38 protein-coding genes and 1 pseudogene (2 of these 39 only partly in view) are annotated in these 57,671 nt (G+C 60.9%); 22 read left to right on the top strand and 17 right to left on the bottom strand.

The window, feature by feature from the left end; genetic code table 11:
- The 3 genes from J3P95_RS06215 to J3P95_RS06205 form a co-directional block, all read right to left on the bottom strand.
- Positions 1 to 823: the 5' end (the start) of a neuraminidase-like domain-containing protein gene (locus J3P95_RS06215; RefSeq protein WP_434578259.1), read on the bottom strand. Its footprint begins 3,230 nt before the window's first position; 823 of the gene's 4,053 nt are visible here — the first part of the coding sequence; it begins with the start codon at positions 821 to 823; its stop codon lies beyond the left edge, outside the window.
- A 5-nt stretch (positions 824 to 828) separates the two neighbouring features.
- A complete protein-coding gene (locus J3P95_RS06210; protein WP_434578261.1) occupies positions 829 to 4,440 on the bottom strand; it encodes a Tc toxin subunit A in 3,612 nt (1,203 codons plus the stop codon).
- Positions 4,441 to 4,588: 148 nt separating this feature from the next.
- Positions 4,589 to 7,792 carry a hypothetical protein gene (locus J3P95_RS06205; RefSeq protein WP_434626396.1) on the bottom strand — a complete coding sequence of 1,068 codons (3,204 nt, stop codon included), beginning with the start codon at positions 7,790 to 7,792 and terminating at the stop codon, positions 4,589 to 4,591.
- 447 nt (positions 7,793 to 8,239) lie between these two features.
- On the opposite strand from J3P95_RS06205, the gene J3P95_RS06200 reads away from it, so the two are divergent.
- The gene (locus J3P95_RS06200; protein WP_434561545.1) at positions 8,240 to 8,599 is read left to right on the top strand and encodes a DUF6124 family protein; all 360 of its coding nucleotides are present in this window, start codon (positions 8,240 to 8,242) and stop codon (positions 8,597 to 8,599) included.
- Positions 8,600 to 8,688: 89 nt separating this feature from the next.
- On the opposite strand, the gene J3P95_RS06195 is transcribed toward J3P95_RS06200, so the two are convergent.
- Complete coding sequence (locus J3P95_RS06195) at positions 8,689 to 9,048, bottom strand: PilZ domain-containing protein (protein ID WP_434578265.1); 360 nt, start codon at positions 9,046 to 9,048, stop codon at positions 8,689 to 8,691.
- A gap of 275 nt (positions 9,049 to 9,323) precedes the next feature.
- Positions 9,324 to 9,698, bottom strand: coding sequence for a tetratricopeptide repeat protein (locus tag J3P95_RS06190; protein WP_434578266.1), 375 nt, complete (start codon positions 9,696 to 9,698; stop codon positions 9,324 to 9,326).
- A 323-nt stretch (positions 9,699 to 10,021) separates the two neighbouring features.
- On the opposite strand from J3P95_RS06190, the gene pyk reads away from it, so the two are divergent.
- Positions 10,022 to 11,473, top strand: coding sequence for a pyruvate kinase (gene pyk / locus J3P95_RS06185; protein WP_434561539.1), 1,452 nt, complete (start codon positions 10,022 to 10,024; stop codon positions 11,471 to 11,473).
- A gap of 79 nt (positions 11,474 to 11,552) precedes the next feature.
- Here the strand turns inward: pyk and J3P95_RS06180 are convergent, their stop codons facing one another.
- Together J3P95_RS06180 and J3P95_RS06175 are read right to left on the bottom strand one after the other, a co-directional pair.
- Positions 11,553 to 12,500, bottom strand: coding sequence for an iron-sulfur-binding ferredoxin reductase (locus J3P95_RS06180; RefSeq protein WP_434578268.1), 948 nt, complete (start codon positions 12,498 to 12,500; stop codon positions 11,553 to 11,555).
- Entirely contained in the window at positions 12,493 to 13,599 is a 1,107-nt protein-coding gene (locus tag J3P95_RS06175; protein ID WP_434578270.1) for a diguanylate cyclase domain-containing protein, read from the bottom strand. The genes J3P95_RS06180 and J3P95_RS06175 overlap by 8 nt, the downstream gene beginning before the upstream one ends.
- A gap of 543 nt (positions 13,600 to 14,142) precedes the next feature.
- On the opposite strand from J3P95_RS06175, the gene J3P95_RS06170 reads away from it, so the two are divergent.
- The 9 genes from J3P95_RS06170 to J3P95_RS06130 all read left to right on the top strand — a co-directional run bounded on the left by J3P95_RS06170 (position 14,143) and on the right by J3P95_RS06130 (position 31,858).
- Positions 14,143 to 15,666, top strand: a complete 1,524-nt coding sequence (locus J3P95_RS06170; RefSeq protein ID WP_122589657.1) for a fumarate hydratase — start codon at positions 14,143 to 14,145, stop codon at positions 15,664 to 15,666.
- Positions 15,667 to 15,906: 240 nt separating this feature from the next.
- Positions 15,907 to 20,361, top strand: coding sequence for a SpvB/TcaC N-terminal domain-containing protein (locus J3P95_RS06165; RefSeq protein WP_434578272.1), 4,455 nt, complete (start codon positions 15,907 to 15,909; stop codon positions 20,359 to 20,361).
- Complete coding sequence (locus J3P95_RS06160; RefSeq protein ID WP_434578274.1) at positions 20,291 to 23,197, top strand: RHS repeat-associated core domain-containing protein; 2,907 nt, start codon at positions 20,291 to 20,293, stop codon at positions 23,195 to 23,197. Before J3P95_RS06165 ends, J3P95_RS06160 begins: the two co-directional genes overlap by 71 nt.
- A gap of 178 nt (positions 23,198 to 23,375) precedes the next feature.
- A complete protein-coding gene (locus tag J3P95_RS06155; protein ID WP_434578276.1) occupies positions 23,376 to 26,099 on the top strand; it encodes an RHS repeat-associated core domain-containing protein in 2,724 nt (907 codons plus the stop codon).
- Positions 26,100 to 26,184: 85 nt separating this feature from the next.
- Positions 26,185 to 27,951 (top strand): sensor histidine kinase, encoded by a 1,767-nt coding sequence (locus J3P95_RS06150; RefSeq protein ID WP_434561527.1) that lies wholly within the window; start codon positions 26,185 to 26,187, stop codon positions 27,949 to 27,951.
- Positions 27,944 to 29,269, top strand: a complete 1,326-nt coding sequence (locus tag J3P95_RS06145) for a sigma-54-dependent transcriptional regulator (protein ID WP_434561525.1) — start codon at positions 27,944 to 27,946, stop codon at positions 29,267 to 29,269. The genes J3P95_RS06150 and J3P95_RS06145 overlap by 8 nt, the downstream gene beginning before the upstream one ends.
- Before the next feature lie 195 nt (positions 29,270 to 29,464).
- A complete protein-coding gene (locus J3P95_RS06140) occupies positions 29,465 to 30,784 on the top strand; it encodes an MFS transporter (RefSeq protein ID WP_434561523.1) in 1,320 nt (439 codons plus the stop codon).
- A 149-nt stretch (positions 30,785 to 30,933) separates the two neighbouring features.
- Complete coding sequence (locus J3P95_RS06135; protein ID WP_434578279.1) at positions 30,934 to 31,152, top strand: hypothetical protein; 219 nt, start codon at positions 30,934 to 30,936, stop codon at positions 31,150 to 31,152.
- Positions 31,153 to 31,237: 85 nt separating this feature from the next.
- Entirely contained in the window at positions 31,238 to 31,858 is a 621-nt protein-coding gene (locus J3P95_RS06130) for a flavin reductase family protein (RefSeq protein ID WP_434578280.1), read from the top strand.
- A 131-nt stretch (positions 31,859 to 31,989) separates the two neighbouring features.
- On the opposite strand, the gene J3P95_RS06125 is transcribed toward J3P95_RS06130, so the two are convergent.
- Both J3P95_RS06125 and J3P95_RS06120 read right to left on the bottom strand, forming a co-directional pair.
- Complete coding sequence (locus tag J3P95_RS06125; protein WP_434561517.1) at positions 31,990 to 32,223, bottom strand: hypothetical protein; 234 nt, start codon at positions 32,221 to 32,223, stop codon at positions 31,990 to 31,992.
- Between the two features lie 41 nt (positions 32,224 to 32,264).
- The gene (locus J3P95_RS06120; RefSeq protein WP_186611717.1) at positions 32,265 to 32,618 is read right to left on the bottom strand and encodes a putative quinol monooxygenase; all 354 of its coding nucleotides are present in this window, start codon (positions 32,616 to 32,618) and stop codon (positions 32,265 to 32,267) included.
- Between the two features lie 331 nt (positions 32,619 to 32,949).
- On the opposite strand from J3P95_RS06120, the gene J3P95_RS06115 reads away from it, so the two are divergent.
- A complete protein-coding gene (locus tag J3P95_RS06115; protein WP_434561515.1) occupies positions 32,950 to 33,879 on the top strand; it encodes an AraC family transcriptional regulator in 930 nt (309 codons plus the stop codon).
- A 21-nt stretch (positions 33,880 to 33,900) separates the two neighbouring features.
- Here J3P95_RS06115 and J3P95_RS06110 read toward each other — a convergent pair whose 3' ends face one another.
- Entirely contained in the window at positions 33,901 to 35,541 is a 1,641-nt protein-coding gene (locus J3P95_RS06110) for a 5-guanidino-2-oxopentanoate decarboxylase (protein WP_434578283.1), read from the bottom strand.
- A gap of 110 nt (positions 35,542 to 35,651) precedes the next feature.
- Between J3P95_RS06110 and J3P95_RS06105 the strand changes: the two genes are divergently transcribed.
- A complete protein-coding gene (locus tag J3P95_RS06105; RefSeq protein WP_434578284.1) occupies positions 35,652 to 36,533 on the top strand; it encodes a LysR substrate-binding domain-containing protein in 882 nt (293 codons plus the stop codon).
- A gap of 169 nt (positions 36,534 to 36,702) precedes the next feature.
- On the opposite strand, the gene J3P95_RS06100 is transcribed toward J3P95_RS06105, so the two are convergent.
- Both J3P95_RS06100 and metE read right to left on the bottom strand, forming a co-directional pair.
- Positions 36,703 to 37,722 carry an alpha/beta fold hydrolase gene (locus J3P95_RS06100; RefSeq protein WP_434578286.1) on the bottom strand — a complete coding sequence of 340 codons (1,020 nt, stop codon included), beginning with the start codon at positions 37,720 to 37,722 and terminating at the stop codon, positions 36,703 to 36,705.
- A gap of 160 nt (positions 37,723 to 37,882) precedes the next feature.
- Positions 37,883 to 40,195, bottom strand: coding sequence for a 5-methyltetrahydropteroyltriglutamate--homocysteine S-methyltransferase (gene metE / locus J3P95_RS06095; RefSeq protein WP_434578288.1), 2,313 nt, complete (start codon positions 40,193 to 40,195; stop codon positions 37,883 to 37,885).
- A gap of 109 nt (positions 40,196 to 40,304) precedes the next feature.
- Between metE and metR the strand changes: the two genes are divergently transcribed.
- Complete coding sequence (gene metR / locus J3P95_RS06090; RefSeq protein WP_434578290.1) at positions 40,305 to 41,222, top strand: transcriptional regulator MetR; 918 nt, start codon at positions 40,305 to 40,307, stop codon at positions 41,220 to 41,222.
- Between the two features lie 166 nt (positions 41,223 to 41,388).
- Here the strand turns inward: metR and J3P95_RS06085 are convergent, their stop codons facing one another.
- The 4 genes from J3P95_RS06085 to J3P95_RS06070 all read right to left on the bottom strand — a co-directional run bounded on the left by J3P95_RS06085 (position 41,389) and on the right by J3P95_RS06070 (position 44,427).
- Positions 41,389 to 41,886 carry a GNAT family N-acetyltransferase gene (locus J3P95_RS06085; RefSeq protein ID WP_434561503.1) on the bottom strand — a complete coding sequence of 166 codons (498 nt, stop codon included), beginning with the start codon at positions 41,884 to 41,886 and terminating at the stop codon, positions 41,389 to 41,391.
- On the bottom strand, positions 41,883 to 42,521 hold the full coding sequence (locus tag J3P95_RS06080; protein ID WP_434578292.1) for a LysE family translocator: 639 nt from the start codon (positions 42,519 to 42,521) through the stop codon (positions 41,883 to 41,885). The genes J3P95_RS06085 and J3P95_RS06080 overlap by 4 nt, the downstream gene beginning before the upstream one ends.
- 17 nt (positions 42,522 to 42,538) lie before the next feature.
- Positions 42,539 to 42,955 (bottom strand): NUDIX hydrolase, encoded by a 417-nt coding sequence (locus J3P95_RS06075; protein WP_434578293.1) that lies wholly within the window; start codon positions 42,953 to 42,955, stop codon positions 42,539 to 42,541.
- Between the two features lie 104 nt (positions 42,956 to 43,059).
- Positions 43,060 to 44,427, bottom strand: a complete 1,368-nt coding sequence (locus J3P95_RS06070; protein WP_434561497.1) for an HD domain-containing phosphohydrolase — start codon at positions 44,425 to 44,427, stop codon at positions 43,060 to 43,062.
- 227 nt (positions 44,428 to 44,654) lie between these two features.
- Here J3P95_RS06070 and J3P95_RS06065 point away from each other — a divergent pair, with 227 nt between their 5' ends.
- The 6 genes and pseudogenes from J3P95_RS06065 (at position 44,655) to J3P95_RS06040 (ending at position 53,036) form a co-directional block, all read left to right on the top strand.
- On the top strand, positions 44,655 to 46,946 hold the full coding sequence (locus J3P95_RS06065) for a GGDEF/EAL domain-containing response regulator (protein WP_434578295.1): 2,292 nt from the start codon (positions 44,655 to 44,657) through the stop codon (positions 46,944 to 46,946).
- A complete protein-coding gene (locus tag J3P95_RS06060; protein ID WP_434578296.1) occupies positions 46,943 to 48,817 on the top strand; it encodes an EAL domain-containing protein in 1,875 nt (624 codons plus the stop codon). The genes J3P95_RS06065 and J3P95_RS06060 overlap by 4 nt, the downstream gene beginning before the upstream one ends.
- 42 nt (positions 48,818 to 48,859) lie before the next feature.
- Positions 48,860 to 49,834, top strand: a complete 975-nt coding sequence (locus tag J3P95_RS06055; protein ID WP_434561491.1) for a cytochrome-c peroxidase — start codon at positions 48,860 to 48,862, stop codon at positions 49,832 to 49,834.
- A complete protein-coding gene (locus J3P95_RS06050; protein ID WP_434561489.1) occupies positions 49,831 to 51,633 on the top strand; it encodes a DAHL domain-containing protein in 1,803 nt (600 codons plus the stop codon). The genes J3P95_RS06055 and J3P95_RS06050 overlap by 4 nt, the downstream gene beginning before the upstream one ends.
- 590 nt (positions 51,634 to 52,223) lie before the next feature.
- Positions 52,224 to 52,310 (top strand): annotated as a pseudogene (locus tag J3P95_RS06045) (hypothetical protein); the annotation flags it as partial.
- A 57-nt stretch (positions 52,311 to 52,367) separates the two neighbouring features.
- Complete coding sequence (locus J3P95_RS06040; RefSeq protein WP_434626645.1) at positions 52,368 to 53,036, top strand: ATP-binding protein; 669 nt, start codon at positions 52,368 to 52,370, stop codon at positions 53,034 to 53,036.
- A 162-nt stretch (positions 53,037 to 53,198) separates the two neighbouring features.
- Here the strand turns inward: J3P95_RS06040 and J3P95_RS06035 are convergent, their stop codons facing one another.
- The gene (locus J3P95_RS06035; protein ID WP_434578297.1) at positions 53,199 to 54,620 is read right to left on the bottom strand and encodes an amino acid permease; all 1,422 of its coding nucleotides are present in this window, start codon (positions 54,618 to 54,620) and stop codon (positions 53,199 to 53,201) included.
- A 565-nt stretch (positions 54,621 to 55,185) separates the two neighbouring features.
- Here J3P95_RS06035 and J3P95_RS06030 point away from each other — a divergent pair.
- On the top strand, positions 55,186 to 55,647 hold the full coding sequence (locus tag J3P95_RS06030) for an REP-associated tyrosine transposase (RefSeq protein ID WP_434578299.1): 462 nt from the start codon (positions 55,186 to 55,188) through the stop codon (positions 55,645 to 55,647).
- A 230-nt stretch (positions 55,648 to 55,877) separates the two neighbouring features.
- A protein-coding gene (locus J3P95_RS06025; protein ID WP_434578301.1) for a transglycosylase domain-containing protein crosses the window boundary here: on the top strand, positions 55,878 to 57,671 show its 5' portion. 1,314 nt of this gene lie beyond the right edge of the window; 1,794 of the gene's 3,108 nt are visible here — the first part of the coding sequence; its start codon is at positions 55,878 to 55,880; the stop codon falls past the right edge of the window.

The raw sequence follows: 57,671 nt of genomic DNA, 5'->3' as shown, positions 1-57,671 counted from the left end.
TCTGCGCCATGAAAGAAACATTGATATCCAACCTGGCTGGCAAGCCTTCACTGCCTTCCTGCCCCTCCACCTTCGCTTGCCACTGCGCCCATACCAGGCAAAGTCGACCGCTCCAGAACACCGGACGCATGTCCAGCACCATTGCGCCGGCCGGAATATCCGCGGGTTGCCATTCGCTCCATGCCGCCGGATTGATCGCGGCACAAGTAGCAGAGAGTTCAACTTCTGCCTTGCGCCAGAAGTATTGGAAAGGCGGCACCCGCTGCCGACCGACAAAATAATAATCGGCACGGTCGGGCGTGGCGCCGTCCATATAGCCGCTGATCACGTCCAGGTTGCAGATTTGCTCGAAGGATTGCAGGTAATCTTGCAGCGCCGCCTGAACGGAATCAGCGTTCAAGCGTGTCTGGTTGAGGTTGTTTTCCAGGGCCTTGAACAGGCTGGTCTTGCGCCGCCGCACAAAGGGGTTGATGAAATTCTCCGGATAAATCGCAATCAGCTGCAGCGCGGCCCAATCCGGATAATTATTATAAAGTTCCCACGTGGCCAGATCGCGCTTGTCGAATTCGATTTTTTCGTAGCCGGGCTCCAGCTTACGGAAAGCGGCGTGAATGAACTGCTGAGCGCAGCTGGTCGCTTCGGCGACCCAAGAGCTTTGTACCGGGTAGCTGTCCAGCGGATCCATGCGCAGCAGTTCGAACAGGTCTGCCGGGGTTCGCAAAAAGTTGTATTTTCCGCCAGATTCCTTGACTTGACCCAAGCAGTACTCCACCAGGGCAGTACGACGCTTTTCGAGAAGTTCAGCGAGATTATTCAGCGCCATGGTCGTTACTCCTGGCTAGCAAACTTAATGGGGTCGAAGTGGGCTTTGCGCTCACTGCCCTCGGCCAAAATGCTGATTTCGAATGTTCCACCCGTCGGGCTGGAAACGAACACCCGTGCCTGCCCCTCCTGGTTGGTGAATGCCTGCCTGGACCGAAAAACCAGTTGTCCATCTGCGGGTTCTGACGATTCGATGAACCATTGCACAAGGCTGGTTTTTCCGAGGTTTCCATACCCGTCCATCAACGTGCCGTAGAGTTCGATTTCCTGGCCGTACGCCACCTCACCCAACGGCACCGGTGACCGAAGCGGTGGCGGAACTTGCAGGGATGAATCGTCGGCGATGACATGGATGGTGGGCGCGTACTGCGGCTCGAACAGGTCCAGCCAAAACTGCGGGGTTTCCGTGCCCATCACCTTGCCAGGTTTGAACTCCACCTCAACGTTCCCGTCGACACCAGTCGCCTTCTCTTCGATGGTCCCCAGTGTGGCGCTCCACCGAACGAAAACACCGCTCAACGGTGCCCCGGCGCGGTCGCGAAGCGTGACGGTGAAGGTGATTTTCTCGTTGGGTTTATTAGCCACGACGTGAGTGTTATCCACGTCAACGGCAATGTTGACCAATTGCTTCAGATCCTCGGTGGAGGAGGTCAACGCAGACGCACCGGATTCGGTCACGCTCAGCAAGGCGTACTCAGCGGCTTCCTTGTAGGCCGGTTTGTTTATTTCTTCCGGTAAGATCCCGATCAGGAAAATCGTCAAGGCATCCATACCGGTATGCGCAGCCAGTTCCCGAACGCGCATCATCAAATCCAACTGGGTCAGATTTTTCAGGACCTCACATTCCGGATCGATGTGCCTGAGGCATTCGCGCACCTCTTGGACGCTCCAGTTAAAAAACTCGGCGAGCCTGATCCACGATGCTTGCTGGGCCAACCCCAGCGCGTCTTCCCCCAACCCGGAATCCAACGCGTCGACCTCACGCAGGTAATCGAGCAGTTTCTGCGCGGGCTGTTCACTGAGCTCAAAGGCATGGGTGAGCGACGTCAGATAATAAAGCGTGCGCATCGTGAACGCGTGCTTGTTGCTCTCTTCCAGCCCCAGCCAGGCCCGATAGCCATAATCCAGGAAGTCCTGCAACAACCCGGCGCCAAGCGCCAGCTTCGCCACCACGGCACCACGACGGCGCACATCCGCCAGCAGCGCAAGGAGTGGATCAGGCTCCTCGTTACGCCCCCTGGCAGGCGCCTGGCTATCGGAGGGTAGCGGTGCCCGTTCCAGCACTTGACGCAACAACCGATGCACCGTTGCATTGGCCCAGGTCAAGACAGGTAACGCCTGTTCCGAATCGACACCGGCGTAGACCGCAAGGCATTCCTTGGCCACTGATGCTTGGGCCGCCCGGACCTGTAACAACACGCTGAGCATTCTTTCGACAATGGCTGGACGCTCGGGCTCGAACGCTTCGCCCAGGCCATCCCTCACCGCGTCGTCGAGTCTTGGCCGCGCGAAGCCCAGGTATTCGAGTTCAGTGCCCGAATAGGCAATGACCAGCCCATCGGAATCGATCAGCGCCGTCAGCAAATCCAGCCAGTTGCCCCCCGCCAACGGAGGCACGCCGGCCACCAGCAATGCCATATTAGTGAATAGCGCGCCAGGAAGTAGATTGAGCACCTGCTCAAAAAACTGGCGCTCAGCATCGGTGGTGGCCTGGGCTTGAGGGGGCGAGACCTGTTGCAACATCCAAAGCACCGGAAGGTTGCGATCGGCGCACCACTGCGTACAGGCTTGCATGGCATATAGCAGGTTGAGCACATCGGGTGACTCGCCCCGGGCTGGATTGATTTGAGGCTCCCCCGCCACGCCGTCGAGCCAAGGCTTCCCGCCCAGCAATGTCAGCATCAGGACGCCTTCGACCGGTGTGATCCCCAGCAACCTGGGCAACCTGACCAAACGGTAGAAACTGGACAGAATCGCCGCGTTGCGCTGAAAGTTGCCGTTCTGGACACCATGAGCGCCAGCAATCACCTGGGCCAGATAGGCATAGCTTTTCTGATCGATATTCAAGGCGCTACATAGCCTGGCGACTGTCAGGTCGGACTGCCCGGGGTCGGGCATGACTGGAAAGGTTCCTCCATCAAGCATCAAGGGCTCGTTATAGTCGCCCTGATCATTGAAAATCTGATCGAATTGCGAAGGTGCTTCGCCGCGACCATAAATCGAGAACGTGTCGATGAACACCGTAAAGTCGGGCGCGCTGCACCCGTATCGCTCGCGCAGCGACTGAAACAGTCCCAATGCATGTACGACTCGCTCGGTGATCCACCAAGCATTGGCCGGCGCGCCACCGCGCACTTCGGCATTGATGGCCGCCACCAGTAGCGCGTCCACCTGCTCGCTCGGCAGCGCCAGCCATTGGTCCAGGCGCACCTTGCGGTTCATCCGGTCGTACCGATCAACGTTGACAGCGGGGTCTACTGACAACCGGTGAAAAAATGCGGCGCCAGAGCCGTCACCGGTAATTTGAACAGCAGGATGGGCGTTGGCATTGAGGTAAACCGAACCGGAGCGGCCGCTTTCCGGTTCTCCAGATACCGCTCCCGTATACGTCACGTTAGCAGAGCGCACGGGCGCGAAGCGGCGCACCGACAATAAGGCCTCAAGCCCTTGTGTATCCAGTTTGGTCCGCTCGCCAAAGAATGGAACCTGGTAGAGGTTAGTGAACAGATTCAGATTATCGGTACCGAAGTTAAGGGCGTAATAGTCCTCTAGGTCCCCCTCTTGGGGCAGATCTTCCGTCAGCAGTTTTCGTTGATAAGGCCCTAGCCGCGACGCGTGGGCCAAGGCACGACCCGCATCGTCATCCCAGGCATGACGCTGCAGAAAGTAAGGAAACGAGAGGTCAACCCTGTGGGCAAAATCGCCCACGGACAAATCATGCTGGCGCGCGACCGTATCCAGCGTGACCCAATGTTGATAATAAGGTAGCCCGTTGGGGTACCGCGCCTCGATCATGGCGTCCTCCAGGTCTTCGGGAGGTTCATGCGCGTTGATGAAGGTTTCCAGCACCGGAACGATGATGTTCACCGCCGACACCGATTGGTGCACCGCATTGAAATCAACAGCCAGCGGTTTCAGGTCTTTACGCCGACCATGCAACGGCAACTTGAGGGGATCGTCAGAGACCGCCTCGATACGCTGGTCTATCCACCTCAATAGCTCGATCAGATACGCCACGGGTGAGGTCAATGATTCCAGCGCCTGCGGTGGGCACATGCTATCGAAGTCGGGGCGGAATAACTCCTCGAAACTGGGACCCTGAACCAACGACAACAAACCGCTCCCCCTCCTTTCTCCCTCAACCTCGCGACCATACAAATTGTGTTCGATGAACTGGCGCCGCACATAAAGCGCCATGCTGTTGGCCCGGCGCATGAATCGATGGGCATCATCGGGCGTCACGCCATAATCCTTGACCAGCCCCCGCACGCCCTTTTCCACCAGCGGGAAAATAGAGCCGTCTGCCTCGATGTATCTTCGAAGCGCAGGGTATTCGGCGAGTTGCTTTTGGCTAATCAATTGATTCATTAGCTGTACAGCAGGCCGGGAGTCCGCCATGACGGGTTTCCTTGAGTCGACATAGACCTAAGTGGCCTGGTGATGTGACCAGGCCATGAGTTTGCTGGGATAGATTTGGCGCCAACGAAGGCTTCTCGGCTACTGTCAGATCTGACAGTTCATAAGACCGTCCGTCGACGGCCCAGCATCAGGGTTGCGAAGAGGGAGGCGGGACGTCGAAGCGCCCGCTGTCAATCCAATCGGAAACCGTGCCGTCCCCCGCGCTGTCCGTGAGGGTTTGCTTGAATCGGCACCAATGACCGCCGCTGGGTAATGACATCACCGCTTCGCCCTGCCAAGCGCCGGCATCGACTCCAAGGTCGGCGACCAAGGCTCGATCGGGGTTGTACCAACTCACCACCTGCCCGACACCCGGCCTGCCCCGGCCTTCGAACTCGACCGGATTATCGACCCAATGTCCCGACGCCGGCACATCGATGGAAGGCAGATAAGTCCCCAGCACCACGGCGCGCGGCGCCGAATCCTCGGATTCGAACCCCTCGCTTTCCGCCACGGCCACCAGGCCATGGGCACCGCCGGGCTGATCGAGCGTCACGGTCACCGACCAGGTGCGGTCTTCCAGGACCGGGCTGCGTCCCAGTATTTTCAGTTTGGTATCGCCCAACCTCACCGTCACCGTGTCCCCCGGCACGCCGAAACCCGACACCACGACCCGCCGACCGATGCGCTCACCCATGGCCGGGGTTTCGATGAAGGGCGCGGCAGGCACCACGTTGTAGGCCAGCCAGTCGCTGTATGCAGAAGACTGTTCTTTGCCATCCTCGTCGACAAAAAATTGCCGGGCCCGAATGGTGGTCTCACCAACGGGCAAGGTCACCTCGGCTTCCCAATCGCCATTGAAACTCACGGAAATGTTTTCACGCAACGGTTCGTCTCGGCCTTGTAGCCAGACACTGACCCGCCCATTCCGCATGCCTCTGCCCGACAATTGCGAGGTACGCGGCAGCTTTCCGCCGGGCTGCGGCACGTCGAATTCCGGGGGCAACAGCACTACCGTAAAATCCAATTGAGCACTGTGCTCCGATTGGCGTCCATCCAATGTCTGCTGCGCATCGACGACGTAATCACGAAATTCCAATCCGCTGAGTTCGATAAACCATTCGCCATCAGTGGTGAGCATTTTTGGCTCGCCCAGAGGCCTTTTGAATTGAGCGTCGCGCAGTTGCATCGTCGCCCCGGCCATGCCCTCCCGCCCTCGAATGGTCACATCACGGCCCACCTCACCAGGGTCGGGATGGGTGATGACCGGTTGGAGCATTGGCACAGACACCGTGAACGTCCTGGATGCTGGCGGCGATGTTTGCTCGGCGTCGGTCTGGGTGAGGGTGGCGGTGTGAGTGATTTCAGGTTCAAACGGCGTCTCGCGCCGGAAACTCCAGCTGCCGTTGTTATTGGTGACGGGGTGCTCGGTGTTGCTGTCGCTGTATTTGAGTTTCAGAACCGCGCCGGGCCAGCAGGTGCCGCTCAGATCTGGCGAGAGGCCATTTTCCACGGGCACGTTCATGACCGGAGCCAAAGGTGGGATGGTGATCTCGAGCTTGTACCAGTTCGGTGACGACTGGCCATCCAAGGATTGCTTGAGATGGACTTCTCGTTTGTACGTCGGGCCCCATACCTGTGATACCCGACTTGACCATTCGCTGTTGCTCACCGGCGCGTTGGGCGCGGCATCGTTGCCACCGCCAGGGTTGGCAAGCCTCACCGAGGCTCCGGTGAAACCTTTACCCGAGATCGTTGGTTGATAATCCTGCGTGTAGGTCACTTCGCTTACATCGGGCAACACCCGATTGACCGGGAATGTGTGGGGTTGTGACTCAATCCAGCCACCCGCATGGTCGGAAACCTTCTGAATCGCCTTCAGGCTGTAGCTGCCAAACGGCCAGTTTGTCGCCGTCGTGTACCACCCGTCGTCCTCCACTGGCACCTCGGGCGGCGGCTCGACGGTCGGGCCGCTGACGACTGTGATCTGGACGGTTGCGCCGGTATAGCCTGAGCCGGAGAACCTGATTGCGGTTTCGGACAGGTCGGTGACAGTGACGTTGGTGAGCGTGGCAGGTCGGACGTCAAACGCACGGGGCTCACTGCGATCTGAATCTTCACCGTTGAGTCTCAGCAGTGCGACCAACGATCGCCTACCTGGATCCACCGTCACGGGACAGGTCCAGCTAGTCCCGGCTAACACGCCGGAACGACCAACTTCCACGGCGTTATCGTTGAATACATGGACTTGAGCGCCCAGGGCACCGCCGGTGCCCGAAAGCGTAAAGGACATATTTTGCACCGAGCCGGCTACCGGGTCGGTGATTTCTGGGGAAGGGCGGGGAATTACGTTTACCCGGATATCGGGAGCCCAATTTGACTCAACACCAGCGAGAGTCTGTTTGGCGGTGAAGTGATGCTCACCCAGTCTCAACCGCTCGAGCAAATACAGACTCCAGACGCCCGGCCAAATCACATAAGTGTCGATATGGGATATTTCATCGCCCGTACCGGTCTGATGAATCTGCACCTTTGCGCCGATTACACCCGTACCGGAAAACCATGGTCTATTCCCTACATCCGTATCTGATTCAGGTGTAACGATTATTGGATTGGCAAATACCACCTTAAAATTGATATCCCTTGCCCAGTTGGAAACCATACCGTCTAAATGCTGTTGGGCGGTCCAGCTATGATCTCTCGGCAATAACGGTGTGAGCAGGTCTGCTTTCCACCAACGGTTAGCTTCTACTCTAGCCGGAAGGGATAACACCTCGGCAGTTAAGCTCTTATGGACATAAACCGTCGCGCCAGGTTCACCGTAGCCTTCAACTCGCACATCTGGCCGGACGATAGCAGAATTTACGGGAGAATTAATGCTCGGAGGTGAAAGAAAACGTGCGATTTTATCATCTGTAAGATTATCGGGATCGGCGATGGGATACGAGTAGTAAAAGCTAAAGTATATGGTCGCATTGTTAGCATTTGCCCTAACACTTGCGGTAGAAGCCAAATTATGCGGCGCTCCGTCCTGAAATGCTCGTCCTTCTATCTCCAACCAACCTGAGTCTGCAACAGGACTCATAACCTTCAGAAAAATTCTTCCAAATTGATTTGAATAATAACTGGCCCTGGCGGTATATCTCAATGTAGTTACGCTGAATGAGTCACCGTTAGTAGACCACTCATATTTCACTCGTAGCTCAGCCCAGTTTTGACCTCTCTCTCCTTTCAGAACGATTTCAGTAGCCGTCATTTCGGAAAATGAAATGACCTCCCGCTTATCGGCATCTTCAATTTTCGCGTCATTTTCCCTAGGACTGTTTTTTTCGAGATCGTCGTCAATGCTCATCACCCACCCCATCGATAGTTAAAGGCGTTTAGCCAAACGGGCTTTGAGGCAGTAAAAGCTATGGCGGGCTGTACAACACCTGACAGATCTGACAGTCCAGACCAACGGCAACACTTGGTGTAAGAAGACGCCAAGTTGACTACAACGCCTTGCGCAACGGACTACAGATCCGCCAGAATCCGCCGACTTGTGCGCCTTGGCCTTGCCCCGTAACGTGATCCGCGTCGCTGACACCTCAGCGATCGGGTTTAGTCGCTCGGAGGTATAACGGAGTGCATAAGCGTCATCTCAGTAGGGGGCCACTCTCCCTGCTCAATGGTGGCTGTGCGCAGGGCGCCCTCGGGCGCGCCGGTTTTATCGTTATCCTCCCGGTCGACTAACCTGCGTACAGCCGCCACCCCTCGTTTAGTCGCGAGTCGGTGGTAGCCCATTAAAAGGATGACGATGATGATCAAACCAACCCCCAATCCCCCGAAAAAAGCCTCACGCCCCACCGCAAAAACCGCCGAAGAAATCAACCTCGACAAAGCCGCGCAAAAAGCCCTGGACCATTACCTCAAGCCCGACAAACCGGCCAAGTCCCAGCGGCAGCTGGACTGCTTCATCGTCGCCCCGGACGCCGACCCCGAAGGCATGCTCGTGCACACCTACGAAACCTTCTGCTCGGTGAGCACGCTGATTCTGGATTTATCCGAAGACCTGGAAGGCGCCCCACGCAACCTGGCCCTGGCGATTCACCAGATGGGCGAGATGGGGGTGTTGTTGCTGGAGAAATTGCTGGATGGCGAGACGAAGGTACAGCGTTGATGGCTGTGTAACAGCGCTGGCGCACCTGTGGCGAGGGAGCAAACTTTCTCGCCACGGTTTAGCGGACTACCCGGCAAGCAGTCGACGGCTCAAGCCGATGCGGGCATCGGATAAAAACAGAAATACTGCTGTAACGCGCTCACCAACTGCCCGTACTCCGGCGGTGCCCATTGCAGGCTGAAACCGGCGTCGAAATGTTGTGGGGTCACGTCTTCCTGGCACCACAGGCAGGTGGCTTTCACTTTGATATGCTGCTGCGGCCCGTCGTCGGCTGGCATCTTCAAGCGCAGGTCGAAGTGTGCCCCGACCATCAACGGCAAATGGCTGATCAGCATCAAGCCGTTTTCTGAGACGTTGCCCAGAAAACCGATGGGTTTATCGTTGATACCGTTGAACACTTCAAGGAAATACGACAACTGATGTCGTTCAATGCGACGCTCTTTGTACATGTCTTGTATCGCTTTTTTGAACAGCCGCGTACACGGCCAATCGAGTGCTTCGGAACGAGCCTGCACCAGCCCGCTCTCCCCGAGCCCGGTGCCAGACGCTTGCAAGCATGCTGGCGCACTTCTGCCGGTCTCAGGTGACGCTGCGAAATTAGAGCATAGGCTCTAGTCACGACTTGTACAAAAATATAGCTCACGCAGGCATAAGCGTCAGGTCGACACGATGCCAGTCATCGGTCCGACAATCGTTTTGCGCCAATGGTTTCATCGCGACACGATCAGAACGATGTGGGGCGAACAGCCGTGGCGCTGCGAGTCGGGTAATGGCCGAGGCTCTGCAGGGTTTCGAGACGTGCGCGGGCGCGGTAGGCGTATTCGCTGTTGGGGTACTGGGTGAGGATGAATTGATAGGTTTGCGCCGCATCGACGAACAGTTTCTGCCGCTCCAGGCACTGGCCGCGCATCATCGAGACTTCCGGCTGCATGTAGCGACGGGCACGGCTGGCGCGGTCGACCTTGGACAACTCGAGCATGACTTGCTCGCAGTTGCCACGCTCGTAGGCCTTGTAGGCCAGGTTCATGTGGTGGTTCATCGACCAACGGGTACAGCCCGTGATACTCAGGGCCAGGGCAATAAAAAGCACGAATCGCATGGGGAGGTTCTCCTGTCTTGAGCTGTTTATCGACCTGGATGGGAAAATCTTCAGCCTGAAAAGGATCGGACGAGCTCTTGTGGCGAGGGAGCTTGCTCCCGCTGGGGCGCGCAGCGGCCCTGAGATTTTGCGGTCGCTGCGCAACCGAGCGGGAGCAAGCTCCCTCGCCACCCAAGCAATGTTCGGCTTTCGCGCTTGAGAGGCGCAAAAATTTTCAGGAATGTTCATTTCGAAAAACAAACGAATAAGTAGTGCACATGAACGATGACTACACCCAAAGACCATAGTAGCCTTCGCTGGCGCTTGAACTTGAGGAGTCTTGCATGTCCGTCCGTCGCACCAAAATCGTCGCTACCCTTGGCCCGGCCAGTAACTCGCCGGAAGTTCTCGAACAGCTGATTCTGGCTGGCCTGGACGTTGCCCGTCTGAACTTCTCCCACGGCACGCCCGACGAGCACAAGGCTCGTGCCAAGCTGGTGCGTGACCTGGCCGCCAAGCATGGCCGCTTCGTTGCCCTGCTCGGTGACCTGCAAGGCCCGAAGATCCGCATCGCCAAATTCGCCAACAAGCGCATCGAGCTGAAGATCGGTGACAAGTTCACCTTCTCCACCAGCCACCCGCTGACCGAAGGCAACCAGCAAGTGGTCGGCATCGACTACCCGGACCTGGTCAAGGACTGCGGCGTGGGCGACGAGCTGCTGCTCGACGACGGTCGCGTGGTGATGCGCGTCGAAACCGCCACCGCCACCGAACTGCACTGCGTCGTGATCATCGGCGGCCCGCTGTCGGACCACAAGGGCATCAACCGTCGCGGCGGCGGCCTGACCGCCCCGGCCCTGACCGAAAAAGACAAGGCCGACATCAAGCTGGCCGCGGAAATGGAAGTCGATTACCTGGCCGTGTCCTTCCCGCGTGACGCGGCGGACATGGAATACGCACGTCAACTGCGCGACGAAGCCGGCGGCACTGCCTGGCTGGTGGCCAAGATCGAACGCGCCGAAGCAGTGGCCGACGACGAAACCCTCGATGGCCTGATCAAGGCGTCCGACGCCGTGATGGTGGCCCGTGGCGACCTGGGCGTGGAAATCGGCGACGCCGAGCTGGTGGGCATCCAGAAGAAGATCATCCTGCACGCACGCCGCCACAACAAAGCGGTGATCGTCGCGACCCAGATGATGGAGTCGATGATCCAGAACCCGATGCCGACCCGCGCCGAAGTGTCCGACGTAGCCAACGCCGTGCTGGACTACACCGACGCGGTGATGCTCTCGGCCGAAAGCGCCGCCGGCCTCTACCCGCTCGAAGCGGTGCAGGCCATGGCGCGTATCTGCATCGGCGCTGAAAAGCACCCGACCGGCAAGACTTCCAGCCACCGCATCGGCAAGGAATTCACCCGCTGCGACGAAAGCATCGCCCTGGCGACCATGTACACCGCCAACCACTTCCCGGGCGTCAAAGCAATCATTGCCCTGACCGAGAGTGGCTACACGCCGCTGATCATGTCGCGCATCCGTTCCTCGGTGCCGATCTATGCGTTCTCGCCACACCGCGAAACCCAGGCGCGCGCAGCGATGTTCCGCGGCGTGTACACCATTCCGTTCGATCCAGCTTCGCTGGAGCCGCACGAAGTCAGTCAGAAAGCCATCGATGAACTGACCAAGCGCGGCGTGGTGGAAAAAGGTGACTGGGTCATCCTGACCAAGGGCGACAGCTACCACACCACCGGCGGCACCAACGGGATGAAGATCCTGCATGTCGGCGACCCGATGGTTTGATGATCGGCTGACAAACCAACGCCTGGAAAACAAAAAGCCCCGCCATTCACATGGCGGGGCTTTTTGTTGTGCAAACTGATCAGCCCACACCGTTCTCGCGGGTGAGGAAAACATCCGCCAACAACTGATTGCGTGGCAACCCCGCCAGGTACAGACGCTTGGCAAACGCCTCGACCCGTTCCGGCTGGCCGCACACCAAGGCCTGGGTCTGCCGGGACGTCAGGCGCAGTTGCGCCAGTGCCGCTGGCGCCTCGGCCCCGATGATCCACTCAACGCTCAGGTTTGGATGTTTGGCCGCCAGGGCCTGCAGAGGTTTTGCGAGATAGTGTCCGCTGGCGTCACGGGCCACATGTATCAGGCGAATCGCGCCTTGATGCTGCTGGCGCAAGGCTTCGCGCAAGATGCCGAACAACGGCGCCAGGCCTGTGCCGGACGCCAGCAGCCACAACGGCTTGTCATGCCAGTCGGGATCATAATGCAGTGCGCCGCCGCGCAGTTCACCGAGGCGAATCGGGTCGCCAGCCTTCAGTTGTCGCGCCGCACTGATGAATTGACCAGGTTCGCGACAATCGAGGTGAAATTCCAGGAAACGGTCTTCCCCAGGCAAACTCGCCAAGGAATACGGGCGCGCGACGTCACCGGCCCAGAGCACCAAGTGTTGCCCGGCTCGATAACGCAGCAGTCGCTCTGGGGTGATGCGCAAGCGCAGCACGTCGGCGCCGAGCCAATCCACTGCCACCACCTCGGCAGCCTGGCCGTCGCGTTGCGGATCGAACGTGTGGATCTGCACATCTTCGGTGACTTGGCATTGGCATGCGAGTCGCCAACCTTGGTCACGCTGCGCAGGACTGAGGGCGTCAGGTCGACTGTCACGTACATCGCCGCTCACGCATTGAACCAGGCACGCATGGCAACTGCCGGCACGGCAACTGTAGGGCACCGACACGCCGGCCTGGTTGAGCGCGTCCAGCAAGTTGGCGCCCGCCGTCACCGTCCATTGCCGGCCGGTGACTTTCAGCTCAGGCATCGATGTTCTCCCAGGCGGCGGCGCAACGATTACGGCCATCCCGCTTGGCACGGTACAAGGCCTGGTCGGCGCGCTGCAAGGCGCTGTCCAGGTCATCGCCCATTTCCAGCATCGTCATGCCCACCGACAGGCTGAGACTGCCGACGCGCAACTCGATCACCTGAACTTCGTTGAACGCCAGCCGCAAGCGTTCGCAACAAGCCGTCAGGCGCGCCGGGTCGCACGCTGGCAGCAACATGACGAATTCTTCGCCGCCATAACGGGCCAGCACATCACCTTCACGCAGGCAGGCCGTGGCCACGGTCGCGAATGCCTGGAGCACCTGATCGCCAGCGGCATGGCCGTGCAGGTCGTTGATGCGTTTGAAATGATCGAGATCGATCAAGGCCAGCCCATGGGCGACGCCGGGCCGCAATGTATTGAGTTCGCGGCTCGCCAGGCGCAGGAAATGCCGACGGTTGAACAGCCCGGTCAGTTCATCGGTGGCCACCAGGTCTTCAAGCTGGCGCATCATGCCGCGCAGGGTGTCCTGGTGCGCCTGCAAGGCGAACCGGCGCTGGCGCATGCGTTGGCGCGAGGTCTGGACGTAGCGGGCATACAACACCAGCCACACCAGCACGATGAACAACACGCACACTTGCAGCCCGGCGAGGGTCGGATCGGAAAGCCGAAAGAAATAGCCGTCCCACAGCGTGATGCCGGTAAAGCTGATGAACACCAGCGTCGCGCAGCGCACGAAGGCCCGTCGCGTCAGGTGGAACAGCCCGAACAGCAGGATCAGCACATAGAACACCAGGAACAGGCCCCGGGCCTGGTCAAGGTGCGCCATCATCCAGGTCTGCCAGCCCAGGCCGATCCAGACCTGTACTTCCGTGAGGCTGGGGTCGGCGAAGCGCAAGTTGCGGCCAGTGATGAACAGCGTGAACAACCCGACCTGGCACAGCACTACCAACACGCTGCCGATGACGACGCCGCGCAACGAGTCGAGGTAATGGCCACTGAAAAACGCCAGCCACAGCAACACCAGTGCCAGCGCATAAGTCGTGGCTGCCAGGGCGAAGCGTTTCAGCAAAAGGCGTTGGATGGCGTTATGGGTCAATCGGTGACTCACCATGGGAAAGGGGGCTGATAGAGGTGTCCTACGCTACAGGCCAGACGCCACTTTAGTGGCGTGTTCGGCAAATGACCATTCAATTCTGGCTCAGAAAAATGGCGTCAAAGCAATGGCCCAGATTGACGCATCTGCCGGCCCCGACGCTGCCCCCGTGGCGAGGCAGCTTGCTCCCGCTCGGCCGGGCTGGCGCTCCAGTACGCAGCGACCGCAAAATCTTGGGGCCGCTACGCAGCCCAGCGGGAGCAAGCTCCCTCGCCACGGGGTGCATTCCAGCCCTTCAGCGCGCAGGTTGCCATCACCAGCAACCTCGCTCCCATAGGTTGCCCGCCTGCGATATACTGCCGCGCCTTTTTAGCGTCGCGCCAGCATGCCCGGCGTGCCTTGACCTGGGGCCAGCTGTAAGCTCCAAGCTCCAAGCTCCAAGCGGTAAGTTCAAAGCAGTACGCGTACTGCTTCAGCTTGTTGCTTGGAGCTTGAAGCTTACAGCTGCCTCATAAAATGTTCCCGTCTTAGAGAGGAGCGCGACTCATGACCGTGATCAAGCAAGACGACCTGATTCAGAGCGTTGCCGACGCCCTGCAGTTCATTTCCTACTACCACCCCGTGGATTTCATCCAGGCGATGCACGAGGCCTATCTGCGCGAAGAATCGCCGGCGGCCCGTGATTCCATGGCGCAGATCCTGATCAACTCGCGCATGTGCGCCACCGGCCATCGGCCGATCTGCCAGGACACCGGCATCGTGACCGTGTTCGTGCGCGTGGGCATGGACGTGCGTTGGGATGGCGCGACCATGGGCCTGGACGACATGATCAACGAGGGCGTGCGTCGCGCCTATAACCTGCCGGAAAACGTCCTGCGTGCATCGATCCTCGCCGACCCCGCGGGCGCGCGCAAAAACACCAAGGACAACACCCCGGCGGTCATCCACTACTCCATCGTCCCGGGCAACACCGTGGAAGTAGACGTGGCGGCCAAGGGCGGCGGTTCCGAGAACAAGTCGAAGATGGCGATGCTCAACCCGTCCGACTCGATCGTCGACTGGGTACTCAAGACCGTTCCGACCATGGGCGCCGGCTGGTGCCCACCGGGCATGCTCGGCATCGGCATCGGCGGCACCGCCGAAAAAGCCGCGGTCATGGCCAAGGAAGTGTTGATGGAATCCATCGACATCCACGAGCTCAAGGCCCGCGGCCCGCAGAACCGTATTGAAGAAATGCGCCTGGAGCTGTTCGAGAAGGTCAACCAACTGGGCATCGGCGCCCAGGGCCTGGGTGGCCTGACCACCGTGCTCGACGTGAAGATCATGGATTACCCGACCCACGCCGCCTCCCTGCCGGTGTGCATGATCCCCAACTGCGCCGCCACCCGTCACGCCCACTTCGTGCTCGACGGCACTGGCCCGGCCTCGCTGGAAGCGCCACCGCTGGACGCCTACCCGGAAATCGTCTGGGAAGCCGGCCCGTCGGCCCGTCGCGTGAACCTCGACACCCTGACCCCGGAAGACGTACAGAGCTGGAAACCGGGCGAAACCGTGCTGCTCAACGGCAAGATGCTCACCGGCCGCGACGCCGCGCACAAGCGCATGGTCGAGATGCTGAACAAGGGTGAAACCTTGCCGGTAGACCTCAAGGGCCGCTTCATCTACTACGTCGGCCCGGTCGATCCGGTGGGCGACGAAGTGGTCGGCCCGGCCGGCCCGACCACCGCCACGCGGATGGACAAGTTCACTCGCCAGATTCTTGAGCAGACTGGCCTGTTGGGCATGATCGGCAAATCCGAGCGCGGCCCGACCGCCATCGAAGCGATCAAGGACAACAAGGCCGTCTATCTGATGGCCGTCGGCGGCGCCGCTTACCTGGTGGCCCAGGCGATCAAGAAATCCAAGGTCCTGGCGTTCGCCGAACTGGGGATGGAAGCGATCTACGAGTTCGAGGTCAAGGACATGCCGGTGACCGTTGCGGTCGACAGCAAAGGCGAGTCGGTGCACATCACTGGTCCCGCCATCTGGCAGCAGAAGATCAGCGAAAGCCTCGCGGTGGAAGTGCAATAACACGCACTTCAGCGCTGTGAAAAAAGGCCGGTGAGCGACAAGCCCACCGGCCTTTTTTATATTTTTCAAACAACCTATTTCTCGCCACGGGGGTTTCAAATCTTATTCAGCTTGGACACAGCCGTTCATCGGCTGTACCTGCCTGCCTGTCAGATCTGACAGGTTACACCCCTGCGATCTCTTGGCATCCTCAGCCATGCCGGGAATCAACCCTGGCGCGGATCAAAGGGATGAACGTCCATGGCAGAGCAAACGCCCCTCCAGATCATCACGCCGACCATCGCCGGCGGCGCGTCGATTGCGACCATCGGCAACAGCCTCGGCCCGGTCGGCACGCGGGGTGCCGCCTCCCTGACCTTGCCGCTGCCCGTGTCGAGCGCCCGTCTTCTGACACCCTCTCTGGCCCTGCAATACAACAGTCAAAGTGGCAACGGCCTATTCGGCATCGGCATGCAGCTGCCAATCCCCAGCATCGCTCGTAAAACCAGCAAAGGCGTGCCGCTCTACGGCGACGACGATGTCATGGTCGGGCCCGACGGGGTGGATATGTGGCCCGATCTTGACGGGCAGACCTGCCGCACAGTGGGCGACCTGACCTACGCGGTGGTGCGCTATTACCCCAGGATCGAGAGTGCCTTCGACATCTACGAACTCTGGACGTCTATCACCAGCCATGCGTTCTGGCGCGTACAGGGCAGCAACGGACACGTGTATTGCTATGGAAAAAGCCCAGCGTCGATCATCGCCAATACATCACGCATCACCGTTCCGCCAACCCCGTCGCACATCGCCGAGTGGCTGTTATTGGAAGAAGTCAGCCCGCTGGGCGAGCACATCTATTACGAATATACGCAGGATCGCGCTGAGTCCAACGGCCCCCATGACTATCGCGCCCAGCGCTACTTGCGACGGGTCTGTTACGGCAACACCACGGCCAGCGATACCTTGTATTGCTTCGCAAATGAAGATCCGGCCGACCTGGATTGGCACTTTCATCTCGTCTTCGATTACGGCCAACGCTCCCTCGAACTTGAAGAGAAACCCACCTGGACGGCCCCCGACGAGAATGCCTGGAAACCGCGCAGCGACCCGATTCACGCGTACCGCTACGGTTTTGAGGTGGGCACGCGGCGCTTGTGCCACCAGGTGCTGATGTTCCACCAGTTTCCCGCCGACACCGACGCTGAACCGGCGCTGGTGCGGCGATTGCTGCTGGAATACACCGACACCATCAGGGCTGGCTACAGTTTGTTGACCGCAGCCCATTATCAGGACTGGGATGCCGACGGCCGGGTCGAACACAGCCCACCGGTGGAGCTTCAATACACCGACTTTGAGCCAAACCTTGAACCCAAGGCATTTTTTGCCTTGGAAACCATGCCCGGCCTGGAAGACGGCCGTCGCTACCAGTGTGTCGATCTTTACGGTGAAGGCGTTCCAGGTTTCTTGTGTCGCTACGCCGACGGTTGGTATTACCGGGAGCCTGAACGCGGCGCAGGCGAGGATCCTGACGAAATCAGCTATGGCCCCTGGTCACTGTTGCCGAGCATCCCGATCGCGGCCGATCATTCGGCGGCGATGCAGCTGCTGACCGACCTGACCGGCAGCGGCCACCTCAATTGGGTCATCGCCCAACCGGGCATGAATGGTTTTTATACGCTCAACCCGGACCGCAGCTGGTCGACTTTCAAGGATTTTGATTCCTTCCCCACTGAGTTCCTGCACCCCGCCGCGCAACTGGGCGACCTGGCCGGCGACGGTCTGCGCTCGCTGGCCATGATCGGTCCCAAAAGCGTGCGGCTGTACGCCAACCTTCGCGAAGAAGGGTTCGCCGCGGGCGTGGAAGTGCCTCATGAACCGGACAGCGACCTGCCATTGTTCAGCGACGTGCGCAGCGAGCTGGTGCTGTTCGGCAATATGCTGGGCAGCGACACCACCGAGCTGTGCCGTATTCGCTTCGATGAAATCAAGTGCTGGCCAAACCTGGGTCATGGGCGTTTCGGCGACGGCTTCGAGATGAGCAAACTGCCCTTCACCTACACCGAGTTCGACGCCGAGCGGGTGCGGATCGCCGATCTCGACGGCTCCGGCGCGCCGGCACTGATCTATCTGCAAAGCGATTGTTTCGAAATCTATTTCAACCGCGGTGGCAATGGTCTTGAGCAAACTCCGCTGCGGGTTCCCTGGCCCGAGGGCCTGCGTTACGACCGACTCTGCCAAGTCACCCTGGCCGATCTGCAAGGCCTGGGTTGTGCCAGCTTGATCCTAAGTGTTCCTCATCACGCGCCGGACATGCATCCCCGTCATTGGCGCTACGATTTCGTCGCGACACGGCCCTACCTGCTCAGCGCCACGAACAACAACATGGGCTGCAGCAGTAGCCTGAGCTATCGCAGCAGCGCGCAATTCTGGCTGGATGAGAAACTACGTATCCTGACATTGCGCCAAGCGCCGGCCTGCTACCTGCCAATGGCCCTGCCATTGGTGGCACGCCAGCAACAACTGGACGAAATCACCGGAAACTGCCTGACCCAGCGCTTCGCCTATTTCGAGGGAAACTACGACAGCTTTCACCGGGAGTTCCGCGGCTTCGGTCGCCTGCATCAACTCGACAGCGAACTACCCGGCGCTGCCCTGGACAGCGGTTTTACCGCGCCAGTGCTGGTCAAGACCTGGTTCCACACCGGCCGTACCGTCGATCAGCCGCTCAAAGACTGTTTCGAGGCCGACGACGACGCGCCGCAGCTGGGCCCCATGCTGCTGGCGCGTTTCCATGGGCGGGACGGGGCCGATCAAATCGTCCCCCCCGACCCCGACACCGCCCGGGAAATGGCCTACGCCTTGGGCGGCCACGTATTGCGCAGCGAGACCCATCACGCTGAATCCATCACCCCGCTCGAACCGTACACCGTGACGCAACAACGCTACCTGCTGCGTCAACCGCATGCGAGCAATAGAAGCTTGTTGGTACTGGGTGTGGAAACAGTCAGCCTCCAATACGACGGCTTCATCAACGACCCCCAAGTCCAGCACAGCATCACACTTGAGTGGAACCACCATGGCCAGCCGGTGCATAGCTTCGTGGTGCATTACGCCCGGCGCCTGGCCGCGACCGACGATCCGCCCTTTGACGATGATGTCGAGAACATCTGGTGGCGCGACGCCCATGACGATCAGCAGCAGGTTTTTCATCTCATCGAGAGCCGGGCCGAGTCGCTGGACCTGTTTGACGCGACCGGACCACGCATGCAACTGGGCCTGCCCTGGCGCGCTCGAACCAACGGGCTGCAACGCCCCAAAGGCGAGCTTCCAGACGGATTGACCCCACAACAAGTCAGCTACGAATCTTTCTCCGCGCACCAAGACTCACCTCAGTGGGATGCCGCCCGGGTCTTGATCGCCCTGGAAGAACAAACTTACCTGAGCGACGGCTCGGACAACATCCGATTCCCGGCGTTGCGCGGTCCCTTGGAAGTGGCCGAGTTCGACAAACAGGCCCTGGACGCCTACGACGCCGTGCCAGAGCCTTTCGACATTCGCCAGCAACTGGAAACGATTGGCTTCGAACCCATGAAGCTGTTCCTGCCAGAAGACCCAGCCAAGGACGCCGCGCAAGAGCTGTGGTCGAAAAAAATCGGCTTCCCCACCTACCTGCCGCTGGAAGGTTTCTTCCATATCAGCGCCTTGCAGGAAACCCAGAGTCATGGCGTTACAACGACCGACTATGACGACTATCACCTGATGCCCATCGCCGTGACGTTACCGGACGGCTGCACAACCCGCGTCGAATACGACTATCACTCGCTGCTGCCGCAAACAATCATCGACGCCAACGACAACATCCAAGAGGCACTTTATGGCCCGGCCGGAGTGCCCTTGGCGGTGACTTTTCATGGTACCGAGAATGGCCTGCCGGCTGGCTTCAAGGCCATCGATAACTACGAGCCGCCCGAAGACCTGTCTCCCGCTCACGCCATCGAAAACCCCGAGGCCACCCTCGGTGACATGGCCAGCGCCGTGCGGATAGAAGACATGAGTTGGATGGGCACGCTTGACTTGGCGATAGTACTGACGACGCAGCGCGACGAGTGGGTCAGCGCCCGCTATCTGCTGCCCAGCGGGCACATTCGTGCGTCGGCGCGTGTTCACCTGGCCCGGCTCAAAACGCGTACCGCCGGTGAGGAACTGCTCTGGACGCTGATCCGGGCGGCCACGCGGGAGCCGGCTCATAGCGTGGTGCTGAGTGCCGATCGCTATCCAGATGACCCATTGCGGCAGATCCGCATTGCGCTCAGCGCCGTGGACGGTTTCGGTCGCGCGTTGCAAAGCAAGCAATTGGTCGAACCTGGGAACGCCTATGCCGTGGCGGCGGACGGTTCGCTGCAAGTGGACGACCAAGGACCTCCCATCGAGCACGAGGCCGACCGACGCTGGCGCGTCAGCGAACGGGTCGAGTACAACAACAAAGGCCTGGTCACGCGGGTCTATCGCCCCTATTTCGCCGATGCCTGGCGCTACATCAACGATGCCTCCATACGCGAACACGGCTACCACGACCAACAGTTCTACGATCCGCCCGGACGGCTGGTGAAGGTTGTCAATGCCAAGGGGCATGAGGCCTGGCATGTCTACCATCCGTGGTACCAGTGCGATCACGATTACAACGATACGGATCCGGGGAATCGACGTGCGTGAGCAGACAAATGCCTTGAGCACCGTTCATTCCCGTACCCCAAATGTCGTGGCGGTCGATGGCCGTGGCCTGCCCGCCAGGCAAATCGCTTACCTGAGAAACCAGGCTTCGGCCCCCCCAACCGCGCTGATAACACGGCAACGCTTCAACGTCGCCGGCCAACTCGTTGAACAATGGGACCCTCGCCTGTTCGGCAACGCCCCCAAACCCAATCAGGCCACGGTCTACAACCTTCTGGGCGAGCCACTGCACACCGACAGCGTCGACGCCGGATGGCGCCTGGCGTTGCCGGGGCTGGCGGGTGAAACCTTGCAATTATGGGATGCCCGCGGCAGCCATTGGCGCACGCAGTATGACGAGCAACTGCGCCCGGTGGCCCTGGAGGAAAACGGCCAGGCCCGTGTCGATACTTTCACCTATGCCGACGCCTCTGACGACGCTGGTCATAATCTGCGCAGGCAACTGCTTGAGCAAACCGACCCGTCCGGCACCTTGCGTCTCGACAGTTATGGCTTGTTGGGTATGCCCCTGCGCCAGGCGCGTGTCATCGCCGCCAGTGATGCCTACGTCACCGAGCAAACCTTCGATGCCCTCGGCGCGCTCATTCGCCAGACCGACGCCGGAGGTCATCACCAGGACATGCGCCTGGACGTTGCCGGGCAACTTATACAGGTGAGTCTGCAACTCAAGCAGGACGCCGCGCCGCAACCGCTGCTGCTGGCGGCCCAGTACAACGCCGCCGGCCAGATCGAGCGTCAGGACGCGGCCAATGGCGTCATCAGCCGCTGGGCCTATGACCCGGCCGACGGGCGGCTCAGCACGCTACAGGCCGGAAAACCCAGTGAAGCCCCGCGCCAGAACCTGGCTTACGTCTACGACCCCGTCGGTAATGTGCTGCGCATCGAGGACCTCACGGTCACCACCGTCCATTTCGCCAACCAACGCGTGGATGGCCATCGCGACTTCACTTATGACTCGCTCTATCGCCTGACCGGCGCCAGCGGTTTCGAGGGCGACACACCGCACCTGCAACCCGGCCTGCCGGCCCCGATCATTCCCATCGACCCGAACCGTCTCTTCAATTATTCCCAACGGTATGAATACGACGTGGGCAACAACCTGACCCGCCTGCGCCATGTTCGCGAGGGCAACAATCACACCCAGATCATGCGCATCGACCCAAACAGCAATCGAGGCGTGCGCTGGACGGACGGCGATCCCGAGCCGGATTTCAACACGCTGTTCGATGCCCATGGCAACCAGCGGTTCCTGCAGGCTGGTACGCCAGAGCTGGCTTGGAACCCTCGCGATCAGCTCAGTAGCGTCACGGTGATCCAACGCGACAACAGTTTACGCAACGATGATGAGACCTATCTCTACAGCCAGGGTGAGCGGGTCGAAAAAAACCACACCGCGACCAGCATGGCGCGAAAAACGCACTACTTGCCGGGCCTTGAGATACGTACTTCCAGCGACGGCGAGGTACTCCACGTCATCACCCTCGGGCTGGCATACGGCAGTGTCCGCTGCCTGCATTGGGAGGCTGGCCAGCCTGGGGGGATTGAAGCCGATCAGTTGCGCTACAGCCTCGATGAACCTCATGGCTCCAGCAGCTTGGAACTGGACCGCGCTGGCGACCTGATCAGCCTTGAGTCTTTTTACCCGTTTGGCGGCACCGCCTGGCAGGCCGGTCGCTCATTGGTGGAAGCCGGCTACAAGACGATTCGCTACTCGGGCAAGGAAATGGATACAAGCGGGCTGTATTACTACGGCACGCGCTATTACGCGCCTTGGCTACAGCGCTGGGTCAGCACCGACCCGGCGGGGGATATCGATGGATTGAACCTGTACGGGTTCGTCACCAATAACCCGATGACCTACGCCGACGGCGACGGTTTGATGAAGTTGTTAAAGGTAGAAACTCAAGCGGAGAAAAACACCAGGAAAGAGGAATCGAAGAACCAAAACCAAATGTACCGAAGTCGTTCCCGGTTGACCGCAGGCGTCACCAGGCTCACCGACATTATGAAGATGTCCTCTAGAAGGGCCCTCGAAGCTCAAACGCAACTGGCCAATCATCGCTCGGGCTCGGCCCTTGCCCAATCGGCGGCGATACGCATCGGCAGTCATGTGGCTGTGCAGGCCACAAATTATGGCGTGAGTATTGGTTTTGGCGTCGCGGCCGGAATAGTCGGTAGTGCACTGGGCCCACCTGGCGCCATAGGCTTCGGCCTTTTGGGCTTTACGGTGGGCAAAGGCATCGGCGTTGGCCTGGACTACTTGGCTGAGAGAACAGGTGCAAGTGCATCGGTCAAATTCAAAAGCAGTAAGCTGAGCAAGGAAAAAATCGTGAAGAAGCAGGAATACAAAATGATGCACCTTCCCGAGTATGCCGCGAAAAAAACCCAAGACTTCATCCACGCGGCGACGTCCCCCACGCCAAAGGGCCTTTCGAAACTGGCCAAGGAAACGGTCAACACCGGTACGTCAACCGCCCTGAAAGCTTTAGCTACTACGGGTTCCACCGAAATTTCCGCGTTGATAAAGACGGCAACGGGCGCCGTTGAAATCGTCCATGAAATCGTCGGGGCGGGGCAAGAATTGACCGAGGAAAAATTGGCGATTGCACATACCTACATTACTGGCCTGATCGACTTATTGAATGAGGAAATGGGTATCGTCGAACAGCTATACGATGAGGCAGGTATTGACGCAATCGGGACCTTTGTACCGTTGGAGAAGCTATTTGGAAAATCGAACGGCACCACTCGTGTGGCCCTAAGAAGAGACATGGAAGCCACTATTGGCCGCTTGAGGCAGACGCAAAGCATGCTCTAGTGACCTCGCATTGACGCACATCTCGACGGGTTGGCGGCAGGGCACCTGTTGCCGCCCTCGTCAAGCATCCGTGCGCACCGAAGCCCTGTCAGACCTGACAGGTTCGGTCCAATGTGTTCGCAGCTATATTGGCTGAAGTGACGAACCCTCTCTGCTTGGACATGGAGCCCTTCGATCGATGAGCGCTATCCACAGCCGCACTCCAGATGTCGTTGCCTTCAACTGCCAAGGCCTGGCGGTGCGGCGCGGCGCGTATCTGCGAAGCCAAGCCTCGCCCCCCCCAACCGCGCTGATAACACAGCAACGCTTCAACGTCGCCGGCCAACTCGTTGAACAATGGGACCCTCGCCTGTTCGGCAACGCCCCCAAACCCAATCAGGCCACGGTCTACAACCTTCTGGGCGAGCCACTGCACACCGACAGCGTCGACGCCGGATGGCGCCTGGCGTTGCCGGGGCTGGCGGGTGAAACCTTGCAATTATGGGATGCCCGCGGCAGCCATTGGCGCACGCAGTATGACGAGCAACTGCGCCCGGTGGCCCTGGAGGAAAACGGCCAGGCCCGTGTCGATACTTTCACCTATGCCGACGCCTCTGACGACGCTGGTCATAATCTGCGCAGGCAACTGCTTGAGCAAACCGACCCGTCCGGCACCTTGCGTCTCGACAGTTATGGCTTGTTGGGTATGCCCCTGCGCCAGGCGCGTGTCATCGCCGCCAGTGATGCCTACGTCACCGAGCAAACCTTCGATGCCCTCGGCGCGCTCATTCGCCAGACCGACGCCGGAGGTCATCACCAGGACATGCGCCTGGACGTTGCCGGGCAACTTATACAGGTGAGTCTGCAACTCAAGCAGGACGCCGCGCCGCAACCGCTGCTGCTGGCGGCCCAGTACAACGCCGCCGGCCAGATCGAGCGTCAGGACGCGGCCAATGGCGTCATCAGCCGCTGGGCCTATGACCCGGCCGACGGGCGGCTCAGCACGCTACAGGCCGGAAAACCCAGTGAAGCCCCGCGCCAGAACCTGGCTTACGTCTACGACCCCGTCGGTAATGTGCTGCGCATCGAGGACCTCACGGTCACCACCGTCCATTTCGCCAACCAACGCGTGGATGGCCATCGCGACTTCACTTATGACTCGCTCTATCGCCTGACCGGCGCCAGCGGTTTCGAGGGCGACACACCGCACCTGCAACCCGGCCTGCCGGCCCCGATCATTCCCATCGACCCGAACCGTCTCTTCAATTATTCCCAACGGTATGAATACGACGTGGGCAACAACCTGACCCGCCTGCGCCATGTTCGCGAGGGCAACAATCACACCCAGATCATGCGCATCGACCCAAACAGCAATCGGGGCGTGCGCTGGACGGACGGCGATCCCGAGCCGGATTTCAACACGCTGTTCGATGCCCATGGCAACCAGCGGTTCCTGCAGGCTGGTACGCCAGAGCTGGCTTGGAACCCTCGCGATCAGCTCAGTAGCGTCACGGTGATCCAACGCGACAACAGTTTACGCAACGATGATGAGACCTATCTCTACAGCCAGGGTGAGCGGGTCGAAAAAAACCACACCGCGACCAGCATGGCGCGAAAAACGCACTACTTGCCGGGCCTTGAGATACGTACTTCCAGCGACGGCGAGGTACTCCACGTCATCACCCTTGGGCTGGCTTACGGCAATGTCCGCTGCCTGCATTGGGAGGCCGGCCAACCTGGCGGGATCGAAGCCGATCAGTTGCGCTACAGCCTCGATGATCACCTGGGCTCCGACACCGTAGAGTTAGACCGTCACGGCGGGCTGATCGGCCTTGAGTTTTTTTACCCCTTCGGCGGCACCGCGTGGCAGGCCGGTCGCTCATTGGTGGAAGTCGGCTACAAGACCGTTCGGTACTCTGGCAAGGAAATGGACGAAAGTGGGCTTTACTACTACGGCGCGCGCTATTACGCGCCGTGGCTACAGCGCTGGGTCAGTGCCGATCCGGCAAGGGATGTGGACGGCTTGAATATGTATGCATTTGTGGGAAACAACCCAGTGCGCTACCTGGATGACGGAGGAACAAACAAACTCAAGTGGGAGATCATGAACTACTCGGACTTTATTTCAGAATTGGGGACAGAATCGGCCACGGCCCTGAAGCAAATAGATAGCATCATCACCCAGTCAGGTATCAAGACGAATCTGCTGAAGAATCTGGTGGGTGAGTCCATCGGCGGCGCCCTCGGGTTTGCCGGTGGCTTCGTCGGAGGTGAGGCGTTTGCCAGCGTGGCTCCGCGTCTCAATGATATGCCTTATGTGGGTGGCCTCGTTGGGGGAAATATCGGCGGCGACACGGTCGGCGCGTTGTCCGATGCCATCCTGCCAACGGCACGCTTGATCCGTCCACTGATACCGCAGACATCGGCGATGTCAGTCGAGGCGATTGACCGTAGGCTTGGCTTTCGCGACGCCCCCCTGACCTTTTCCATCAGCGATTTCCCTAGTTTTTTCATGAACCGTGTCGTGGGCTCGGTTATTCCAGGCATGAACTTCTTGAGCCTGGCTGCTCGAGCACAAGAAGCCGAGGACATCAAGACGGGGCTGACACCCATGAAAATCCAGAAAATCGACAAAATGCTCGCCGAATGGAAAGAGGCTCTGGAAAGTCGCTGGACCTCGACCGAGGCGGCTTTTGACACCCTGGGAACCACCGTTATAAAGCCGGGCGAAGTGCTACCTAACGTTAACTACATGACGACACAAGAAACACCGGCACCGATTCATCGTTCAACCCTGCAGCAAAAAACCAGGGGGATCCTGGACTATATCGATCGGGCGCAAAAAGGCATGGCTTCGTACAAAGAGAGCAGGACCACCGACAATCAGTTTTTGCTGAAGCGGGCCAAAGGCCCTACACCGTGATTCGATGGGGCTCGGCGCGCAGGAGCATCACGGCCGACGGAGGCATGCTATCGTGCCCGACCCTGTCCTGCCATGACGTTTTTACATGCCCGCAATGCCACGCCCCTTGCGTCTGTCGTTGTATATCCTGCTGATCCTCACCGGCGCGATCATTGCCGCCACCCTGGCCGTGCGCCACGCAGAACGCGAGGCGCTGGAGGAAGACGCCAGCCGTGCCAGCCAACAACTGGCGCTGTACGCCAATTCCCTCCACACCTTGATCGAACGCTACCGCGCCCTGCCCGCCGTACTGGCGCTGGACCCGCAGTTGCGCGATGCCCTCAAGGGCCCGGTCGGCGCGACGCAGCAGGATGCATTGAACCGCAAGCTGGAAAAAATCAATGGTGCCGCACAGTCGTCCACCCTGGAATTGCTCGACCACAACGGCTTGGCCGTCGCCGCCAGCAACTGGCGATTGCCCAGCAGTTACGTCGGGCACAATTACGGTTTTCGTCCTTACTTCATCCAGACCCGCACTCTGGGCACCGGGCGGTTCTACGCAGTGGGCGTGACCAGTGGCATCCCGGGCTATTTTTTGTCCAGCGCGGTGACCGGCGACAACGGCGAGTTCCTCGGCGCCATGGTGGTGAAGCTGGAGTTCCCCGAGCTTGAGCGCGAATGGCGCCAGGGCAGCGACACGCTGTTGGTCAGCGATGCGCGGGGGATCATTTTCATCGCCAACCGCCCCGGCTGGCGCTATCGCCATCTGCAACCCTTGACCGACAGCGACCGCGCCGAACTCAAGGCCACTCGCCAATACGACAAGCAACCGCTACAACCCTTGACCTTCGATCCGCTGCGACGCTTTGACGATAACAGTCACTTGTCCCGGGTCGAGGCGCCCGACGGCCCGGCGGACTACCTTTGGGAATCCCTGCCGTTGACCAGCGAAGGCTGGACCTTGCACCTGCTACGCCGTCCGCAGATCGCTTTCGAAGACCTGCGCAACGCCGGCCTCGCCGCCGCCGGGTCGTGGTTGGCGCTGGTGTTCCTGCTGCTGTTTCTCAACCAACGCTGGCGCCTGGCGAAACTGCGCCAACGCAGCCGCGAAGAACTCGAACGGCTGGTGGATGAACGCACCCGCGAATTGCACACCGCCCAGGACGGCCTGGTGCAATCGGCCAAGCTCGCGGCCCTGGGGCAGATGTCGGCGGCGCTGGCCCACGAGATCAACCAGCCGCTGACCGCCCAACGCATGCAATTGGCAACCCTGCGCCTGCTGCTGGATCACGGCCGGGTAGACGATGCCTACAAAGCCCTCAAGCCGGTGGATGACATGCTGACCCGCATGGCCGCCCTCACCGGCCATTTGAAGACGTTCGCGCGCAAGAGCCCCAGCGGCCTGCGCGAACGCCTGGACCTGGCGGCGGTGGTCGACCAGGCCCTGCAACTGCTGGACACGCGCCTACGCGACGAGCAGGTCAGCACCGTTTTGCACCTGACCCGCCCGGCGTGGGTGCGCGGCGATGCGATTCGCCTCGAACAGGTCTTGATCAACCTGCTGCGCAACGCCCTCGACGCGATGGCCGACCAACCGCTCAAGCGCCTGGAAGTGCGTCTTCAGGCCGATGACCAATTGTGGAGCCTGACCGTGACAGACAGCGGCAACGGGATCGCCGAGGAACACCTGGCCCAGGTATTCGACCCGTTCTTCACCACCAAGGCCGTGGGCGATGGCCTGGGCCTGGGGCTGGCGGTTTCGTTTGCAATCATTCACGAATCCGGCGGGCGGCTGACGGCGGACAACCATGAAAACGGCGCGGTATTCTGCGTGACCTTGCCCATCGACCAGGAGGCGCAGTTGCATGCTTGATTCGGTCATAGTCGTCGATGACGAAACCAGTATCCGCACAGCCGTCGAGCAATGGCTGAGCCTGTCGGGGTTCCAGGTGCAATTGTTCAGTCGCGCCGAGGATTGCCTGGCGCAGTTGCCGGACAATTATCCGGGGGTGATCCTCAGCGACGTGCGCATGCCCGGACTTGGCGGCCTGGAGCTGCTGGCCGAAGTACGCCGGCGCGACCCGGACCTGCCGGTCATCCTGTTGACCGGCCATGGCGACGTGCCGATGGCGGTGGAAGCCATGCGCGACGGCGCCTATGACTTTCTCGAAAAACCTTTCAGCCCAGAAGCCCTTCTTGGCAGTTTGCGCCGGGCCCTGGACAAGCGTTTCCTGATCTTGGAAAACCGTCGACTGCACGAGCAGGCCGATGCGAGGGTCAAGCTGGATACCACGCTGCTTGGCGCCTCCCGGGCGCTGCAAAACCTGCGGCGCCAAGTGCTGGACCTGGCGACCCTGCCGGTCAATGTGTTGATCCGCGGTGAAACCGGCAGCGGCAAGGAACTGGTCGCCCGTTGCCTGCACGACTTCGGTCCGAGGGCGAGCAAGCCCTTCGTCGCGTTGAACTGCGCGGCCATTCCCGAACAGCTGTTCGAGGCCGAACTGTTCGGCCATGAAAGCGGCGCCTTCACCGGTGCCCAAGGCAAGCGCATCGGCAAGCTCGAATACGCCGACGGCGGCACGCTGTTTCTCGATGAGATCGAAAGCATGCCGTTGGCCCAGCAGGCCAAACTGCTGCGCGTGCTTCAGGAAAAAAAACTCGAGCGACTGGGCTCCAACCAGAGCATCCACGTAGACCTGCGCATCATCGCCGCCACCAAACCAGACTTGCTGGACGAAGCCCGGGCCGGGCGCTTTCGCGAGGACCTGGCCTATCGCCTGAACATCGCCGAACTGCGCCTGCCGCCCCTGCGTGAACGGCGCGAGGACATTGCGCTGCTGTTCGAACATTTCGCCCACAGCGCCGCCGAACGCCTCGGCCGTCCCGCCCTGCCGTTGAGCGGTCCGCAGTTGAGCCATCTGCTCAGCCACGATTGGCCGGGCAACGTGCGCGAACTGGCCAACGTCGCCGAACGGCAGGTGCTGGGGCTGGATCAACCGCCCGTCCTGGACACGGAACCGGGGCAATCGCTCGCCGCCCAGCAGGAAGCCTTCGAGGCCCAATGCCTGCGCGCCGCCCTGACCCGACACAAGGGTGATGTAAAAGCCGTGCTCGAAGAACTGCAACTGCCGCGCCGCACCTTCAATGAAAAGATGCAGCGGCATGGGCTGAGTCGGGAGATGTTTTTGTAAGGCCGGCGGTTTTCACCCGATCGACATAAGCGGATTCCCGCCCACATCCCCACCCGCAATGAGCGGATTTCCGCCCATCCAGCATTACAACCCCCTCTAGGCCGGCCTTCTCGCACCTGGCACAGCTCCTGCTATAGCCCTGGCAGGCTGCGTTCCCACGCGCTCCACAAAAACAATTAAACGAAGGATCCTTCAATGGACAACTCCAACGCCCTGCCCATTGGGTCGGCTGCCGTGCCCGCCCGTGAAAGAACCACCGCCAGCCGAATCAAATCGATCTTCAGCGGCTCGGTTGGCAACATGGTCGAGTGGTACGACTGGTACGTCTACGCCGCTTTCTCGTTGTACTTCGCCAAAGCCTTCTTCCCCAAGGGCGACACCACCGCCCAACTGCTCAACACCGCCGCGATCTTTGCCGTGGGCTTCCTGATGCGCCCGATCGGCGGCTGGCTGATGGGCCTGTACGCTGACCGCGCCGGTCGTAAACGGGCCCTGATGGCCTCGGTCTACCTGATGTGCTTCGGCTCGTTGATCATCGCCCTGAGCCCCGGCTACGAAACCATCGGCGTCGGCGCGCCGATCCTGCTGGTGTTCGCCCGCTTGCTCCAAGGCCTGTCGGTCGGTGGCGAGTACGGCACCTCGGCGACCTACCTGAGCGAGATGGCAACCAAGGAACGTCGCGGCTTTTTCTCCAGCTTCCAGTACGTGACCCTGATCTCCGGCCAGCTCATTGCCCTGGGCGTGCTGATCGTGCTGCAACAGACCCTCACCACCGAGCAGCTGTACGCCTGGGGCTGGCGCATCCCGTTCGCCATCGGCGCGCTGTGCGCAGTCGTTGCGCTGTACCTGCGTCGCGGCATGGAAGAAACCGAGTCATTCACCAAGAAAGAAAAAGCCAAGGAAAGCGCCATGCGCACCTTGATGCGCCATCCCAAGGAATTGATGACCGTGGTCGGCCTGACCATGGGCGGCACGCTGGCGTTCTACACCTACACCACCTACATGCAGAAATACCTGGTGAATACGGTCGGCATGAGCATCTCCGACTCCACCACCATTTCCGCCGCCACGCTGTTCCTGTTCATGTGCCTGCAACCTTTGATCGGCGGGTTGTCGGACAAGGTCGGGCGCCGGCCGATCCTGATCGCCTTCGGCATCCTGGGCACATTGTTCACGGTGCCGATCCTCACCACCCTGCACACCATCCAGACCTGGTGGGGCGCGTTCTTCCTGATCATGGCCGCGCTGATCATCGTCAGCGGCTACACCTCGATCAACGCGGTGGTGAAAGCCGAGTTGTTCCCTACCGAAATCCGCGCCCTGGGCGTCGGCCTGCCCTATGCATTGACCGTGTCGATCTTCGGCGGCACCGCTGAATACATCGCCCTGTGGTTCAAGAGCATTGGCATGGAGACCGGTTACTACTGGTACGTGACGGCGTGCATCGCGGTATCGCTGCTGGTCTACATCACCATGAAAGACACCCGCAAGCACTCGCGGATCCTGACTGACTGACAGCTCCGCTCGTACAAACGAAAGGGGCGAACCTGCACGGGCTCGCCCCTTTTTTCGTTCCAGGCCGGCGTCGTTTCCTACATTAATTTCCACTTAATGGCCGCACTCCATCCTCCCCCTCATCCACTATCGATGCTTGGAGTATGACCATGAAAACCAAACTGATCTTCGCCCTGACCCTCAGTGCACTGGCAAGCAGCGCCTTCGCCGACGACGGCTTCGAGCGCACCGGCACTGCCGCTTTTATCGCCAGCAGCCATGAGCGCGCCGGCTCCGCCGTTGTTGCGAAGAAGGATGAGAATCACGCGATCGAACCTGCCGTGGCGGCCGATGGTTCCGACCATAGCGATGCGGCGTCGACCAACTGATCCCAGCACAACCGGTGCTGACAAAAATGTCTGGTCCCTGCACTATCGTCGGATCCTTCTGACCAGCACCGGACCTCCATCTTTCATGCCCGACGATATCCATTACTACGAACCCGCCAACGGTCACGGCCTGCCCCACGATCCGTTCAATGCGATCATTGGCCCGCGGCCGATTGGCTGGATTTCTTCACAGGACGGCGAGGGCCGCCTGAATCTCGCACCCTACAGTTTCTTCAACGCGTTCAACTACGTTCCGCCGATCGTTGGTTTCTCCAGCGTCGGGCGCAAGGACAGCCTGAACAACATCGAGCAGACCGGCGAGTTCGCTTGGAACCTGGCCACGCGCCCGCTGGCCGAGCAGATGAACCAGAGCTGTGCGATGGTCGCGCCAGAGGTCAATGAATTTGAGCTGGCGGGCCTGACGCCGGCGGCGTCGCGGGTGATCCGGGTGCCACGCGTGGCCGAGAGCCCGGTGTCTTTTGAATGCAAGGTCACCCAGATCATTCAACTGCAGCGCGCTGACCAGGCACTGGTGCCGAGCTGGCTGATCCTAGGCGAAGTGGTCGCCGTGCATATCGCCAAATGGCTGTTGAAGGATGGGGTATACGACACTGCCGCCGCCGAGCCGATCTTGCGCGGTGGCGGGCCGGCGGATTATTTCCAGCTGGGGCCCGAGGCGTTGTTCAAGATGCATCGTCCCCAATAGGAACAACGCAGTTCCCCGTGGCGAGGGAGCTTGCTCCCGCTGGGTTGCGCAGCAGCCCCTGTTTTGATGGGCGCTTCGCACCCAAGCGGGAGCAAGCTCCCTCGCCACAAAAGCAATGCCAGTGATGCTGATTACCAGACCAACCCGCCCTCGTCGTCGACACCCTTCAGGTGAGTCAGCTTCACCGCGGCCGCTTCATCGGCCTTGGTAGCAGTCTCGAACGTCTGTTCTTCAAGCACTTTATTGAAACGCGGCTTGTCGGGACTGCCGATGGCCTTGGTGGCGATGGCGGCGTAATAGCCGCCACCCTCCTTGGGTACAACAGCGGAAACAGCTTCAAAAGTGTCAAAGGCTTTACGTGCCATAACGCGCATCCTGGCGGTGGAAAATGACCGTCATTAAACCTTCAACCGGCCAGTTTGTGTACCTTCGCCATGCACCCTTCGGTCGCCTGGGCGGCGGACACTTCGCGAAAGGTGTGGAAATCCAGGCTGCTCACCACCAGGTCTTGCACCAGCTCGGCGAAAATCGCCATCGCTGGCGAGTTGAAATAGGCGTCCATCGCCTGCTGGTTGACCCACAGCCCAGACACCAGCCACAAGTCGGCATCGCATTGCGATTGCTGCAAGGCAAAGTGCAGGCAACCGGGCGCCTGGCGCGATGGCGTGATCAACGTGCTCAGGCGCGCGCCGAGCGGCTGGCTGCAACCGGCGCGTGCCCGGACAAAAGCCATGTGACTGACGGGGATCTGTGTAGTCATGTTCAACCCTCCCAGGTAATCCGTTGTGCGGCCGGGGACAGGCCGCGACAGGATCAAAGGTTAAGCGCCCGTGCGCCAGCTTCGTTAGTCGATTCCTGCCGACCCATTGCACGATCCTGCCCGTCGAGTGCAGCGCATCCAGCCCGGATGCGCTGAAAACACCGACAGATGAAACAAAAGGTTTCAAGCAAGTTTCGACCGGGCTGCACGGCCCAGTCCCCACCCGTCGTGCAGGATCAGGCAAGCTTTCAACAGGATGTGACTACCGCTACGCCTTGCACAAACATAAGCTCTGTCTCATCGCTCCCCGTTTTACTTGAGGATCCCCGGCATGTCGCCACTCGACCACGCCCCCGTCCCGCTGGACACCTACCTGGAACAACAGCGCGCCGAACTGGCCTCGATCATCGAGCGCAACACCCGCGAGGATGGCAGCTACGCCACGGCCATCGGCTCGCTGAATCTGTCGCGACACAGCCAACCGCACAGGTTCGCCCCGGTGCTGGCGCAACCGGCGCTGTGCATCATGGCCCAGGGCAGCAAGCAGGTGCGCCTGGCGGACGAAACATTCAATTACGACCCGCTGCATTATCTGGTGGTCTCGGTCTCGATGCCGTTGAGTGGATGCATCGCCAATGTCTCGCCCGAGCAGCCGATCCTGGCCCTGCGCCTGGACATCGACCCGGCGGAAATCACCGCGCTGATCGCCGACGCGGGACCCTTGGGTGTACCGACCCGCCCCGCCGGGCGCGGCCTGTATGTCGAACGCCTGGACACGCCGATGCTCGACGCCGTACTGCGCCTGGCGCGGCTGCTCGATACGCCGAAGGACATCGGCATGCTCGCGCCGCTGGTACGCCGGGAAATCCTCTATCGCCTGCTGCGCAGTCCGCAGGGCTATCGGCTCTACGAAATTGCCATCGCCAACAGTCAGAGCCATCGCATCAGCCAGGCGATCAAATGGCTCAACGGCCATTTCGAACAGCCGCTGCGCATCGATGACCTGGCCCGGGAGGTCAACCTCAGTGTCTCGACGCTGCATCATCGCTTCAAGGCCATGACGGCCATGAGCCCGCTGCAATACCAAAAGCAATTGCGCCTGCAAGAAGCCCGGCGGCTGATGCTGGCCGAAGGGCTTGAAGCGTCGGCGGCGGGGTATCGGGTCGGTTATGAAAGCCCTTCGCAGTTCAGCCGCGAGTACAGCCGCCTGTTCGGCGCACCGCCGCTGCGCGATCTCGCGCGGTTGCGCATGACCGTTTGATCTGGTTTTTCGAGCAGCTTTTTACGAGCCTTCAGCACGCCGGCTCCACCGTGCCTGATCCACCTCGATCAACGTCGGACCTTGCCGGCCGCGGGCAACGAGCAACGCGGCTCGCAATGACGGCGCATCGTCAACGGCCTCGGCGTCACAGCCCAGGGCTTTGGCGACGGCGATGAAATCCGGCGTGTAGATGTCGACGCCCAGCGGCTCGATGGCCCGGTTGAGCATGTATTTCTTGATCTCTTCGTAGCCCTGGTTATTCCACAGCAGCACGATAATGGGCGTGCGCGCTTCCACGGCGCTGGCCAGTTCGGCCAAGGTGAACTGCAAGCCACCATCGCCGATCAGGCACACCACTGGCGGGCGGCCATCGCCCTGGTCGCCCCCGCCGAGCCAGGCGCCGACCGCCGCTGGCAACGCGTAGCCGAGGGTGCCGTAACCGGTGGACGAATTGAACCAGCGGCGCGGATGCTCTGGATTGAAGGTGAGATTGCCGGTGTATACGGGCTGGGTGGAATCGCCGACGAAGACCGCGTCGGGCAGTGTTTGCAAAACCGTGTCGAGGAATAAGGCCTGGACGCGAGTCGGGGCGTCCCATTGCCGGTCGAGTTCGGCCCGCAGTCGTGCAACACGAGCCGCCCCCCAAGTATCGTGACGCGCGTCGAGCGCTTGTCGATTCAACGCATCGAGCAAGGCGCCGGCAGCCATCCGGGCATCGGCCACCAACGCCAGTTTCGGCGGGTAGTTGCGCACCGTCTGGTCGGGGTCGATGTCGATGCGCAGCAGCGCACCGGGAATCTCGAAGCCGCCGGCGAAGGTGACGTCGTAATCGGTCTCGGCCAGTTCGGTGCCGATGGCCAGCACCACGTCGGCCTCGGCCACCAGGGCACGGGTCGCGACCAGGCTCTGGGTGGAGCCGATCAACAAGGGATGACTGGAGGCCAGCAAGCCCTTGGCGTTGATGGTCAACGCGACCGGGGCAGCGAGGCGTTCGGCCAGTTCGGTCAATTCGAGCGACGCGTCGACTGCGCCGCCGCCGGCCAGGATCAAGGGTCGTTCAGCCGTTGCCAGCAGGCTCGCCATCTGCGCCACGGCTGCGGGCGCGGCGCCGGCACGACTGATATTTACCGGTGTGCTGGCGAGCAAGTCATCGGCCTTCTCGACGAGCACATCCAATGGGATCTCGATGTGCACCGGTCGCGGCCGTGCGGCCTGGAACAACGCAAAAGCCCGGGCCAGCACCCCTGGCAATTGCGCAGCGGACATCAATGTGTGGGAAAACGCCGCCACACCGCCCACCAGTGCACTCTGGTTCGGCAGCTCATGCAACTTGCCCCGCCCGCCGCCCAATTGGCTGCGCGACTGCACGCTGGAGATCACCAGCATCGGGATCGAATCGGCGTAGGCCTGGCCCATGGCCGTGGTGATGTTGGTCATGCCCGGCCCGGTGATGATGAAACACACGCCGGGCTTGCCACTGACCCGGGCATAACCGTCAGCCATGAAGCCGGCGCCCTGCTCGTGACGCGGCGTCACATGGCGGATGTTTGAATGGGCCAGCCCGCGATACAGCTCGACGGTGTGGACGCCGGGAATGCCGAACACCTGCTCCACGCCATAACCTTCGAGTAACTTGACCAATACCTCGCCGCACGTCGCCATCGTCAATGCCTTTTTTCTTCAGGATGGCGCTATTGGAGCGGTCGGGCCATGGCGGCAACAATCGATAAAAAGTCATACTAGCCATGTCCACACGTCATGGCTCAAATCCAATGAAACGGCTTCCTCCGCTGCCGACGCTGCACACCTTCCTGATTACGGCCCAATGCTGCAACTTCACCCGCGCGGCTGAACAGTTGCACATCACCCAGGGCGCGGTGAGCCGACAGATCGCTGGGTTGGAAGCACACTTGGGTTACCCGCTGTTCCAGCGTCAGGCGCGAGGCCTGAGCCTGACCGCCGAGGGCCAGGCGTGGCTGCCCCGGGTGCAGCAGGTGTTCGGCCTGATTGGCGAAGCGGTGGCGCAGATCGGGGAAAAACGCCAGGCCCTGCGACTCAAGGCCCCCACGTGCGTGATGCGCTGGTTACTGCCGCGCCTGCTGCAATGGCAAAAGGAACGCCCGGACGTCCCGGTGGAATTGACCACCACGGTCCGGCATGGGGTGGATTTTCAGCGCGAGGCGTTCGACGCGGCGGTGGTCTACGGGCCACCGCCTGACGCCTCGTTGGCATGCCTGCATCTGTTCGACGAACAACTGACGCCGGTCTGCTCCCGTCCGTTGCTGGAAGGTCCCGTACCGCTGCGCTCGCCTGACGATCTGCAGCAGCACTTGCTGCTGCACCCCACCACCGATGAGCGCGACTGGAACGCTTGGTTGGCCGAGGCCGATGTGCGCCTGAACAACGTCAGCAAGGGCCAGCATTTCGAAACCCTAGACCTGGCGATGTCCATGGCCTCCCAGGGCACAGGCGTGGCGATTGGCGACTGGTCGCTGATCGGCGATGACCTGAGCGCCGGACGGCTGGTGATGCCGTTCGACCTGAAAGTCACGACCGGGTTGGGTTATCACCTGGTGCACCCGCGCAAAACCCAGGCGTCAGAACCGTTGCGGGAGTTGATGGAATGGCTGGTGGAGCAGGCCCGGCGCAGATAGCTAAATTACTGCAAATCCCGTGGCGAGGGAGCTTGCTCCCGCTGGGTTGCGCAGCAGCCCCAAAAATCTCTGGCCTTGATCAGGTTTTGGGGTGAGGTCTTTCGGGACCGCTTCGCGGTCCAGCGGGAGCAAGCTCCCTCGCCACAGGGGATCGTGTCAATCCTGAATGTCAGAGCACATTCGGCACCTGCGCCGACTCAACCTGCGCCCAATGGGAAGTGTCTTCGCGGTGCTGTTGCAAGTATGGCAACACGGCGCCCAACAATGGCTCTTTGAACGCCTCTTGAAAGCGATGAGCCAGGCCTGGAATCAGCTTCAACTGGCTGCCGCGAATGTGCGCCGCCAAATGCACGCCATGCATCACCGGCAGCAACGGATCGGCGGTGCCGTGGACCACCAGCGTCGGCACCTGCAGCTGATTGAGCAGCGCCACCCGGCTCGGCTCCGCCAGGATCGCCATGATCTGGCGCTTCACGCCCTCGGGATTGAAGGCCCGGTCATACGCCACGGCGGCCTGGTGCAGCAAGGCTTGCCGATCATCGACCACCATCGGGCTGCCGAGCGCGGCAAGCAGGTCGGCCTGCTGTTCCAGCGCCACTTGGCGATTCGGCGCGCTGCGCCGCGACAACAATTGCACCAGCGTTTCACTCGGCGCGGGCAAGCCTTGGGCGCCGGAGCTGGTCATGATAAGCGTAAGACTCTCGACCCGCTGCGGCGCCATCGCGGCCATGTGCTGGGCGATCATCCCGCCCATGCTCACCCCCAGCACATGGAAGTTCTCCACGTCCAAGGCGTCCATCAACCCCAGGCCATCGGCGGCCATGTCGGTCAAGGCGTACGGCGCGGCCACCGGCAGGCCAAGCTTGTAGCGCAGCGCTTCGAACGTCAGGTTGGCGCTGCCGGGGGCCTGGCGCCAGGCGGAAAGGCCGACGTCCCGATTGTCGTAGCGGATCACCCTAAAGCCCTGTTCACACAAGGCCTCCACCACTTCATCCGGCCAATGGATCAATTGCCCGCCCAGGCCCATCACCAGCAGCAATGCTGGATCGGACGCACGGCCGATGCTCTGGTACGCCAGGCTTACCTGGTCCAGGTCGACCCGTTGGGTCGCGACATTGACATCACAACGAGAAGCCGCCAACGACGGCAGGCCGCACAGCAAGGCGGCCAGGAAAATGAATACACGCATGAACAAACACCAAAACGCAGAACCCCAGTAGAGCGCGAGTCTGATGAAGTTTGTTCAAGCGCGCTGCCACAATTGCGTGACAGTTTGATGAAGATTGCCGAGTGGTTATCCGAAGCTCCCTCGCCACAAAGCCAGGCTCACCCCAGAAAGGGACCACGGTTCAAGCCAACTGACTGCGCAACCGTCGCGCCGCCGCCACCATGTTTACCAGCGCCGCTTCGGTTTCCGGCCAGGCCCGCGTCTTCAGGCCACAATCGGGATTGATCCACAACCGCTCGGCGGGGATGCGCTGCACGGCTTTGCTCATCAGAGCGACGATCTCGGCGGTGTCTGGTACCCGTGGCGAGTGGATGTCGTAGACGCCCGGCCCGATGTCGTTGGGATAGTCGAACGCCTCGAAGGCGTCGAGCAATTCCATGTCCGAGCGCGAGGTTTCAATCGTGATGACATCGGCGTCCATGTCGGCGATGGCTTTGATCACATCGTTGAATTCGCTGTAGCACATGTGGGTGTGGATCTGGGTTTCATCGCTTATGCCTGATGCGCTCAGGCGGAACGCTTGCACCGCCCAGTCGAGGTAGTCCTGCCATTGTCCGCGTCGCAGCGGCAGGCCTTCACGAAAGGCCGCCTCGTCGATCGGGATGATGCCGATCCCGGCTTTTTCCAGGTCGACCACTTCGTCGCGCAGGGCCAGGGCCAATTGCTGCGCCTGAACCTGGCGTGACACGTCTTCGCGGGGGAACGACCACATCAGCATAGTCACGGGGCCGGTGAGCATGCCTTTCATGGGTTTGTCGGTGAGGCTTTGCGCATAACGAATCCAGTCGACCGTCATCGCCTTGGGCCGGCTGATGTCGCCATAGATGATCGCCGGTTTTACGCACCGCGAGCCGTAGCTCTGCACCCAACCGAATCGGGTGAAGGCGTAGCCGTCCAGTTGTTCGGCGAAATATTCCACCATGTCATTGCGCTCGGCTTCGCCATGCACCAGCACATCCAGGCCCAGGCGTTCCTGGATCTGCACGGCGTGGCGGATCTCGGTGCGCATCGCCTCCTGATAATCGTTGGCCGACAGCTTGCCTTGCTTGTAAGCCTGTCGCGCCAGGCGAATCGCCGGGGTTTGCGGGAAAGAGCCGATGGAGGTGGTGGGAAACGTCGGTAACTTGAGCCGCGCACGTTGCTGTTCGATGCGTTTGGCAAACGCTGAACACCGCTGGCTGTCGTGGGGCCCAATCGCCGCGAGACGGGCCTGGACCTCGGCGTTGTGGATGCGCGACGAGCCCGCGCGACTGACTTGAATCTCCCGGTCATGGATCAATGCCCGTTGCACGCCAGGAGCTTGCGGATCGTTCAGCGCATCACGCAACACCGCGACTTCACCGCACTTCTGCACGGCGAACGCCAGCCAGCTCTTGAGCTCGGGGTCGAGTTTGTCTTCGCGCTCCAGGTCCACCGGGCTGTGCAACAGCGAGCATGAGGTGCTGACCCAGAGGTTGTCGCCGAACCGTTCCTGGGCGGGACGCAATTGCGTCAGCGCCTGCTCCAGTTCGCAGCGCCAGACGTTGCGACCGTTAACCAGGCCCACCGAGAGAATCTTGTAGGTCGGCAGGCGGTCCAGCACCTGGCCCAGTTGTTCTGGGTCACGTACCGCGTCGATGTGCAAGCCGTCCACCGGCAGGTTCACCGCCAGGCCAAGGTTGTCTTGCAGGCCACTGAAATAGGTCGCCACCAGTTTCTTCAGCGGCGAATATTGAAGGATGTGATAAGCCCGTTCGAAGGCGTTTCTCCAAGCCAGCGGCAGGTCAAGGGTGAGGATCGGTTCATCGATCTGCACCCATTCCACGCCTTGGGCCTTGAGGCGATTGAGGATTTCACCGTAGACCGGCAGCAGGCGCTCCAAGAGGTCGAGCTTGTCGAAGTCGCCGCCCTTGGCCTTGCCCAGCCAGAGGTAGGTCAGCGGACCGATGACCACTGGCTTGACCCGATGGCCCAGTGCATGGGCTTCGTCGACTTCGTCGAACAGTTGCTGCCAGCTCAGGGCGAAGGTCTGGTCAGCGGAGAACTCCGGGACCAGGTAGTGGTAGTTGGTGTCGAACCACTTGGTCAATTCCTGGGCGTGTTGCGCGGGACCCTGGTCGGCGCTACAACAGGCAGTCGTGGCGCCACGGGCCATGGTAAACAGGGTGTCGAGCGTCGGCAGGCCCTTGTCGTCCAAGGTGTTGTGAAAGCGCGGCGGGACCGCGCCCAGGGTCAAGGTGTGGCTGAGCACCTGGTCGTACCAGGCAAAATCGCCCACGGGCAGCAGGTCAATGCCGGCGTCTTTCTGCAACTGCCAGTGCCGGGCCCGCAATTCACGGCCCACGGCCTGCAAGGCGGTCGGTGCCAGGTCGCCCTTCCAATAGGCTTCGAGGGCTTTCTTCAGTTCGCGGTCGGCGCCGATGCGAGGAAAACCGAGGATGTGGGCCAGAGCCATGGTGACTGTCCTTCTGTAAAAGATGGCGCCATTGTCGACAGCCAGGCCTACATGAGACAAACTCAACCTTTTCGTGTTGATCACAAGTTTTATTCATGGAGCAACCCCGGTGCTTGAACTCCGTCACCTCAAGACCCTGCACGCCCTGCGTGAAGCCGACAGCCTGGTGGAGGCCGCCGAACGCCTGCACCTGACCCAGTCAGCGCTGTCCCACCAGTTCAAGGAACTGGAGGAGCGCCTGGGCATCCAGTTATTCGTGCGCAAGACCAAACCGGTACGATTCACCAGCGCCGGCCTGCGCCTGTTGCAACTGGCCGACGCCACCCTGCCCTTGTTGCGCGGCGCCGAACGGGACATCGCTCGGCTGGCCGGCGGCACCGCCGGGCGTTTGCACATGGCGATCGAATGTCACAGTTGCTTCCAATGGCTGATGCCCACCATCGACCAGTTTCGCGATGCCTGGCCGGAAGTCGAACTGGACCTGGCTTCGGGCTTCGCCTTCGCCCCGCTGCCGGCCCTGGCCCGTGGCGACCTCGACCTGGTGGTGACTTCCGACCCGCTGGAACTGGCCGGCATCACCTATGTGCCGCTGTTCACCTACGAAGCGATGCTCGCGGTGGCCAACCAGCACCGACTGGTGGGCAAGGCGTACATCGTGCCCGAAGACCTGGTCAGCGAAACCCTGATCACCTACCCGGTGGAACGCGATCGGTTGGACATCTTCACCCGCTTCCTCGAACCAGCCGACATCGAACCGGCCCAGGTCCGTACCTCGGAGCTGACGGTGATGATGATGCAACTGGTGGCCAGCGGCCGAGGCGTGTGCGGCATGCCGCATTGGGCGCTGCATGAATACAGCTCACGGGGCTATGTGAAGGCCAAGCGACTGGGGGAGAAAGGCTTGTTTGCCACGCTGTACGCGGCGGTGCGCACCGACATGCTCGATGCGCCGTACATGCGCGATTTCTTGCTGACGGCCAAGGACACGTCGTTCTCGACCCTCGACGGTGTCAGTGCCGTTCGCTGACCGCTTTTTGTGGCGAGGGAGCTTGCTCCCGCTCGATTGCGTAGCGATTGCGTAGCGATTGCAAAAGAATGGGGCCGCTACGCAGCCCAGCGGGAGCAAGCTCCCTCGCCACAAAAGCTCGACAATTCCAGGCTCTCAAAGCTTGGCAACCCATATCTGGGGCAAGTTAAAGCTCCAGCCACATATGAATTTTGTCGAAATACTCTTCGCCCACACGAATCGCCATCGGTTCGAGCCCGTAGAGCACGAAACCGCAGCGCTGGTAGAGCTTGACGGCCGGGTCGTTGCCGGCGGTGACGGTCAGTTGCACCAGCCGCAGGAAGGCATGGCGACGGGCTTCGTTGAGGGCTGACTGCACCAGTTGTTCGCCAAGCCCTCCGTGGCGAAGGCCTTCGGCAACGTACATGCCGAACAGCGTCGCCTTGTGCCGGGCCTTCAACCGAGGCTCCAGGGCCAGGCCGACGATACCGACCAGTTCGTCCGCCACGAACGCCCCGAGGATCACATCGACCCGGCTGGTCAGGCGCGATTCCCACCAATTGATGGGCAGCGCCGCCCGTTCGCTGGTGCTCGAGGTGAAGGCTTGTGGATGCAGCTCATAGGCCTGGAGCATCAGCTCGCGATACGCCAGTGCATCACCCGCTTTCAGCCGCCGGATGCTCACGCCGAACGCCGTTGCTCAAGCATGAGCCGCAGCGCCAACGCACCCAGCACGAACCCCATGCAGTAACGCTGCGCCGCCAGCCAGGTCGGGTTGTGGACGAACCAAGAGGCAATCCCGGCGGCGAACAGGGCGATCAGCAAGTTGACGCTGAAACTGACGCTGATCTGGGTCAGCCCGAGGATGATGCTCTGGGTGAACAGCGAGCCGTGTTCCGGGCTGATGAACTGCGGGAACACCGAGAGATAGAACACCGCGATCTTCGGATTCAGGGCGCTGGTCAGAAAGCCCATGGTGATCAGTTTGCGCGTCGAGTCCGCGGGCAACTGCCGGGCCTGGAACGGCGAGCGCGCGCCCGGCTTCAAGGCCTGCCAAGCCAGCCACAACAGGTAAAGCGCACCCGCCCATTTCAGCACTTCATAGGCCATCGGCACGGCCAGGAACACCGCCGTCAGCCCCGCCGCTGCCGCGAACATGTGCACGAAAAAGCCCGCCACCACACCCAGCAAGGACGTGACGCCGGCCTTGCGGCCCTGGCAGATGGAACGGGAAATCAGGTAGATCATGTTCGGGCCGGGCGTGAGCACCATCAGCAACGCAGCAGCGGCGAAAATCAGCAGGTCCGGCAAGGGAATCATGGGCGTCAGTCCTTGAATCAGCAGGTTGCGAGGCAGTGGCTTCGATAAAACGGCAGGATTACCTCGCCTGTCAGTGGCGCCAGCAGCAGGTCGCTGGCGCCGAGCGGATCGATCCAGCGGACTTCTTCAATCTCGGCGGCGGGGACAGCCGGGGCGTCGCTGTTCAGCAAAAACACCTCGGCGCGCACGGTAAAACCCGGCTCGTTGGCGGCCGGTGCGCTGAACTGCCCCAAGTAGCGGGCCTGTACCGGATCGATCGCGAGCCCAAGCTCTTCCTCCAGTTCGCGAGCCAGCGCCTGCAGCGGTTGCTCATGCGGCTCGATCTTGCCACCGGGCTGCATGAAGGCCAAGGTGCCGCGCTTACGCACCAACAGGGTCCGACCGTCCGGGCCGATGAGCAGAGCGGCGGCGATACGGATGAGAGAAGTGGTCATGTTCAACAATCTCGGGCAGGAAATGCCGGGCAGATTACAGATCGCGGCAGCAGGCGCAAAGCCCGTCGTCGCATCTGCAATCAACGCCTTCCACCAGAGGCGTCTCAACCCAGCATCGGCTTCGGCGCCGTAGGGTCCGCCTCCTCTTCGGGGATCTTGACGAACACGCTGTAGCGCGCCCCTTCCATCGCTTCGAAGGCGATGAGTTTCTCGATCAGCGGCCCGCTCAAGACCTTGCCGGCGTTGAGCAACAGCATGCCATTGTCGGCATTGAGGTTGCGCGCCAGGACCATGCCGGCCGCCAGCTCGCGGGTGGTCGCGACCTTCACCGTCGGGTCGGACAAGGTCACGTCTTCCAGGTACTCGGCACAGGCCTTGATGAAATCCTCGACCATGTTTGGGTCGTACAGCTTGCCGGTGTAGTTGCGGATGTAGACCAGCGCTTCGTCGCTGTTCATCTGCCGCTCCAGGATCAACCCGCGCTGCAACTCGATGAAGTCCACCGCCAGTTTCAACAGGCGCGAGCCAAACGGAATGGCCTCGCCCTTGAGGTGCTCGGGGAAACCGCTGCCGTCCCAACGCTCCTGGTGATGACGGATGATGCGCGCCGCGTCCTTCATCGGGTCCAGGGTCATCAGCAGCGACTCGCTCTGCTTCGGATAGGCCCGGTACAGATCAAGTTCAGTGTGGTGCAACATGTCGGCCGGCGTGACCATCATGTTGTCGGTCCAGCTCAGCTTGCCAATGTTGTAGAGCGCGGCGGCCATGGTCAGGTCGCGGTCGGTGGACTCGTCGAGAAAGTTGAGCCGGCTGTAGACGCGGATCAGCTCGATGATCTGCCGGTTGGTCTGCTTGGCTTTAGGCAGGCGCAGGTTGGCGATCAACGAAAACACTTCGGTACTGGTCACATAGCTGCGCTTGAGCTCGTCGTAGGCCAGGTCAAGCATGTCGGCGGTCTGTTGCAATTCGGAGGTGCGAGACGCCACGCGTTTTTCCAGGGTGGCGTTGAGGGTCTTGAGTTGCTGGTTCTGCTCGCGGTTCAGCGCTTCGAGGCGCTGGCGCTCGCTTTCCGAATGCTGGTGGGCCAGGGCCTGACGCAGGGCCTGCACCAGTTCTTCATCATTCCAGGGCTTGCTGAGGTAGCGATAGAGCTGCCCCTCGTTGATCGCCTTGGTCATCATGTCGACATCGGCGTAGCCGGTCAGCAGGATGCGCAAGGTCGATGGATACAGCCTGCGGATTTCAGCCAGCAGCGTGGCGCCGTCCATGTTGGGCATGCGTGCGTCGGTCATGACCAGGTCGACCGGCCGCTCCTTGAGGATTTCCAGCGCCTTGGCACCGCTGTCGGCCAGCAGGATTTCATACGGCTGGCTGCGCAACAGCCGGCGCAGGCTGTTGAGAATCGACTCTTCATCATCGACCAGCAACACCGTCGGCTTCGTGACCGGAACGTTTGACGCTTGATCTTCCATTGGCACCCCCTCCTATTGACGACCACCGTTCTACCTTACCCCTGAGAGACAGGCTAGTAGATCACCGACATTTAGACATATTTTGCCACCACCCCACCGCACGCTTCCGATGAGCCGACTATGCTGTACCCCATGAAGGGCCAAGTACAGGCCGAATGCTCATGCCAGCGAAAGGGATATCAGATGTTCCCACGGTTCTACAGTCAGCATCATGACGGTGCACGGCCATGAGCCTGCCGATGGACAGATCCAATCGGCGGATCCTGATCGTCGATGACACGCCGACGATCCATGAAGATTTTCGCAAGATCCTCAGCCCTCAAGCGGCCCCGGAAGACAGCCTGAGCAGCGCCGAAGAAGCGCTGTTCGGCGCCCCCGTGGCCGTTTCCGTTCAGAATTTCGAGCTCGATTCGGCCTTCCAGGGCATGGAAGCCTTGAATAAAGTGGAAACGGCCCTGGCCCAGGGCCAGCCCTTCGCCATGGCCTTCATCGACATGCGCATGCCGCCGGGTTGGGACGGCCTTGAAACCATCGAGCGGCTGTGGCGCGTCGACCCCAAGCTGCAAGTGGCCCTATGCACCGCTTACTCGGATTATTCCTGGGAGGACATCGCCGATCGCCTGGAACTGGGCGATCGCCTGCTGATCCTGAAAAAGCCCTTTGATGCGATCGAGATCCGCCAGATGGCCAGTACGTTGACCGTCAAATGGCAGATGACCGAAGACGCGGCGTTGAAAATGGACATGCTCGAGCGGGCCGTGGAGGAACGTACCCGGGAACTGGCCGACGCCAATATCATCGTGCAGAACAGCCCGACCATCCTCTATCGCCTGCGCGGCGAACCACCGTTCCCGTTGATGTACATCTCCCACAACATCACCAAGTTCGGCCATGTCGCGGCGCAGTTGATCAGCTCACCCGATTGGGCGCAGACCTTGATCCATACTGACGACCAGAGCAAGGTCCAGGAAGCCATGGTCCGCGTCCTGGACCGTGACACGGCGGGGGCGTCCATCGAGTTTCGCATGCGCACTGGCGACGGCGCGTTCCGCTGGGTCGAGAACCGCTACATTCCGGTGCGCAACGAGCAAGGCCTGTTGCTGGAAGTCGAAGGCATCATCCTCGACATCACCGAACGCCGGCTGGCCGAGGAAAAAATCGCCTTGCTGGCCCGCACCGACGGCCTGACCGGGCTCGCCAACCGCGCCACCATGATCGAGCGGCTGCACCAAGCCTTCGCCGGCGCGCGCCGGGGGGCCGCGCCGTTCGCGATGTTCTACCTGGACCTGGATCACTTCAAGCGCATCAACGACACGCTGGGGCACCCCATCGGCGACCTGCTGTTGCAGGAAGTCGCCGCACGGATCAAGGCCTGCACCCGGGAAAACGACGTGGTGGCACGCCTGGGCGGCGACGAATTCGCCATCCTGCAACTGGACGTCCACGAAGCGACCCACTGCGCCGCGCTGGCGGCCAAGATCCGCGACGCGCTGGTGGCGCCCTATTCGCTGGACGGCAATGACGTTCGCATTTCCGTGAGCATCGGCATCAGCCTGTACACCGCGCAAAGCCAAAGCGCCGACAGCTTGATGGCCCAATCCGACATGGCCCTTTACCGCTCCAAGGAAAAGGGCCGCAACCAGTACCATTTCCACAACGAGGAGATTAACCAGGAAGTGACCGACCGGGTCGCCCTGGCCAACGACCTGCGCCACGCCATCGAGCACAACGAGCTGAAATTGCATTACCTGCCGGAAGTCGACCTCGGCACTGGCAAAATCCTCGGCATGGGCGTGCAGGTGCGCTGGAACCACCCCCGACAGGGCTGGCTGGAACCGGCGGCGTTCATGCCAGCGGCGGAAAAGACCGGGATCATCATCGGCCTCGGCCATTGGGTGCTGGACCAGGCCTGCCAGCAGATGCGCCAGTGGCGCGACCAGGGCGTGGCGCCACCGGTGATTGCCATTGACTTGTCGCTGACCCAGCTCAAGACCGGCCCGGAACTGATCTATGACGTGCTGCGCACCACCGCCCGCTGGGAGCTGGCGCCGTGGGACCTGCGCTTTGACGTCACCGAAGCGACCCTGGCCCAGACCAAATGGACCCACAACGACGTGCTGCCGCGCCTGTGCGAACTGGGCGTGCAGGTCGCCATCGATGATTTCGGCACCGAGTATTCATCCTTCGATTACCTCAAGACCTACCGGGTCAACCACCTCAAGCTCGCCCAGCGGTTTCTCGACAGCGCCAATGACGATCCGGAGAACGCCACGACCTTGCGGGCCATCATCAACTTCGCCCGGGACGTGGGCATCGGCATCATTGCCGAAGGCGTCGAGACCCAGGAACAACGCACCACCCTGATGTCCAGCGGCGGCTCGATGCAGGCCCAGGGGCATTACTTCAGCACCGTGGTCGACAGCGACCAGGCGGCCGCCTTGCTCAAGGCCGGCACCATCGTCCCGGTGACGGATCATTGGACCCGGCCGGCAAGCGAGCTATCGGAGAGCAATCCATGAACCCTATGTCGGTACCTGCCAACCGGCGAATCCTGGTGGTGGACGACACGCCCGCCATTCACCAGGACTTTCGCAAGATCCTCAGCCCCGGCGCTGGCAATGACGACTCGCTGGACGACACCGAAAGCCTGCTGTTCGGCACCCCGCAGGTCAGTCGACTGCAATTTGAGATCGACTCGGCCTACCAGGGTGAAGAAGCCTTGGAACTGGTCAAGCGTGCCCAGGCCGAGGGCCAGCCTTACGCGCTGGTGTTCGCCGACATGCGCATGCCGCCGGGCTGGGACGGCCTGCAAACCATCGAGCAATTGTGGAAAGCCGACCCGCGCCTGCAGATCGCCCTGTGCACCGCGTATTCGGATTATTCCTGGGAAACCATGTCCGAACGCATCGAGTTCGACGATCAGTTGCTGATCCTGAAGAAACCGTTCGACACCCTGGAAATTCGCCAGATGGCCAGTGCCATGACCTGGAAATGGCAACTGGCGCAGGACGCCGCGCGAAAAATGCGCAGCCTGGAGCGCACCATTGAAGAGCGCGTCCAGGAACTGCTTAAAGTCTCGCACCTGCTGCAATACGACGTGCTCACCGAGCTGCCCAACAGCATGTTGCTCGGTGATCGCCTGACCCAGGCCCTGGCCCAATGTCGCCGGCACGATCGGCAGCTGGCGGTGATGTTCATCGGCCTGGACCGCTTCAAGCGCATCAACAATGCGCTGGGCCATCCGGTCGGCGATGAATTGCTCAAGCGCGTGGCGCGGACGCTGGCAACGGTGGTGCGCGAATCCGACTCGGTGTTTCGCTACGGTTCCGACGAATTCGTAGTGATCCTCGGGGACATCGCCGACCCACAACTGACCAAGGGCGTGGCGGAAAAACTGCTGGCGGCCATCAACGCTCCACACCCCATCGACGGCCATGACCTGACGGTAACGGCGAGCCTGGGCATCAGCGTTTATCCAACCGACGGCTTCGATGCCGTGGCGCTGATCAAGAAAGCCGAGACGGCCATGCGCAACGTCAAGGAAAGCGGCCCCAACGATTACGGTTTTTTTACCGAAGACATGAACCGCCGGGCCCGCCAGCAACAGACCATCGAATCCGGTCTGCGCCTGGCCCTGCAACGCAAGGAATTCGTGCTGCACTACCAACCCAAGCTCGACCTGACGAACGGCAGGGTGGTCGGTGCCGAGGCCCTGGTGCGCTGGAACCGTCCCGACCAAGGCCTCGTCTTCCCGTCGGATTTCATCCCGGTGGCCGAGGACAGTGGGCTGATCGTGCCGCTCAGCCAGTGGGTGCTCCAGGAAGCCTGCCAGCAGGCTTGTCGCTGGCAAGCCGAGGGCATGCGGCCGCTGTATTTGTCGGTCAACGTCTCGGCAATCGACTTTCGCCAGCGCGGTTTTGTCGATGGCATCGCACGCACCCTCAAGGAAACCGGCCTGGACCCGACACAGTTAGAACTGGAGATCACCGAAAGCGTGCTCATGCAGAACATCGATACGACCGTCGCCACGCTCAAGGCCATCAAACAGCTGGGGGTACGACTGGCCATCGATGATTTCGGCACCGGCTATTCGAGCCTGAGCTACCTGCAAAAATTTCCGGTGGATGTGTTGAAGATCGACCAGTCATTCGTCGGCGACCTGAGCATCGACAGCAACGACGCCAAGCTGGTGAGCACCATCATCAGCCTGGGCCGGAGCTTGCACTTGCACATCATTGCCGAGGGCGTGGAGACCCGCGAGCAATTGGAATTCCTCAAGCGCCACCAGTGCGAGGAAGCCCAAGGTTATTACTTCAGCAAGGCCGTGGAGCCGCAAGCCTTCAGCCAATGGATGGCCGAATGGGAACAACGCCCGAACCCGCTTTCATGAGCATCCGGGTTCATCAACCAGAGTTTCAAAGGAAAGCACTCCATGGCGTCACACGGATTGATTCTGGCTCTCGGCCTGCTGGTGGGATGGATGCCGGTGGGTTGGAGTGTAACCGCCCACGCCGAGCCACTGGACGAACCGCTCAAGCCGCTGCCTCCCGTTCCGGCACTGGACCCCAAACGGGTCCAACTGGGCCAACGCCTGTTCAATGACCCGCGCCTCTCCGTCAACAACACCCTGTCCTGCGCCAGCTGCCATCGCCTGGACAAGGGAGGCGCCGACGACAAGCCCATGTCCGTGGGTTTCGATGGCAAACCGGTCGAGGTCAATACGCCCACGGTGTTCAATGCCAGCCTGAACTTCCACCAGTTCTGGGACGGCCGCGCCGATACGCTGGAAGAACAGGTCCATCTGGTCGTGACCAGCCCGGTGGAAATGGGCAGCACCTGGGAGTCGGTGGTCAAGCGCATCGCCGATGACCCCGGCTATACCAAGGATTTCAAGGCCGCCTATCCCGATGGCGTGACCAAACCCAATGTCCAGGGCGCATTGGCCGCCTACGAGCGCACCTTGCAGACGCCCAATTCGCGTTTCGATCAATACCTGCTGGGCGACACCGACATCCTCACGCCCCGGGAAAAATTCGGCTACCAGCGTTTCAAGGAGTACGGCTGCATCGCCTGCCACCAAGGCGTGAATATTGGCGGCAACATGTTCCAGAAATTCGGGATCATGGGCGACTACATCAATGACCGGGGCAACCCCACCCGGGCCGACGAAGGACGCTTCAACGTCACCGGCGATGAAGCGGATCGCCAGGTTTTCAAAGTGCCCAGCCTGCGCAACGTGGCCGTCACCGCCCCGTATTTCCATGATGGGTCGGCGCCGACCCTGGAGCGCGCGGTAGAGGTCATGTTCAAGTATCAACTGGGTCGTGAGCCCCTCAAGAACGATACGACCCTGATCGTCGAGTTCCTCAGGACACTGACCGGCGAATCGGAGGGCAAGCCCCTATGACCACTCTGCGTCGTCTCGGTCTTGCGTTCATCGGCCTGTTGCTGGCTTCGGTCCTGCTGTTCATGTACGTCAATTCCGGTGCCCAGCAGGCCGCCTCGTACATCGAATCCCGGGACCTGATCCGCCTGCTCAAGCAGCAGGACGCGATCTGGGACAACGAGGTGCTCAAGGCGCGGATTGCCCTGAGCCACAATTACGATCCACTGGTCTCGCCGCTGCAGGAGATGGCGCGCCTGTGGCAGCGCCTGGACGCCATCGAATCGGAGCCGGGCCGCCACGGGCCGTCACTCTGGGAGACCCAGCGCAACGCGTACCTCAAGGCGGTCAAGGAAAAAACCCGCTTGGTGGAACAGTTCAAATCCCATAACGCGGTGCTGCGCAATTCCCTGGCCTTCCTGCCCACTGGCGAGGACGACATCCAGGGCCAATTCGCTCGGCTGCCTGACACCTACAGGCTGGAGTTGCAGAACGTTGCCATCGACACCTACGACCTGTTGCTCAGCAGCATGGAGTTCGCCCAGCTCGGCTCCCCCGAGATAGCCGCCGAGGTATTGCTGGGTTTGAACCAGCTGGACGTCAACAAAGAGCGCCTGCCCACGGGGCTGCTCAACTCCATCGAAGTGCTGCGCAGACACATTGGGGTGATCCTGCGCGAACAGCCAAAGGTCAACGAACTCTTACTCGGAATCGGCGCCATCCCCGTGGCCGATCATCTGGATACCATCACCCACCTGCTGGAGAAAGACCAGGAAAAAGCCGCCGCCAAATACGAGCGCAACCACGTTTACCTGTTGGTGTTCGCCACGCTTTTGGTGCTGATCCTGATCTGGCTGGCGATCCGGTTGATTCGCAGCTTCGCCGAGATCAAGCGGGTCAACAACGCCCTGCAAACCGCCAACGACGAACTTGAACAACGCGTCGAAGAACGCACCCGCCAACTCAAGGACACCCAGAGCGAACTGATGGACACCGCCCGCCAGGCCGGCATGGCGGAGATCGCCACCAACGTGTTGCACAACGTCGGCAACGTGCTCAATAGCGTGAACATATCCGCCGACCTTGTCAGCCGCAAACTGCGCAGCAGCAAGGCCCTGGGCCTGGGCAAGGCGATGAACCTGATCAACGAACACAACCACGACCTGGGGCACTTCCTCACCGAAGATGAAAAAGGCAAGCTGCTGCCCGGCTACCTCAATCAATTGGTGGAGGCCATCGCGGTGGAACAGCAAGGCATGACCGATGAACTGGCCCAACTGAGCAAGAGCGTGGACCACATCAAGGACATCGTTTCCACCCAGCAATCCTACGCCGGCGCCAACAGCCTGATGGAACCGCTGGTGATCAGCGAATTGCTCGAGGACGCCCTGCGCATGAACTCCGGCGCCCTGACCCGCCACCACGTGACGGTGCTCAAGGAATACGGCGAGGTGCCGCGGATCATGGGCGACAAGCACCGCTTGTTGCTGATCCTGATCAACCTGATCAGCAACGCCAAGTACGCCATGGGGGGCGTTTCCAACCATGCGCGAAACATGACGCTCAAGGCCGCCGTCGTGGACGGCGAGACGTTGCAGATCAGCGTCAAGGACGAAGGCGAAGGGATCCCGGCGGACAACATGACGCGCATCTTCGCCCACGGCTTTACCACCCGTAAGGACGGCCACGGGTTCGGCCTGCACAGTTGCGCACTGGCAGCGATAGAAATGAACGGCCAGCTCACCGCACACAGTGACGGGCCAGGAACCGGGGCAACCTTCGTCCTGCAACTGCCCTTGAAACTCGCGGAGGGTGAGCCATGAACAGCATCAGCAACCGGCGCATCCTCCTGATCGACGACACGCCCGCCATCCATGAAGACTTCCGCAAGATCCTGACCCCGGAAGAGGAAAACGACAGCGACCTGCAGGACATGGAAAGCGCCCTGTTCGGTGAAGCCCCGAAACCCGTCGCCACGGTGTTCGAGCTCGACTCGGCCTACGGCGGCCAGGAGGGCTTGGCCAAATTGCAGCAAGCGTTGGCCAAGGAGCTTCCTTATGCCCTGGCGTTTGTCGACATGCGCATGCCCGAAGGTTGGGACGGCGCCAAGACCATCGAAGAGCTCTGGAAAGTCGACCCACAGTTGCAAGTGGTGGTCTGCACCGCGTATTCGGATTATTCCTGGGATGAACTGCTCGATCGCCTGAATGGCCACGACCGCCTGCTGATCCTGAAAAAGCCCTTCGACAATATCGAAGTCCAGCAGATGGCCAACACCCTGACCACCAAATGGGAAATGACCTCCCGCGCCCGGTTGAAAATGAACAAGCTCGAAGACCTGGTGGAGCAACGCACCCTGGCGTTCAAGCAGGCCAGCGAGCTGCTGCAAATGGAAATCGACGAACGCAAGATGCTCGAAAGCCAATTGGTGCAATCGGAGAAACTGGCCTCGCTGGGCCAGCTGGCCGCTGGTGTCGCCCATGAAATCAACAACCCGATCGGTTTCATTTCCTCCAATCTCGGCGCCCTCGGCGGGTACTTCAGCAAGCTCGAAGAAATGCTCCAGGCCTACGGCAGTGCCGAACAAGCCATCACCTCGCCGGAGTTGCTGACGGAACTCAAGCGCCTGCGCGAACAGGTGGAACTCGACTTCCTGGTGGAGGACATTCCGGTGCTGATCAAGGAGTCCAAGGACGGCATCGCCCGCGTCGGGCAAATCGTCAAGGACCTCAAGGACTTCTCCCGCGTCGACTCCAGCCAGGAATGGCAGATGGCGAACTTGCAGCAGGGCATGGATTCGACGTTGAACATCGTCGCCAACGAGATCAAGTACAAGGCCGACGTGGTCAAGCAATACAGCCCGTTGCCGGAAGTCGAATGCCTGCCGTCTCAGATCAACCAAGTGATCATGAACCTGATCGTCAACGCCGCCCAAGCCATCGGCCCGGAACGCGGCACCATCACCCTGCGCAACGGCGTCGAAGGCGACACCGTCTGGATCGAAATCGCCGACAACGGCTCGGGCATCCCACCGGAAACCCTGAAGAAAATCTTCGACCCGTTCTTCACCACCAAACCCATCGGTAAAGGCACGGGGCTGGGGTTATCGCTGTCCTACGGCATCGTGAAGAAACACAACGGCGAAATTACCGTGAGCAGCGAGGTCGGCGTGGGGACGACGTTCCGGGTGGAACTGCCGGTGCGGCAGATGAAATTGGCCGGATAAATACGAACCGGCTCTTGTGGCAAGGGAGCTTGCTCCCGCTGGGCTGCGCAGCAGCCCCAATGGCAGCTGCCGCGGACGTTCAGCGACATTGCTCGATACCCTCACTTAACAAAAAGCCCCAGTCATTTCCGACCGGGGCTCTTGTTCTACAGCACTCTCACGTTACGAAGCCGAACGCACCGAACCGGCTAGATCACCGGTCGGTTGCAACTTGAAGGTATAAAACAACACCGTCAGCAACACCAGGAACGCCGGGCCCACATACAACGCCACGCGCGTATCCGGGAAGTACGCCATCAGCCCCACCACCAATAGCAGGAACGCCAGTGCCAGATAAGAGCTGACCGGGTAAAGCCACATCCGGTACTTCAACGCCGCACGCTCGGACGCGCTCAGGCCTCTGCGGAATTTCAGCTGGGCCAGCAGGATCATCACCCAAGTCCAGATCGCGCCGAAGGTGGCAATGGAAGTGACCCAGACGAAGACTTTCTCCGGTACCAGGTAATTGAGCAGCACGCCCAGCAGCAGCGCGGCGATCGATAACAGCAACGCACGGCGCGGCACGCCGTTGCTCGAGGTCTTGGCGAAACCGGCCGGAGCCTGGCCGTTCTGCGCCAGGCTGTAGAGCATGCGGCCGGTGCTGAAGATCCCGCCGTTGCAGGACGACAGCGCGGCGGTGATCACCACGAAGTTGATGATGCCGGCGGCGGTCTTGATACCAAGGCGCTCGAAGGTCATCACGAAGGGGCTGCCTTGGGTGCCGATTTCGTTCCACGGATAGATCGACAGGATCACGAACAACGCGCCGACGTAGAACAGCAGGATCCGCCAGAACACCGAGCCGATGGCGTTGGGGATGGTTTTCTGCGGGTTGCGCGCTTCCCCGGCGGTCAGGCCGATCATCTCCACGCCCAGGTAGGCGAACATCACCATTTGCAGGGACATCAACACGCCGGAAACGCCGTTGGGCATGAAGCCGCCGTGGGTCCACAGGTTGGAAACGCCCAGGGCCACGCCATCGTTGCCGAACCCGAAGGCGATGATGCCGACGCCGCCGATGACCATGGCGATGATCGTGACGATCTTGATCAGGGCAAACCAGAACTCGAATTCACCGAAGGCCTTGACCGCGATCAGGTTGATCGAGCCCATGCTGACCAGTGCCGCCAACGCCCAGATCCAGCGCGGAACGTCGGGGAACCAGACGCCCATGTACACCGCTACCGCGGTGATCTCCGCCACACAGGTCACCAGCCACAGGAACCAGTAGTTCCAGCCCGTGAGGAAGCCTGCCAGCGGGCCGAGGTAATCCTGGGCATAACGACTGAACGAACCGGCCACCGGGTTATGCACGGCCATCTCGCCAAGGGCGCGCATGATCACCAGGATCGCCAGGCCGCCAATGATGTAAGACAGCATGATCGCCGGACCCGCCATCTCGATGGCCTTGGCCGAACCGAGGAACAACCCGACACCGATGCAAGCGCCAAGCGCCATCAAGCGGATATGTCGCTCGCCGAGTTCACGTTTGAGCGGACCACCCTGAGCGGTCTCGCCATGGGGCAGATGATTGCCGACAGGCATAGGAGTACAACCTCGTCTTGTTATTGGATGAGCCACCGAGTCTCCAAAAGCCGCAAACGGGTGAGCTTGCAGCCTTTGCCGAAACCGGGCCTGCCTTGTGGGCAGACCGTCCTGTAGGAAAAATCCTCAAGATCAGCGGGCCGTGCAGTATAAAAAGCCAGGGATAGAGAGTTTCACTGTAAAACCAGAGAAGTTCAGGGATAAGCCTCAGCCGGAACGGCATTTTCAAGAGGGATTGACTGAATTACCGGCCATTCAGAAAACGGCGCAGAGTATTGCACAGCGATGGTGCAGCGTCATGTCTTGGCAGACGGCGACGGCTCTAGCACAAGGATTTCAGGATGCCACCGCCCCCGTGGCGAGGGAGCTTGCTCCCGCTGGGGGGCGAAGCCGCCCTCGCTTTTCAGCTTTCAAAAGCTGACGACTGCTGCGCAGCCGAGCGGGAGCAAGCTCCCTCGCCACGGGGACTACGGCGATTTCAGAAAAGTCGTTCATGTATCAGGGCGTCAGGTCGTCGTGGGCGAAGCTACCGTCAAGGAGTACCCCAACTACAGGAAGCCACGGAATGCATCCCCTACGTCCAAACTCTCATAGGCTGCGTCATGGACGCTCATCAGAAGCGGGGCGAGGTTACCTCGTCACCACAGTCGTTCACCAACGCACACCGATCTTCAAGGACTGGCAGCTGGGCCGTTTGCTGGTTGCAGAAATGCGTCTGGTCCATGAGCGAAGTCAGGTCAATTCGCTCGCCTGGGTTGTGATGCCAGATCATCTGCACTGGTTGCTGCAATTGGAACAAGCTCAACTGCCCAACGTGATGCAGACGGTCAAGTCCCGAAGCACCCTTGCAATCAATCGAGCCATGGGCAAGAAGGGCGCCTTCTGGCAAAACGGATTCCATGATAGGGCCATCCGCGACAATCAGGATCTGTTGCCTTGCGCCCGCTACATTATCGCCAACCCTCTTCGCGCGGGCCTGGTGGAGCGCATTGGCGACTATCCGCTCTGGGACGCCATTTGGCTCTGACCGCTCTTGTGGCGAGGGAGCTTGCTCCCGCTGGGGGGCGAAGCCGCCCTCGCTTTTCACCTTTCAAAAGCTGACGACTGCTGCGCAGCCGAGCGGGAGCAAGCTCCCTCGCCACAACGGCCTCGTCACTCAACGACTTACGTGCCAACCACAATTTCCCCTCCCCCACGCCAACCACCGTCTAAGCTTCAAGCAAGTCCGATCAATCTGCGTGAATGGATCAGTCGACTATGGGCGCTTTGTGGCAAACCGATTCGAACAAACCTGTGGTCCCGACTGAACGTATGGAAGAAGCGCCTTTACCTCAAAAAAATCGCCGCGCACGGCATGGCTGGCGGGCGTTCTGGTTGTTGTTGCTGATTATCGTGGTGGTGGTCGGCATCGCTGCGGCCAAGGAGATGCGCACGTCCCGGTTCCAGGCGCAGGAACTCAGCCAATATGCCGCGTCGCTGACCTATTCGGTACAACCGGGCCCCAGCGATGCCATCGTCTACCCGGGCGCCGGTCCGTTCGACCAGCGGTTGGGCTACAGCGCCCTGGGGGAATTCCTGCCGCGCCTGCTCAAGCGCGATTATGTGATCGAGGCCCAGGCGCGTTTTTCACCGGCCTTGATGGACTACGTCGACAAAGGCCTGTTCGTGCCCTACGCGGAAAAGATCCAGGCGGGGCTGACCATCACCGACTGCCGCGCCGCGCCGGTGTATCAGTTCAAGTATCCACAGCAGTTGTATGCAAGCTTTGACGCGATTCCGCCAGTGGTGGTGCAAAGCCTGTTGTTCATCGAAAACCGCTTCCTGCTCGACCCCAAGCAGCCACTCGCCAACCCGGCGGTGGACTGGCCGCGCTTCGGCATGGCGGCGTGGTCGCAGGTGGCCAAGCTGCTGAGCCTGCCGGGGCAATCGGCCGGCGGCAGTACGTTGGCGACGCAGTTGGAAAAGTACCGGCACTCGCCCGAAGGCCTGACCGTGTCGGGAGCGGAAAAAATCCGCCAGATGATTTCCGCCAGCGTCCGCGCTTACCAGGCCGGTCCGCAAACCCTCGAGGCACGGCAGCGGGTCATCCGCGACTACCTCAACAGCGTACCGCTCTCCGCCGTGCCGGGGCACGGTGAAGTCCACGGTATGGCGGAAGGTTTGCGGGTCTGGTATGGCGCGGACTTCAAGCGGGCCAACGAGCGGCTGTTCAGCACCGCCACCGACCCCAAGAGCCTGGCGGAAAAAGGCCTGGCCCTGCGGGAAATGCTGTCATTGATGATCGCCCAGCGGCGCCCGTCCCATTACCTGTCCAAGGGCCACGATGAACTGGCGCGCCTGACCGACAGCCATATCCGCCTACTGGCACAGAACGGCGTGATCGACGCCGCGCTGTCCGAAGCGGCCCTGGCGAGCAGGGTCAGCTACCGCGACTGGGTCCAAGACCCGACCGTCCAGCCCAACGAAACCAACAAAGGCATCAGCGCCGCCCGCAGTCGCCTCGCCGCGCTGCTCAACCGACCGCTGTATGACCTCGATCGCCTCGACCTCTCCGCCACCAGCACCCTGCAAAGCGACTTGCAGGCCCAGGCCACCGACTACCTCAAGCGCTTGGCCGACCCGGCCTTCGCCGCCGAGATCGGCCTGATGGGAGAACGCCTGCTGACCCCCACCAGCACCACCCAGGTGCGCTACAGCTTCACCCTGCTGGAACTGACCCCCGATGGCTCGCGCGTGCGGGTGCAGACCGACAGCACCGACCAGCCTTTCGACATCAACGAAGGCAGCAAACTGGAGCTGGGCTCCACCGCCAAGTTGCGCGTGCTCACCACTTACTTGCAGATCATCGCCGAACTGCATGAGCGTTATGCCCAGCAAACCCCGGCGGCGCTGAAGAAAACCGAGATCGCCGAGCAGGACCGCCTGTCCCGCTGGGCCGTTGACTATCTGATCCAGAACACCGACCGCAGCCTGCCCAAGATGCTCGAAGCGGCACTGGACCGCACTTATTCAGCCAGCCCCGGCGAGTCGTTCTTTACCGGTGGCGGGCTG

This window comes from Pseudomonas sp. Z5-35, from assembly GCF_051131945.1.
GTDB lineage: Bacteria > Pseudomonadota > Gammaproteobacteria > Pseudomonadales > Pseudomonadaceae > Aquipseudomonas > Aquipseudomonas marvdashtae.
Note: the sequence above shows the minus strand (reverse complement) of the source record. Positions and strands in the feature narration are given on the sequence as shown.

Coding starts and splice junctions, on each gene's coding strand:
- J3P95_RS06210 (WP_434578261.1), bottom strand. CDS start 4,440: ATGGCGGACTCCCGGCCTGCTGTACAGCTAATGAATCAATTGATTAGC.
- J3P95_RS06205 (WP_434626396.1), bottom strand. CDS start 7,792: ATGAGCATTGACGACGATCTCGAAAAAAACAGTCCTAGGGAAAATGAC.
- J3P95_RS06200 (WP_434561545.1), top strand. CDS start 8,240: ATGATCAAACCAACCCCCAATCCCCCGAAAAAAGCCTCACGCCCCACC.
- J3P95_RS06195 (WP_434578265.1), bottom strand. CDS start 9,048: ATGTACAAAGAGCGTCGCATTGAACGACATCAGTTGTCGTATTTCCTT.
- J3P95_RS06190 (WP_434578266.1), bottom strand. CDS start 9,698: ATGCGATTCGTGCTTTTTATTGCCCTGGCCCTGAGTATCACGGGCTGT.
- pyk (WP_434561539.1), top strand. CDS start 10,022: ATGTCCGTCCGTCGCACCAAAATCGTCGCTACCCTTGGCCCGGCCAGT.
- J3P95_RS06180 (WP_434578268.1), bottom strand. CDS start 12,500: ATGCCTGAGCTGAAAGTCACCGGCCGGCAATGGACGGTGACGGCGGGC.
- J3P95_RS06170 (WP_122589657.1), top strand. CDS start 14,143: ATGACCGTGATCAAGCAAGACGACCTGATTCAGAGCGTTGCCGACGCC.
- J3P95_RS06165 (WP_434578272.1), top strand. CDS start 15,907: ATGGCAGAGCAAACGCCCCTCCAGATCATCACGCCGACCATCGCCGGC.
- J3P95_RS06160 (WP_434578274.1), top strand. CDS start 20,291: ATGTCTACCATCCGTGGTACCAGTGCGATCACGATTACAACGATACGG.
- J3P95_RS06155 (WP_434578276.1), top strand. CDS start 23,376: ATGAGCGCTATCCACAGCCGCACTCCAGATGTCGTTGCCTTCAACTGC.
- J3P95_RS06150 (WP_434561527.1), top strand. CDS start 26,185: ATGCCCGCAATGCCACGCCCCTTGCGTCTGTCGTTGTATATCCTGCTG.
- J3P95_RS06145 (WP_434561525.1), top strand. CDS start 27,944: ATGCTTGATTCGGTCATAGTCGTCGATGACGAAACCAGTATCCGCACA.
- J3P95_RS06140 (WP_434561523.1), top strand. CDS start 29,465: ATGGACAACTCCAACGCCCTGCCCATTGGGTCGGCTGCCGTGCCCGCC.
- J3P95_RS06135 (WP_434578279.1), top strand. CDS start 30,934: ATGAAAACCAAACTGATCTTCGCCCTGACCCTCAGTGCACTGGCAAGC.
- J3P95_RS06130 (WP_434578280.1), top strand. CDS start 31,238: ATGCCCGACGATATCCATTACTACGAACCCGCCAACGGTCACGGCCTG.
- J3P95_RS06125 (WP_434561517.1), bottom strand. CDS start 32,223: ATGGCACGTAAAGCCTTTGACACTTTTGAAGCTGTTTCCGCTGTTGTA.
- J3P95_RS06120 (WP_186611717.1), bottom strand. CDS start 32,618: ATGACTACACAGATCCCCGTCAGTCACATGGCTTTTGTCCGGGCACGC.
- J3P95_RS06115 (WP_434561515.1), top strand. CDS start 32,950: ATGTCGCCACTCGACCACGCCCCCGTCCCGCTGGACACCTACCTGGAA.
- J3P95_RS06110 (WP_434578283.1), bottom strand. CDS start 35,541: ATGGCGACGTGCGGCGAGGTATTGGTCAAGTTACTCGAAGGTTATGGC.
- J3P95_RS06105 (WP_434578284.1), top strand. CDS start 35,652: ATGAAACGGCTTCCTCCGCTGCCGACGCTGCACACCTTCCTGATTACG.
- J3P95_RS06100 (WP_434578286.1), bottom strand. CDS start 37,722: ATGCGTGTATTCATTTTCCTGGCCGCCTTGCTGTGCGGCCTGCCGTCG.
- metE (WP_434578288.1), bottom strand. CDS start 40,195: ATGGCTCTGGCCCACATCCTCGGTTTTCCTCGCATCGGCGCCGACCGC.
- J3P95_RS06080 (WP_434578292.1), bottom strand. CDS start 42,521: ATGATTCCCTTGCCGGACCTGCTGATTTTCGCCGCTGCTGCGTTGCTG.
- J3P95_RS06075 (WP_434578293.1), bottom strand. CDS start 42,955: ATGACCACTTCTCTCATCCGTATCGCCGCCGCTCTGCTCATCGGCCCG.
- J3P95_RS06070 (WP_434561497.1), bottom strand. CDS start 44,427: ATGGAAGATCAAGCGTCAAACGTTCCGGTCACGAAGCCGACGGTGTTG.
- J3P95_RS06065 (WP_434578295.1), top strand. CDS start 44,655: ATGAGCCTGCCGATGGACAGATCCAATCGGCGGATCCTGATCGTCGAT.
- J3P95_RS06060 (WP_434578296.1), top strand. CDS start 46,943: ATGAACCCTATGTCGGTACCTGCCAACCGGCGAATCCTGGTGGTGGAC.
- J3P95_RS06055 (WP_434561491.1), top strand. CDS start 48,860: ATGGCGTCACACGGATTGATTCTGGCTCTCGGCCTGCTGGTGGGATGG.
- J3P95_RS06050 (WP_434561489.1), top strand. CDS start 49,831: ATGACCACTCTGCGTCGTCTCGGTCTTGCGTTCATCGGCCTGTTGCTG.
- J3P95_RS06040 (WP_434626645.1), top strand. CDS start 52,368: ATGCTCCAGGCCTACGGCAGTGCCGAACAAGCCATCACCTCGCCGGAG.
- J3P95_RS06035 (WP_434578297.1), bottom strand. CDS start 54,620: ATGCCTGTCGGCAATCATCTGCCCCATGGCGAGACCGCTCAGGGTGGT.
- J3P95_RS06030 (WP_434578299.1), top strand. CDS start 55,186: ATGCATCCCCTACGTCCAAACTCTCATAGGCTGCGTCATGGACGCTCA.